Genomic DNA, 51,341 nt, shown 5'->3' with positions numbered 1-51,341 from the left:
CAACCATAAGACCCAATACCACATCAAATTCTTTCAAATTATTTAAGACCATTAAACTCCACAACTAATCAATAAGGCCTGACGGCCAACACCTGTATAAGTAGCCAGTATTATTCCACAGCGTTCGCGGATCGCCTACCCCTGATTTTCGATTTCTCGTGCCGCTAGTCGCAGCAGCCCCTCTAGCGCGGCCTTCACCGTTTGTCGGCGCACTTCATCGCGGTTGCCGGAGAAGTGCTGAACCTCGCTGGAAACCACGTCGCCCACACCCCAGGCCAGCCACACGGTGCCCACCGGTTTGTTCGGTGTACCGCCGTCGGGGCCGGCCACGCCGCTGACTGCCACGGCAAACCGCGCCAGGCTGTGCTTCTGCGCCCCCCGCACCATAAACTCGACGACTTCGCGACTGACCGCGCCCACCGTGCCGAACAATTCGGCGGGCACATTCAGTTGCTGAGTCTTCTGCCGGTTGGAGTAGGTCACGTAACCGGCCTCGAACCACGCTGAGCTCCCGGGAATCCGCGTGATTGCCTCAGCAATCCCGCCACCGGTACAGGATTCGGCCGTGGTGACGTGGGCGTTGAGCAACTGCAAACGTCGGCCAAGCTCGGCAGCCAGTTGAGTGATCTCTTTCACGGTGCGCTCCGGATCGGGTGGAATGACTATCACCGTACACGACCCGGTTGCGCTTTCAATACACAGACTCATTCAAAATGTTCGGGCGCCAGCGCTCTGACATAGGCCTGACAGGCCTGCAAGGCAATCAGTCCGCGGTCGCCGGTGGCGGTGATGGCGATAATTCGTTGAGCATGCGCCGGGTCAAGTCGGGCGCGTACGGTTGCATGATCCACGCCGCCGGGGCCGGTGGCGGCGGGCACCCCGCAGCCTTGGGCAGCGTCGCCGGCGTCGATGAGGACTGACAGGCGCAAATCAGCAGTGGCAAGACGATCGCGCAGGCGATCCTGATCACGTTGGGCATCGCTCATGGCTCGGTAGTGGGTTTGTTCACTGGCTGCGAGCCGTTGCTCGAGCGCCAGACGCTTGTCCTGCTCGGCCTGCTGCGCGGTGGCGGCGGCTGCGGTCAGTTGGTTGAGGGTGTCGGCGTGCTGCCGCGACTGTTCGGCCAGTTGTCGCCCGTAGCGCCAGTCCTGAAATTGCCAGGCCAGCCCGGCGGTTGCCGCAGCCAGTAACAATATGCCGATCAGGCGCCAGGAGATGGACATAGCACCGCCCTCGCCCGCGCCCAGATATCGAGGCGATCCTGCAAACCGTTCAACCCGCCGTTGATTCGGCGGGTGATGCTGTTGAACTGATCGCGGTCGGCCAGATCGTTCAAGCCGTTCTGTTCCCAGAACCATGCTGCGGATTCGGCCGCCCATTGCGGCTGTTCGAGCAATTCCGGCAAGGACAGCAGGCGCTCGTCGCCGAACAGCCCGAGACTGCACTGGCGATAGTTGTTACGCCCGGTGATCTGGATCAGCCCGCGACCACGGTACTTCTGTCCGTCACCATCGGCCTCGGGCGTGTTGCCCAGACGTAACGCCAGCGTGCCGGTGTCGTATTTGCTCAGATACTGGTTGTTGCCCAGTTCGCGCACGTACTGCAACTGCCCCGACTCGTGGCCGATTTGCGCGAGGAACGCAGCGATGCGTTTTGGCGAGTCGATATGGCGGCGAGTCATTGCGTTATTCAGTGCAGAAACAAAAACGCCCGCTTGGGAGCGGGCGTTGGGCATGATGGTTTTAAGGTTGTCTTCAGTTATTTGCATGATGCGTAATCCTCCCTGGATGCTCCGATTGAATCATGGTTGACGGACAACGGCCCCCAGCCATTTTTTTGCCAGAGTTGTCAGGGTGTTGTTCGGTGCCGCGACTTCGGGGGCCGTGAACACCCAGCCGAGGGTGCCGAAATTGGCGTTCCAGTCGATTTGCGGTAGCGGAGTAATGTCGGTGATCTCGACCCAGATCAGATCCGGGTGGAACATTTCGGCCATGTTGCCGTCAGTCGAGAACAGTTCGACCACGGTGTTGTTGACGATGCGTGCGTAGGTTTTCATCAGGCGTACTCGTAGATGATCACAATGCCCGGCGCTCCTGCTCCGCCCGGATGACCTGGCTGGCTGGGGCCATTGGCGATACCACCAGCACCGGAGCCATAGCCGCTGCCCGAAGCTGCACCCGAACCAGCGCCTCTACCAGCGCCACCACTGCCCAGCGGTGAACTCCCGCCATGACCCGCTAGAATTGAACCATTGACATTGATTCCCGGGCTTCCCGCAGCTCCACTGCTGTTGATGATGTTGCCTCCGGTTGCGTTGATGCCTGGCGTACCTCCCACGAATAGACCGAAGCCGGCAACCGCAATCGTTTCAAAACGGGATGATCCGTTCCCCCCAGGAGCGGACACCAGAGAGCCGACAGAACTTGTTCCACCAGGCCCGCCGCTCACGCCAATGGCTCCCGCTGTGCCACCGACGCCTACCGTGATGACCTGACTGCTTCCAATAAGCACCGATGAAATCCATGACTCAACATAACTGCCCGAGGCCCCTCCCCCCGCAAGCGAAGTTTCGTTTGCGCTCGTAGCTGCAACCCCCGCACTCCCGCCACCACCACCCACTACCTTGACCAACACATTCTTCATACCCACCGTCGGCACATATGTACCGGACGAGGCAAACGTCTTCACTCCCAATAACCGTCCACTCGCCGCACCGCCACCGCTGGCATACACCAGCACCCAACTGTCCAGCGCCGCGCTGTACACCACCGAACACACACTGCCGGCGACAATCTCGGCAGGCCGCAACGCACTCAGCGCCAGGCTCACCAGCGGCTTGGGCAGCAACCCGTTCGGCGCAAACGTACTCGCCCCGGTATTGGCATTGCCCGCGGTAAAGCGCAGCGCCAGACCGTCCTTCAACGTGACGATGGCGGGCACGTAGTTGGCCATGTACAGATTGGCCGCCCCGATGTCTGCAGCATGCTTGTCTTCCCCGGCCTGACTGATTTTTTTCAGCGCCTGCAACAGTTGCGTCGCATCGGTTTCGCTGGGTTCAAGACCCGCAGATTTGACAACATTCAACAGTTCATCGGTGACGCTGTTGCCCCAGGTTGCCGGGATCAGCGATCCGGGCAGGCCGGCGACGGCGTCTTCATTGGCGAACTTGCCGTTCACCAGCCCGACGCTGGGAACGCTTTTTGGATAATCCATTTCAATTTCCCTGATGAGTTACAGCGCAGCAGCCAGCCACCTCGGCGCTACCGGCCGATGCTCGTTGAAGGGAAAAAACGAACCTTGCGGCCAGTCTCGCAACTCACGGCGATAGGTTTGCAGTTCGGCGTATTGCTCGGTGGTCAATGTAGTGCCGCCACCGTCCTCGAGTTCATCGCGGTCACGTGCTACCAGACCGTCGGTGGCGGCCAGCTGCGCGGTGCGCCATGAGCGCTCGATATCAGCCGCTTCATCCGGTGAAGGTGGCGGTGGATCGACCAGGATCGGAAAGCCGTTATCCGCTCGCACGCCGATCACTTTCGGGCTGACAGCCATTTGCTGCAGCAGTGAAATCCAGTAGCCCTGGGGAATTTCGATTACGTCGTCGGGAATGTCCGTCGAATTGATACCCGGTACATATGCGCCCCGGGTACTGGCGCTGAACAAAACATTGAACGGATTCATTCAGTAGCCCTTCGCAAGGTAAAAAACACCCCAGTTCGCACTGACGTCACCGGTGTAGCTTCGGACCTTCAACCGGCAGCCCTGCTTCGTCGCAGAATTGGAGTACATGACAACCATCGCGCCGTCGCCCCCTGAGTGGATGGCCACGATCGAGGAAAACGCGTTAGGAAAAGAGATAGGAAAGCTGACATTAATGTCGCCTTTGGCATCCGTGGTGCCAACCCCCCACTGGTCGATGTTACCGCTGGGATAGCGTTGATAACCAACGTTGCCTACAACACCGGAATGCGCTGTGGCGTACCTGTCGCTGACCGACCCTCCATACAATCGCCACTGATTGCTCAGCTTGATCAGATAAGCCGAATCACCAAGATCCAGCTTCAGCGGTCCGAATGTGCCATTACAGGTTTCGATCTGTTCATTGGCTGCCGGACTGATCGTCAAAATACCGGTGCCCGCATTGATCACGTGAAGGGTGCTGGCGTGGGCAATTCCGTTGATTGAAGGCAACGTCGCCGTAATCGGCGAGTTACTCGCAAAACTGGCGACTCCACCTACATTGGCAGCACTCAGAACTGTGCCCGCTCCATAGGACATGAAACCGGAAAACTGCAAACCTGCTCGGGTTACGAATTCAGTCGTTGCAACCGACTTGCCACTGTCGAATTGCGGCGCAGTGACAAATAACTTGTTACTGCGTAAAGCCCGCAGCAACTGATCATTGTCAGACTCTGTAGGTGTAAGACCGGCAGCCTGGATGACCTTCAGTAATTCCTGCGTGACGCCGTTCCCCCAACTCGCTGGAATCAACGATCCTGGTTTACCCGCAACCGGATCCTCATCGACAAACTTGCCGTCCACCAGGCCTGCACTGGGAATACTTTTTGGATAATCCATTACTCATCTCCTGATCTGAAAACACATGCAACTTGACGGCGTTAGCCAACATCAATGGCGAGCCACTCAGGGGCCAAAGGCCGGGAAACTGTCGAAGGAAAATGACTTGAATCCGGCCAGTCGCGCAGCGCCTGGCGGTACTCCAACAACTCCAGATACTGCGCAGCCTTGAGCGTCGTCCCACGTCCCAGTTCCTGCTCGTCACGATGTCGCGTAACCCACCATTCGGTGGTAGACAGGCTGGACTGGCGCCAGAGGCGCGCTACCGCCAGAGGCTCTTGCTCATCGGGGACTGTTTCAGGGGAAACGACCGGACTGCTGGTTACAGGCAACGGCGTAATCTCCTGGCGCAGTTCGCCGATGGGCGCGCCGATTTCGATCTGCATACCCTCCGGCACTTGCACCATCGACTCGACGAAAGCGGGGGCAAACAGTTGGGTGATTGCGTAGTCGCCGGTGTCGATCAGCTCGACTACGACACCATTTTCCACTCGTGCGTAACGGGCCATTACTCGTACTCCCAGATTTCACAAAATGCGTTGCCGCCAGCGCCACTAACAACTGAGGCTGAAGGGTTGACCGAGCAGGAACCGCTGCCACCCGATCCTCGGACGCCGGCGTTGCCAACCGTATTCGAGCCGGTGAATGGGGCCCCACCATCGAACGGACTCGCAGCTCCGCAACCAGAGAGCAATCCCCAATTGCTATTGGTCATTCCATACCCACCGGGACTACCACGGGCGCTGCAAAGGTTGCCGCCAGTGATCGTTCCGCCTACCCCACCCTGAATAAATCCAGAGAAAACGCCAGTAGCCACGACAGCAAGGATTTGCCCGCCGCCGCCGCCCGATACACTCATGTAAGAGCCAAAAGAAGCGCCGCCGCCCGCAAAACCTGTGGTGTTGCTGACAGCGCCACCCGCGCCCAGAGAAACCGGCACACCGACGAGCATTTGCGCCGTCACGTCATATAGGCTTTCGGCATAGGCACCGGAACCTCCGCCGCCACCAAAGATTTGATTAGTCGCCGGCACAGGCGTACACCCACCACCCGAACCACCCGCCCCCACCAACCGCACGCGAATCCGTTTGGCCCTGGGGTTGGGCTTGTAAACCGTGATCCCGACCGTCTCGATCTGCCGCACCGCCAGCAATCGCCCCACCGCATCGGTGATGCCGTAGCCGGCCAACGTGGTCGGGGTGTTTTTCAGTTTGCTGAAGTCGACCAGCGCACCGATGGCCGTGGCCAACTGGTCGGTTCTGGCTTCATCAGGCGTCAGCCCGGCAGCCTTGATCGCGTTGAGAATTTCCTGCGTGACGCTGTTGCCCCACGCGGCCGGGATCAACGATCCCGGTGAACCGGCGATCGGGTTTTCATCTACGAAGCCGCCGTTGACCAGGCCAACGCCGGGAATACTTTTTGGATAGTCCATGTCATAACCCTCCAGTTTTTACAGACAGCCGAACGCCTGCAGCAAAAGGCCATCTGCAATGTTTTCAGTGAAATGACGAGTTATATCGCTGGCGAAACAACGCTCTGTTCCGGCGCGATCGGCCATTCGATGATTGCCGGGTAACCCGGTTGCAGGTCGATCCGCGCCAAGTTCAATGCATAACGCTTCCAGGCTTGCAATGCGGTCAATTGTTCACTGGCTACCTCGCCCAGCTCGTAAGCGTATTGCAGCGGCGCGACGCGAATCACCACGGTGCGCAGACGATTATCGCGCTCGATGTCCGCCTGGGCAGCCTGCCCCGCACGTTCGGCATCGGCATCCAGAACCCAGCCTTCATCCTTCCAGATGTAATATTCGTTGGGGCGAGGCGTGACAGTCAGGTGATCAGGCAATGGGCCGAACTCGGTCCAATAGAACGAGAGACCATTGTCCTTGCGAAACACCAAACGCTCACGTAAATCGAGCAGTTGCGCCGCTTGCCCATCACGCCACACCCACGCATAACCAGACTCGACGGCCGGCAGCGGTTGCGGAAGTTCGATTGCGTTGCCGGGTATTTGCACACCTATCCCGGGAACGAGCATGGGTTCGAATGGACCGGTAATTTCTCGCGTCATTTCATCGACATAGTAATAAGGCATTGTTCACTTCCATTTGCTATTGCAAGGGGCCGGAGGCACCGGCATCAGATGAGTTTTATGCGAGCTGGATAGGCGACATTTCGCGGGCGAGTCATACCCCAGTAGCCACTGACCAGATTTTCGGCAAACGCCGCAGCCGACCAATAGGAAAGACCGGCGAACGATGTCGGGTCGACGCCAACCGTCGCCAGATCACCAATCCCCTGCACCGCTGGAGCATTACCGTTGTCACCGGTGATGTTGGTGCCGGACTGCCAGGACCCGGCGACCCGCGCCGTATCGATGTTGCGCTGTTCATCGAGCACCCGGATAAATTCGCCACGGACCTCCGGGCCTCGAAATGTCTTGACCCCGTCACCGCTGCTCCAGCCGCCGGCCCGCGCAGCTTCTGCGCGCAACATGCCGGACTGCACGGCGTGATCCCAGAGCCAAGGCCATTCGGAACGCAGCATTTCCCGGCCATCCAACGCGCCGTAGCCGCCGGGGTTCGCGGCTGTCGAGGTCTCGAATACGATCCGGCCCAAAGGTGTCGCGTCGAACCGACCGACCGGCCACCAGTTACCAGTGCCGTCACTGCGCAGGTGCCACCAGTCTCCCGCCCCTATCAACGCCAGAAACGGATAGCCGTTTGCCGACAAGTGCGTGTGAAACCTGATCCGGTCATTGCCGGAAGCTTGCACCACCAGGCGTTTACTGCTGTTGTCGACACGACGAACGATGAAGTCGCGAATGCCGGACAACGTACTGACGGCCGGCAGATTGATCGTGGTATCCGCTGTACTGGCGCTGATCAGAACCAGCCCGGCTTCCTCCGGTGCCAGGACTTTTGATGTCGAAACTTCAGTGACCCGCGAAGACATCGGACTGGCCAGGCTCAGGAGCTTTTGCAACGCCGACAACAACTGATTGTTGGTTCCTTCAGCCGGGGTCATTCCGGCCGCCTTGATCACGGACAACAGCTCTTCGGTTACGCTGTTACCCCACACCGCCGGAATCAACGAACCCGGGGTTCCTGCCACCGGGTTTTCATCGACAAAGCGGCCATCGACCAGGCCGACGCTGGGGACGCTTTTTGGATAATCCATAGGTCTTTCATTCCTCTGAAATAACAAATGAACCGCGTCGCAGCGATCGCGAGTGCGAGCCTGCGGCGGTCTGTTTTCTGAAAATAAAAAGCCCACGGTGAAGTGGGCTTGGGTGATGCAGCAGGAAAGCGTTGCGACTAGAGAGTCTGGCGGCTGACCAGTTCGCGAATCACCGCCAAAGCTTCATTGCCAGCACTGCGCGCCAGATCGAGATTGCCTTTGGCTGCGTGCGCACGGATCTGGTTTTTGGCCTTCAGGCGCAAGGTGCGCAAAGTCAGCAAGTGATCGGTGAGCTGGTCGGCTTTGCTCAGTATCTGCTCGGCAGCCTGTTTGGCAGTGCGACCTTTGACCACCCACGCAGCGACTGACAATGGCACTTCTTTTTTCGGGTAACCAGCGTCCTGATAGGCCTGGGCGTCGGCAGCAGCCTGGGCGTATTCCATGGCTTTCAGCGGGTCGCCGGCGAGTGCGATGCGCGCGCTGTCGGCGGTCGCATCAACCCTGGCGCATAGTCGTTCAGCCTCCTGCTGTTCCAGTTGCGCGACTTTTTCCGGATTGACGACCCACTGTTCGCCGTTCCAGTCATGGGCGACCGACGGCTGCGCAGGACGCAATTCGCCGTCAATCTGATGGAGTTCCTGAATGACGATCATCGAATCAGCTCCCACTGCAATTGGACGTTCACGGCGTCGCCGAAATTGATCGCGATGCCAACGCTGTAGTCTGTCAACGGATGGCTCTTGATACCCATGCTGAACAGCAGTTCATCACTGTCGGCATTGGATTGCCCCAGATTGTGCTCGGCCTGATAGGACTGCCAGAGCGAGCGCAAATTGGCATGATCAAAACTGGCGGTCAGCGTCGAGACTGTGACGTCGTAGAGAATGTTGTTGGTGAAGATCACGCACGGTTGCTGAGTGGCTGGGTTCCAGCCTCCCGCATTATTGGAAACGCCAGTTGAAACGGGTGACAGGTAGCTGTAGTTGCCACCCGCCCAACCGGTCGCCGGAAACGCGACGCTGGTAACGGCCGTTGACGAAGGCGTCGGATTGCCCACCACCAGCCGCGCGGCACGGGCATGCGGGTCCAGCGGCAGAAACACCGCCCCCGTGCCGTTGACGGTCTGAGTCCAGGTCAAGCGTGCGCGGTTGTAAATCGCACGCACCGTCGGCACGGAGCCCGGCGCGCCGGTGACCACCCAGGCCAGGCACATATCCAGCACCGAGCTCTGGAAACCGCCGCCGGCAGCACCGTTGGCCGTTCCTTTCAGAGAATCGGGCGCCACGTCAAAGATCGTCCCGCGCTGGGTATAAAAACTCAGGACACCGCCCACTACCTGCGCACGCAGGAAGTAGTTGGAGCTAGGCAAAAGGTCTGCACTGCTCCAGGTCTGAGTCGTGAACGTACGCGAACGCCCCAACTGACCGGCCACCACTTCCTGGCCAATGCTGATGTAAATACCCGCCGGCACCGACACTCGACCGCCATTGACAGATCCGGCTGCAGGAGTAATGGGTAATCGCGCATCCGCCGTGGCAACCGTTGGCAAAGGCAACGCCGACAGCGGCAACGCCAGATCCTGATTCCACCCCTTGGCTGTCACCGACTGAATCGCCTGCAACAACTGATCGTACGTCTTCTCGTCCGGAGTCAGATCCCCGGCCTTGATCACGTTGAGAATTTCCTGCGTAACTCCATTGCCCCAGTCCGCCGGAATCAGCGATCCCGGTGTCCCGGTCAGCGGGTTTTCATCGACAAACTTGCCATTCACCAGACCGGCGCTGGGCACACTCTTCGGATAATCCATCCCTCATTCCTCCCTAGTCATAATTGATGTGCACCTTGGTATGCGCCGGTGCACTGCGGTGGATCAGGCATTCGAGCGCCGAGCCCGGATTCACGCCGAAGCGCTCGCCCCAGTAGCTCGCGCCGTAGCGCCGACCGAGCAGCAGGCGGCCGCCGGTGTTGAGCGTCCACATGAACTGCGCCTCCCAAGTGCCCCAGTGCGCTGCGCCGAAACGCGCGCGGCCCATGCGTGGGGCTTCGTGTTCGGTGATGCTGGCGTTGGGGTAGCCTTGGCTTTTGGCGATGTCGAGGTAGTAACCGACGGCCTGGCTGCCGACCGCGAGCAAACGGCGGCGTACGGCGAGGCGGCGGTCGTCGAACAGTGGCGTGGCGCCCAGGCACGGGTCGGGCAGCTCCATCACCCGCTCCCAGTCCGGCACCAGTTCGCTGACGCCCGCCGGGTCCATTTCGTTGAGCAGGTCGGCGGCGCGGGCGTCGAGGCGGGCCAGTTCGACGGCCACGCCTTGCAGCACTTCCTCAAGTTCCGGGACGCGTTCCGGGTCCCACGCCGGGCCGCTGGGCAGCAACGCGCGCAGCTGCGCCTGGTATTGCGCGGCGGTTCTTATGCCCCCCATACGCAGCCTCCGAAGGTCAGCAGTTCGCTTTGCCCGGCAGGCACGTCAGCGGCCGGCGCGGTCAGCGTGTGATCGTACTCACCGCCGGCGCTGCTGATGGCTTCGCGGATATGGCTGATCAGCAACGGCACACCCAGATCGGCCTCGCGGTTGTGCAGGTCGCGCAACTGCGCTTCAACGGCGGCGCGCACGGCACTGGTGTCCGGATTGACGCTCTTGAAGCGATACACCACCGGCACCTGAATCGGCCGCTGTACATGCACTTCCGCCGTCACAGGACGCAGCGGTTCGATGTACTCCTGAACCTCCGCCAGTTGCTCATCGTTGGGCACCGGTTGCGGATCTTCATCACGCATGATGAACACCGTCACCGTGCCCGGCCCGAGCAGGCCGCCACGACACCAGGCGCGCGTCACGCCCGGCACCTCCAGCGCCCAGGTCTCGTAGTCGCTGGCCGAACCGCCGTGGGGGATCACGCGATAGGAGCGGATCACCCGCGAGCGCAGCGACTCCAGGCTTTCCCGCGCCACGCCGCCACTGAGGCCGGGCGCTAGCACCACAAAGCTGTTGCCGACCACACCGGCGATCGGCTGCACCGGGTTCAGCGCCAGACCGGCGTCGGCATTGCCCAGGTTGCCGGCATCCAGCGCCGCGATGGTGGTGCTGTTGTTGCCATTGGTGGTGGTGCGTGAAGCGGTGACTTTATAGGTACGACCATCGCTCGCTTGCAGCAGCGTGTCGACGTCAAGCACGGCGCCTGCGGTCGCGGTGAAGCTGACGCTTCCGGTCGCCACTTGCGCCGGTTTGCGCGGCTGATTCAGGCGCAGCGCGGCGATGCGCTCCAGGGTCGACTCATCGGCCTTGTCCGGCAGGATCTGCTCGGCAATCCAGTCGAGATAACCGTACAGACCATAAGCGGCACCACCGAGGGTGCGGGCCAGCACTTGCGCATCGGACTGGCGCAGCGAATCGCCGGCCAGGTCGCTTTGGGTGCGCTTGATCAGCACCGGCAGCGAAGGGGTTTCAAACGGCATAGATCACCTGCCAACTGTTATCGGGGTTGATGTCCAGACGTTCGCCGTCGGCCAGGGTCAGGACCGTGCGCAGGTTCAGGCGCTGGGCGTCGAGGCGTTCGCTGATGATGTCGATGGCGCTGCAGTGGCCGTCGTCGATCAGCCATTGCAGGGCTTCGCGGGCATAGAACTCGGCGTCCATCTGGGTCTGTCGGGTCAGCTTGACCCGGCGCAACAGCCACAGCCGCGAACCGATGCGATCGTCGGCAACGGTTGGAAAGCTGTCGCCCCACCAGCCGAAGCGCTCCTCGTCGTCGAGGGCGTCGTCATCGGCGGCGCGGCGCCAGGTGAACAGGCTGATGAGCACAGCGCGGGTCAGTGCGGCGTGGAGGTTCTGGCTGACAAGCATCATTTGCCTCCTGCCGGCGCACCGGTCTGGCCGCTGCCGGCCTGCACGCCGACATGCACGTGTTTGATCTGGCTGATGCCGCCGGCGAGTTGATCGCCGGTGGAGACGATCTTGCCGGTCTGGTTGATTACTGGCGTGTCGAAATTCACCGCGCTGCTGGCGCGGATGTTCAGGGTGGCGGTTTCGATGTCGATGATCCGCCCGCGCTTGAAGTGAATCTTGTCGCCCTCGTCGGTGTAGATCGCCACTTCGCCCGAGGCCAGCGCCTGCAGGCGATAACGGCGGTCGGCGACCACCAGGGCGATGGCGTGAGAACGGTCGCCGCCGAGAAACGTGACGATGCCTTCGGCACCGGCCAGCGGGTTGCTGGTGAAACCGTAGGGTTCAAAATGCTCCATGTCGTCGTTCACCTCGCCGGCGGTGAGGCGCATTTGCAGCGATTGCAGCTTGGATGCCGAATTGGCGAGCACGACAGTGCCGCGCGCCAGCAGGCGTGTCAGTAGGCTCATGAATTGTCCTCAGGGAGCAGACCCGACACGGACAACATGTGGGAGCGGGCTTGCTCGCGAAAGCGGTGGGTCAGTCAATGGGATGTTGGAGCTGCTGACGCTTTCGCGAGCAAGCCCGCTCCCACAGGGGGTCGGTGTCAGGCTCAGGTTTTTTTCGGAGGCATGGGATCAGGATCGAAGGTATGCGGTGGCGCCACTTGCAGCGTGGTTACCGAGCCTTGCGCCGACAGCGAATAGGTGACTTTGGAAATCAACATGTCGCCATCGAACCCGAGCACCGGGTCCTTGACCTTGACCAGCGTGTTGTGGCGCCACAGATCGCCATTGGACTGGCGCCAGCCCTGTACCTGATAGGTAGTGGTCTGCGCCCGGCCCATGCGGGTGGCGCTTTCCCATTGGGCGCGTTGCTGGGCCAACTCGAACGTCAGTGCGGTGCCCTCGTTGATGATCGTGGTGCGTCGGCGTTTGAAGCTCAGATCAGCCGCGCTGGATTGAACCTCGCTGACGGCCGCCCCGCTCTTCTTGTCCGAGCCTTTCTGCTGACCGATCACTCGGTATTCAGAAAACACCTGGCTCTGATCCATCGGCGCGTTCGCCGACAGAATGTTCTTGCCCAACTCCAGCGCGTCACTGGCCCGACCACCGCTGCCGGGCTTGGCCAGCACCAGCCGGCCTTGCTCGTCATCAGTGGAAAACACCCGGAACAGCGAGAGCAGACGATCAATCGACTGGAACACTGTTTCGCCCGGCACGATGGTGTGTTTGGCGAGCCGCGCGGTCTCGGGAATTTCGTTGACCACGTACAGCGAGTATTCCGCCGCCAGAGCCTGGACGATGCTCAGCAGCGGTTGCTCTTGCCATTGGTTCGGCCGGTTGGTGGCTGCGCAATCGACCAGATCCTGAGTCTTGGAACTGCCCTCGATGCTCAGGCTGATCTGGCGTCCGTCGTAACTGATCGGGGCCTTGAACACGTAGCCGGTGAGCACCAGATCCTGGCCGATTTTCACTTCGCACGGGTCACCCGGTTTGATCCGTTGATCCACCGTCTGCCCCGGCCACTGCCAGGTGATATCGAGTTTGAAGGTGCGGAACTGGCGCTCCAGATCAGCCGTGATTTCCACGCTTTTCCAGCCGCCGTATTCCATGTTGTTGACGGTCAGCGTGACATGGTTATCCATCTCGCTCATGGCTCACTCCCTGGACACTTTCACGTCGTTGGGTGAAAAGCCCGGATGGTTCATCGCGTTGCTCTGCGTCACTTGAGTCACCCGTGTGGCATCGGCAAATTGCTTGTAAGCCACAACCAGCGCGGGCAGGCTTTCCTGGAACGATTTGGTGACCTGTCGCACACCGGATGACGCCACTGCCTTGAGATGCGCAATCAGCGCTTCCTTCACATCGTTGATTGCCTGGTGATGTTTGGGATCGGCCTTGTCCAGCATCGGGTCAATTGCCACCCCGACCGCCTTCTGCAGCGCTTTCATTTCGTCGGTCACCGGCACCTCCTGACGAGTCACCGGTTGATCCGCCTGATGCGCCACCGAAGGTGTCGACGACAGCTTCACCGCCGGAGTCGCCACCGGCATCGACGCGACCCACTGCGCCACTTTCACCAGCATGGTGTCCTGCACCAGATCAGCCATGGCTTGCGCCGCCGCGTTGGTGTCCTTGCCGGTGGTGATCTTCGGTGCATCGGCCTTGCGGATGGCTTCGAGTTGTTGGGACACGTCGGCAATCACGCCACGGTAGCCCTCCTTCGCGAATTCCTTGAGCTCCTTGATATCGCCGAGCAGGCCCTTGAACTCCGCCGCCACTTCCTTGGGCAATTCCTTCACGGCTTTGACCAGTTCAGTGATTTGCTTGTACTGCTCGATCAGCGGTTTGAGCTGTTCCTTGATCACCTCATAGACCCCGGTCAGGCTGTTGCGCAGATTGGCAATGCCGATCCGCGCAGCCTTGATCAACGTCATCGCCTGCTCGAAGCGCGCCACCGCAGAACCCAACAAAGTGTCAGCCTTGGCCAACAGAACTTTTTGCGTACTGACCGTGGCGGTCGGAAACGGCAACGGCCGGTCGGGATAGAACTTCAGACTGAACGTCACCAACCCGCCGTCCTGGCGGGTGTGGGTCATGTCGCATTCGCCGACCTTGACTTGCAGGCGTCCCAGCCAAGGGTGCACCAGCTCGCCGCTGCCGGCCTCGAGTGCCTTGAGTAACTTGTCGCGCTGCTCGAGGCAATCGGCACCGATGATGAACGCCGTGATGTCGTGGGTCTTGGCCTGCTGGCCGAGATCCTCGAAATACGGCAGGTCGCGTTGCGGATACTCGTGCAACTGACCTTTGCGGCCGACCGGGGTTTTCGCCTGGTCGATCCAGAACCCGACACCGCGAAACGATGCCGGCAACAAACGGTCACGCCAGTTCATTGGAACCTCCTGCCGACAGCGAGCGATAGCCGATGCGCGAAGACAGCGCCAGGCCCGGTTGATTGGTTTGCGGTTGATCGGTACGCAGCCCCGCCGGGGCATTTTCGAAGCGCACGGTCAGGCCGCCTTCGAGTTGCGTGCGGTTGTTGGCGGCGCTTTGCTGGATCAGGGCGCTGGAGGATTGCGGTAACGTGCTGTTCAGTGCCGCGCCGCCGGCAGGTGCCGCCGTGCTGGTACCGGTAAGGGTTGCGAAGATAGCGGTGAAATTGCCACCGAGCAGTTCTTTGACCTGCCCGAAGATGCCTTGCAGCTTGGTCCACATCTCACCGAACCAGGTCAGCACTGGCTGCCATTTCTGCTGGATCGACTCCAGCGGCGACTGGCTGAACAGATCGCCAAAGACGCTCTTCACCACCTGTGCATCCGTGGTCAACGACGCCCACAAACCGGTGAAATAGCCGGTCACGCCGTTCCAGGCCGCCGTTGCCGACTCCACCGGCAACACGTCGAACACGCTGCGCAGGTTGTCCTGCAACGCGGCCATTGATGCCCTCAGGACATCCCAAAGCGCCGAAAAAACGCCGGCCACGGGTTGCCAAGCCGATTCAATCATCGCCACCGGCGATTGCGTGAAGATCGATCTGACCTGCTCCCACTGCGCTGCGGCGTTACCTGCAACACCGCCAACAAGATTGCCAAACGCATTGTTCAGCGAACCCCAGGCGCCAGTAATCGTCTGCACCGGCGACCAGTTGAACTTCGCCTTGAGCGCTTCCACACCGGTAGCAGCTTTGGCCTGTGCGCCAGCGAAGAAATCACTGACGACATTGCTCGCGGTTGCAAAAGCCTTGCTCATCACTTCACCCGGCGAGAAATCGAATTTCGCCCTGAGCTTGTCGATACCCGCTTGCGCATCCGCCATCGTGCTGGTGAAGAAATCACTGACGACGCTCGTTGCTTTCGCCAATGCCTTGTTCCACACCTCACGCGGTGAGAAAGCGAACTTCGCACTGAGTTTGTCGATGCCTGCTTGTGCATCCGCCATCGTGCTGGCGAAGAAATCACTGACAACGCTGCTGGCTTTCGCCAACGCCTTATTCCACAGCTCACTCGGCGAGAAGTCGAAGGCCGCCGCGAGCTTGTCAGTGCCTGCCTGCGCTTTCGAGACCAAGCCGTTGTAAATATTGACGACGCTGTCGACGCCGGCAAAAAATTCCGCGCTGATCTCTCCCCACGTTTTGCTGATCGATGCGCCCATCGATTCGATTGCCTGCGTGGTCGCCGCAACTCCAGCCTTGAATTTCGTCGAAACGTAGTCCCACATCCTGCCGAAGAATCCGGAAATCGACGCCCAGTTATTGGTAATCAACCGTGCGCCAATCACGATGATGGCCACCGCTGCCGCGATGGTCGCCGCAATCAGCCCGATGGGTGAGGTCAGAATCCCCAGCACCGCGACCAGCCCCATCGCCCCGACTGTCACCACCGTGAACGCCACCGCCGCTGCTGCAAGTCCCTCGACGAGGTATGGGTTGTTCGCAACGAACTGACCAATCGAAGTCATCACCGGCGTCAATGCCGTGACGATTCCATTGACCGCCGGCAATAACGCCTGACCGATTTTCAGCGAGATGTTATCCAGCGCCTTGTTGAATTTTTCCAGGTTGGCCGAGGTTTCCCCCTGCACCACCTTCGGCACTTTAAGACCCTTGAGTGCCCTGGCTTTCTTCGCCAGCGCATCCTGCGCTTCGATGGCTTTTTTGATGCCGTCCTGAAACGGCTTGAGCAAACCACCTTCGGCAATGAAACCGGCCACGTCCAGCGGCTCGAGGCCGCTGTCTTCCATGCTTTTCTTGAATGCTGCGACCTTACCGCGCAGCCCCTTCATCTCGGTCTCCATTTTCTCGGCGCCCTTGAGCACCACGAGCATGTTGACCGTGACGGGAAAGTTCTGCGGGATCAGGCTCAAATTTGTATTCGCCATCACTGCACCTGCTGCATCGCATTGATCCGTTGCGCGTGCTCCAGCGATTCGCGGAGCACATCCAGTGGCCTGGCCATCATCTGTTCGGGGTCAACCTTCCAGAACCAGGCCAGGTCATAGGCGACTGCGATCAGGTCGGTGATGGCTCCGACGCCGCACTCATGAAAAAACTCGCAACGGCCCAGCTCAGCGCGTTGAGGTCAGCCAGATCGAGCTGGTTGACCGACGACGGTGGAATACCGGCGCACACGGCGATGTATTTGGCCGCCACGTCCATGTCGAGGCTGACTTCTTCGCTCTTGTCGATCTTGTACGGCAGCGCCTTGATCGCTCGCACTTCCTGCACCGTCGGGCGGCGCAGGACGAGTTCGGTCAGGGGCTCGCCGTGAGCTTCGATCGCAACCTGAAGCTTCACGGCGCCGCTCATTGCCAGGTCCCCTTGATGCCTTCGAATTTCAGTTCGATGGTGGCGTCATCGCCCTTGGAAACCGGTTCTTCGACCAGATAGGCACCGGCCAGCACGTAGACTTTGCCGTTGCTGAATTCGCAGGTGACGGTGATGTCGGTGCCTTCGATCAGCTTCTTCAGCGGGAAGTCGGCGGTGTGCAGCGCGGTCACTTTGAACGACGGCGCGACATCGGTTTCCTTGTAGAAACCCGGCACGACGGTTTCGCGTTTGACGGCCATCAGCGGGGCTTCGCAGCCGCCGTTGATAGTCAGTTGTGCACCGTCGACTTTGACGTAGCAGGTGCCTGCAATCACTTGACCCATGGTGTTACTCCCTTCAAATAAAAAAGCCCACCGGAGTGGGCTGAATGCTTACGGCCAAACGCGCTTATCAGGCCGCGTCGTCGTATTGCAGACGGAATTGGTTGAGCAGTGCGAACACGCGCAGACCGTTGATGTAATCCGGCGGGAACAGCACGTTCACGCGGCTCGGGTCCTGCACGTCGCGCTCGACGATCAGGTGCTCGGCGAACAGCTCGGCGTTCTCCACGTGGCCTTCCAGTTCCAGCTTCGCGTACTGGGCGATCAGCTCGCCGCGAATGGTCGCCGGAGTGACGATCGGCTGGCCGGCGCCGAAACGGGTGCCATCGGAGGCCAGTTTGTGGCGACCGTATTTGCTGGTGATCACGCTTTGCAGACGACGCACGATGAACGCCGACTGGTGCATGGTTTCGCTGTCCAGGTAGGAGTTGTCGGCCTGACCGTAAGCGTTCTTCTGGTAGGTGGTGATCGAACGCTGGATGCGCACGTAACCGCCTTCGTAGTACGCAGTCGCGATGCCGTAGTTGAGCAGCGACTGACGCTCGGTCAGGGTGAAACGCTCGCTGGCCGGTGCCGGATCGACACCCGGCAGGCTGCCGCTTTGGGTCGGACGGCTGGCGTCGGCGGAGATGAACACCGCGGTGCGCGCCGCCAGTGCTGCAGCTTGTACCCAGAACGGTTGCGGTACGCCCGGTTCCAGCGCCTGAATGGTCATGTGCTGATCGTTACGTGCCTGGCCGGCAGCAACCAGCGTGCCGACGGTGCCGCGCTTGGCGCTGTAGACGTGACCGAACAGTTGCTTGGCCCACGACCAGCGACCGGTGCTGTCATCCATCACTGCTTGCCAGGTGTTGAGGGTCGACAGATCCGACCATGGCAGTGCGATGAACTCGAACGGCTCGTCGCCCAGTGCGGCAACCGCAGCCACTTGATCCGGCACACCGGCGCCGCCGGTCATGGCGGTGATCGCCGTGGTCAGGCCGGCCGGGGTTTCTTCGCCGTTGCTCTTGCCCAGGCGATTGAACTGCAGGCTGATGTCGTTACCGCTGTCGCCGGTCCACTTGGCGTTCAGGGTGACCACACCTTCGGCAGCCGCAGCGCTGACCGGCAGATCGGCGGTGGCGTTGATTTTCTGCGCCAGTGCAGTGGCCGCCTGAGCAGCGGTGGCACCGTTGACCACGGTGGCCTGCACCCGCACACCAGCGACGTACAGGTTGAGCACGCCAGCCTGAGTCGCGGTGCCGGTCAGGGTCAGCACGCCTTTGGCGATCGCGCCTTCAGCGTTGTGCAGCGGCAGGCACCAGATCTCGCCGATCGGGTCGGCCTTGCGGAAGGTTTCGTACATCGAGGCGAGCATCGAGCCCTGACCACCGATGCTTTTTGCCAGCGCAACGCTGGAGACCAGCACCAGTTTGCCGACTTCGCTCGGGGCGATGTTGTCGTTGACCTGAGCGACGATCAAACGGCGCATGGTCGAGCTCGCGCTATTGGCGGCCGAGTTGTCCATTTCGGCATAGAACAGCGGTACACGAATGTCCGCGGGGATGTTGCTGAATCCGATCGCCATTATTTGGCTCCCTGTGGTTTAGCCGCTTTTGCGGTTTTGAGTGTGATATCGCCGTCGGCCAGACGTCGGCGCCACCAGGCGCTGTCCAGCACTTCACGGCCTTCCTTGGGCAGCAGATCGCCCGCTTCCGGGTCAGGCACGGCACGGCCAGCGGCCGGCAGTACGGTGATGCGATTGCTCATGGGGTTACGTCTCCAGAGAAAGTCAGTTCCACGCGCCCGTCAGGGCCCGGGTGTTTCAGGTTGGGGTCGGCCGGGTCGATCGCATCGACCCGCACGGTGACCCCGGTAAAGGACGACAAACCGTCCAGTTCACGTTCGTGCCAACTCTCCGCAGGCTGACTGGGCAGATTGCGGCCAAGCTGGAACTCGGCAAAAAAGCGCAGCCGATAGAAGGCACGGCTGCTGTTGATCGAGACCATTTCGCCGCCGTCGTAGACGATGGCGCTGTAGTCGCTGCCCGGCTTGAACCCCACCAGCGCGCGCCACAGTTCGGCGCGCAGGTCGTGCAACAGATCCAGCGCTTTTGTGCCGTCCGTGGCGTCAAGCGCGAGGACGATTTCAAAGCGGTCACGGATCGGTTGCGCGGTGAGGTTTTGTGCAGTGCTGGTGCTGGCCAGATCGGCCAGCGGCAGCACATGGGCCGAGGGTGTCGGCAGATCGGCGTTGCCTTGCAGCAAGGCCAGATCGACACCCACCGCAATGTGGTTGGCAAGGCTTGGGCATTGCGCACGCAGTTGCGTGAGGATCGGGGTGATCTTCATGGTGGTGTTCCAGAGTTGAATGAAAAGCGGTCTGCAGAACACTGCAAAACCTGTGGGAGCTGGCTTGCCAGCGATGGCGGTGGATCAACCGGCATCTCTTTTGAACGGGCTGGCCTCTTCGCGGGCAAGCCCGCTCCCACAGGGATCTTCATCGCAGTGACAACGCGGGGAATCAGTCCTTGGCTTCGGCTTTCGGGTCGAGGCCCGCGGCATCGATCACGCAGCGATAGCTGTTCTCGCGATTGCCACTGGCGGTGACTTTTTCGATCGACCAGCGCCCACGCATGAAGTCCGGCCAGGTATCGTCGAGCAACACCAGACCTTCGGCCGCCAGCCGTGGATTGCCGGGACAAGTGATTTTCACCTTGTACTTCTGCCGGAGCATCTTGCGCACTTCGCCCTCGCCGACGGCGATCGCATCGGCTTCAGTGGGTTGCTTCTGGCGCAAGGTCTTGAACGGCGCAAGTCCCGTTTCAACCCAGCGCAACACACCCGCGGCGCCATCCCAGAAACAGGTCTTGCAACCCTTGGTCTGCTCGCGGGCAGACTCCTCCAGCGTGGCGCTGACAAAGGCGTGATCGCCGGGACGGTTGTTGCTGGTCACCGACAATGTCACGTCCGCCAGCACCTGGCCCGACAACGATTTGGTCTGGCCGGGACGGGCCAGCACGTACACGTCGTTGTAGGGTTTGGTTACCGCGTTGTACTTTTTCGCCAGGCGCGTCAGAAAGCTCATATCGGTTTCGTTGGACTGGTCGACATGCTCGATTCTGATCATGGCCACCTCGGGCGCGACACGCGGTGAAAAGCCATGGCTCGACACCAGCTTGCGAAACAGCGCACCCAAGGTGGTCGGGCCATGACTGGCCGTGCGGCGTTGCTTGAAGCCCGTCTCATCGTCCTTGCTGAACGGCGCCGCCGTGGCCACCAGCGTCAGGCGAAACGGGAACAGCGTCGGCGTCAGGCGTGTCACTTTGAACTGGCCTTTATCAACCATTCCCGACTCCAGATAACCGACCTCCAGGCCGATTTTCCCGCCCAGGTCCGGCAGCCCTTCGAGGCCTTCAAGATCAATCGTCAAGGTCAGCTGATCGGACTCGAAACCGGCTGCATCAATGTGTTCCCAACTGATCAGGCGTTGATTGAGCAGGGCCGAATGGGCCCCGTAGAGTCTTACCGCCGGGGTGAAACCCAGTGCCATGCAACCTCCTTAATCCCAGGCCGTGAGCGGTCTGATCGTGGCCGGTTTCGAATCGAGTTCCGGCAACGTGACCCAAACGCCCGCAGGCAGGATCGGGCCGTGTTCGGCCAGGGCCGGGTTGAGTTTCCACAGGGCCTCCTCGGCGGTGTCATCACTGCGCCCGGTTTCGCGGTAGAGCAGCAGATTCACCGAATCACCGGCCACGCTTCGGACCTTACGCATTGTTGAACTCCGTTAATCCGACCACCCACTTGATCACCATCGCGGTACCGTCATCGATGACCTCGCTCTGGTTTTCGTCGATGCTGTTGATCCGCCACAGTCCCCAGTTGCGACCAATACCATCAATCAACGGCAGCGGCACCCGCTGTGCCTGAAGTGCGCGTAATTCATCGAGTCGATCCATGGCCACGGCATACATCGAGGTGCCGCTGATGGTCAGCGATTCCGCTTTCTGCCCGGTCTGGCTGGACTTGGGTTTGCTGGTCAGGATCTGTATGTCGCTCCAGCCACCGTCGGACTTTCGCGCCAGTGTGCTGTAGGCGAAGTTGCGCGAGAGGCCGAAGATGAAACTGCCCAGCGCCATTTGTTGTTTCATCAGGCGACTCCATCGGTCAGGGCTGCGTCACGGCGGGTGGCGAGCGGGTTGTTGGTCAACAGCGGCAGGAACTGGCCGTGGAATTGCCCGCTCAGTTGTTGGCCGATGATCGTACGAATCTGCTCGGCAGTATCTGGCGCCGGACAGGTGACCTGGATCAGTGGGGAGAAGGTGACTTGCTGGTTTTGATTTTGGGTGGGAGCGTTGACCAGATTCTTTGCGACCTCTCCCGGCGCAGCGAGTTTATCGGCGGGCGGACTGGCGAGTTTTTCCCCCAAGTAGGACCCTGCGAGTCCACCTACAACACTCCCGATGGCCGTACCGACACCCGGAAGAATAAGCGAGCCGAGAAACGCGCCAATAGCTGTACCCGCCAGCTCACCTTTTGCGCTTCCCACCGCTTTGTCATCACCTTCACGCAAGCCTTTCAGGCCTGTGTATGCCGCATGGGCGACCATCAAAGGTGCAGCGACTTTACTCACCAAAGGCATAGCCCGAGACAGCATCGGCATGACATTCGCACCTGCGCTACGCACTGCGGGCAAGACCTTGGCAGCCGTGCTTTTGATGGCGGGCATGACTTTGAGCGCTGCACCGCGCAAGCGATTGCCCAGGCTTTGGCGCACAGCTGGCGTGCGGGGCTGAGCACTTTTCGCAGGTGGCTTGGCTCGTTTGCCTTGACCCGACCCGCGAGCTGATCGCTTCTTTTTTCGACCGCCACTGCCGTCATCGTCACCGTCGATCATATCGCCGATTTCGGACGGTAAACGCGCTGCAGCCAGTCGCAATAGCCTCGTGGAAATCGCATCGAGCACTGAAGACACACCGGTCTTCAATGTGCCTGCTACGAACGGCGTGGCAGCCGCCCCAAGCAACGTCAGTGCAGCTGTGACGAACGGGAAGCTTTCGGCTGCGGCGCTCAGTCCATTGACCACCGCCGTGAGCGCGACGGCAAAGCCATCTGTCACCGGGGCCAATGAGTTCCCGACTGCCGTGGACAGCCTGTTGAGACTCGCATCCAGCGCATTCCAGCGCCCCTGCGATGTATTGCCATAAGCCCCCGCGGTTTCTGCCGCCGAGCCTGCATCCTCACCGCGTTTGGATGTTGCATACAGGGACTTGTCAGACACCAGCTTGAATGCAGTTTGAACATCCTCTGGCTTCTTCAACAATTCAAGGATCGCATCATTGTTGCCAAACAGCGTTTTTGTCAGCGAAGCCTGTTTCTCTTCCGGTTGTTTCTTGAGCTCTTCCAGAACCAACCTGATCGTTTGGGGTGCGTCGTCGCTCATCCCACGCGCTAACGCCTCGGGGTTCAGACCCATTTCGGCCCAGGCCGAGCGCTGCGCCGATGATGCGGACTCTCCCTTGCCCAGAACCGTCGTGAAACTCTTCAGCGCCGCTCCGGCATCTGCCTTGCTAGCGCCACTGTTGAGAAACGCCGCCGCAAGCGCAGCCACTTGCTCGGGTGTCATCCCTGCAGCTTTGGCGCCCTCACCGGCGCTTTGAACGACGCCACCGATATCAGCGGTTTTGACGTTCAGCCCACTGTTGCCAAGGTAGCTGGTCGCGTCTGCCAGATCCTGGCTCTGCACCCGATCAAGCTTCAGAGCGGTGCGCCAGCCCGACAACATTTCGCCAGCAGCCTTGACATCGATCTTGAAGGCCGAGGCATTGATGGCGGCATCACGTGAGAAGTCCTGTAATGCCTCTTTTTTCTGCTCGCCCTCCAGACCATCACTGATGCCGGAACGCAGCGCCGCGAGTTGTACTTGCAACAAATCCGCGCCAGTAGCCCCACTGGGGGCAACCCGTTTATCACTGGCGATTTCCAGGTTGTTTTCCGAAAGTGCCTGAAGCGATTCGTTGCTCAGGTGCAACACCTGATTCAATTCAACCAGCGCGGTCTCGTTAGCCATCGCCGATTGCAGCTTTTTCGGTGGCGGACGCTGCTCGATTTCCGCCTTGAGTTTTGACTTCGGCTCACTGTTGGCAGCTGGTGCTGCCGCGACGACCTTGAACAACGATTGCTGGCTGACCAGCAACTCGCGCAGCTTGATCTGCTCCTGAGTCAGCAAGCGAATATCAACGCTTGCCAGGGACAATGTCAGGTTCAGATCCTGTAGTGATTTGCCGAGGTTGGTCGGCAGCGCGTCCGCCGTATTGCCACTCTCACCGGCGTATGCGAGCGCATATTTACTCTCTGCCATGCCGCTCTACTCCTGTTTCACGCCAAGGCGAGTGATCGCTATGTCGTAGCGGCGCAACGCCTTTTCGGCGTCCCACTGCAGAATCTCCGCTTCACCTACCGGGTAAATGAGCGGGACGATATCGAGGATTACTTCGATGTCGCGTTCCGAAAGTAGGCCGCCGGCTGGTTTAAAAAATCGTCGATGCGCACCTGCAATTGGGTCCAGTCAGGGACGCTCAGCTGGGCCAGATCGGGGATCATCAGGCCGGTGCAATGGGCAGTGATGAACTCGGCGCGTTCCTTGGCCGTTTTCAGTTTCTTCATCACTTTGGTGGCGCGCAGTGCGGGCATTTCCAGCGACAGCGAGGTCACGGTGCGGCCAGTCACGGCGAGCGGTTGCAGCAGTTGCACTTGGTCAGGATCGTCGGACTTTTCCGCGTCCTCGACCTGCTCCAGAAAGTACGACGCCGGACGGGTCGACATCTCGTGCACGTACTGGGCGATGCTCACGTAGTCCGGGCGTTTCAGCTGGTCGAGTTCCTTGACCGACAGGCCGGTGGCGAGCAGCGCCAGTTCGAAGAACTGATCGTCTTCATCATCGCCGGCGCGTTCCAGCGCTTCTTTCTGCGCGGCGTAGAACAGTGGCTTGAGCTGGATCTGCTCGATCTGCGCGCCGTCGTCACCGGTAATCGGCGACAGCAGGTCATGCTTGGGTGGCATCCACGACATGTATGAATTCCTTGGTGATTCTTGAGGGGGTGTTGCAACACTTGCGAGACGGAGCCTTCGTGGCGAGGGGATTCATCCCCGATGGGCTGCGCAGCAGCCCCGACTTCTGGATGGGTGCGTATCAGCTAAATCGCCAACTCAATGTTGGGGCCGCTTCGCGACCCATCGGGGATGAATCCCCTCACCACAAAATCTCCTTCCCACAAGTTTTGGTGCAGGGCTCGCCTACAGCGTTACGGCATCAGTACCGCACGACGCGCATCACCGAGGATGTCGACGCCGTTGAGCACGAACTTCTGGGTGCGCACGTCGATGTCGATCACCGGCACGCCGTTTTCTAGGCGGTTGTAGGTGCGGCAGGACAGCTCCAGGTTGGTCTTGGGTTTCTCGCCCATTTTCACCGCGGTTTCTTCAAGGGATTTCAGCTTGCCGCCGACCGTGTGATAGGTGAACCAGGTGTTGCCGTCCTGATCCTGACCGGCTTCACGCACGTTCAGCAGGATGTCATCACCGAGCTTCACGCCCAGTGCGAGCATGACTTCGGCACCCAGGCCTTGCAGGGTCAGCTTGGCGTTGAGCGCTTTACCGCCCTTGGCCATTTCTTCGACGATGAAGCGGCCGCCACGCATTTCTTCCACGTCGAATTCGATCTTCGGCGGAGTGAACTCTTCAACGGTTGCCGACAACGGCAGGCCTTGCAGGGTGGCCGCGATGGCCTGTCTTACGCGGTTGGTAAACATTAGAGAACGTCCTCCAGGAACTGCTCGATGATTTCATCGCGGGCGTTGAGTAGAAAAACCAAGTGTTCGAGCGGCGCGTAGCGGCCGTAATCGATGACCACGTACCAGGTGCCGTTCTTGTACTTCTCGACGCTGTTGAGTTCCGGGTGCAGATAGACGCTGCCGCCAGGAATGGTTTCGTCGGCAACCAGGGTCTGCAGCCAGTCGTTGATGCGCTTGACCTCCTGATCCATGAAGGATTTGGTCAGGTTCTTGGCCATGGCTTTCTGGCCGGCCTTGACCAGCTTGCGGCTGATAGCATCTTCGAGGCCGACGTAGCTGATGAACTTGCCGGTGATCGAACGGTTACCCAGCAGCGAGAAGCCGCCGAGCACGGTGCGGGCGTAGTAGCTGACACCGTAGCGGTTGAGCAGATCGCCTTCGGTGGAGGTGTCGAGGATGTTGTATTCAACGACACGGGACACGTCTTCGGCGTAGGTCACCTGGTTGCCCGGGCTCTCCCACTGCTTGACCTTCGCCAGCGCGGCAATCGCCAGGCTCGACGGCGCGAGGAACACATTTTTCTTTGCCGCTTTCGAGTACACGGCCGGCATGTTGTGCACCACCAGGCAACGGTCGAAACCGAGGTCGGCGCCGCCCAGTTCCTGGCTGTAAGTCACTTGATCAGCGACCGAGGCATCCTTGCCATCCAGCACCACACGGGCCTTGATGCGTTTGCCGAACGAGGCGAACTCGCTGGCCACCGCTTTGGTGCCGGTGAAGCCCGGCGCGCCGATGATGGTCAGGTCTTCCGGGACACTGCCCAGTGCGGCCAGACCGAGCTTGCGGCCGGTGGTTGGATCGACACCGCCGATCACTGCGTTAACGGTGTCGGCCGGGGTCGCGCCCGCTTCGACGATCACCACGTACACCGGCACCTTGACCACTTTGAGGATCTGGTAAACCGCGTGGTACAGCGTGCCCTCTTCGGCGCCGGTCGGATCGAGCAGCGCGTGAGTGGTGAAGCTGTTGATGCGGAACGGTGCGTTGCGCGGAATCAGCGGATCGGCTTTCGGCGCGGTGCCGACCAGACCGATGACGTTGTCACCCAGGCCACCCATGGCCTCGGGGGATTCGGTGGCATTGACGGTAATGCCGTTGTGCTCGAAGTTCAAAACCTCAGCCATGGTTAGTCAGCCTTCTTGGCAGCGGCCTTTTTGGCCTGGGTGGAGGGTGTTTTCAGTTCCAGTCGACCGGCGCTGTGCAGGGCACTGGCTTCGACGTCGAGCAGATCAAGGTCTTGACCGACGCTCGACCAGTGCCCACCGCCGGTGGGGAATGGGACGAGCACGGTGTAGGTTTGGCGGTTTGCCATTTTTCGTTTCTCCATAAACGGGAAAGCCCCTCGTGGGGAGGGGCTGGCGGGTAAGAAAACGCCCCGACGGTGCTGGGCGTTTATTGAAGCGTCACAATCCGGGCTCAGGCGCTGGTGGTACATCCGGCCAGCCCTCAGTCAGCATTTCAGGACGATAATTTCCACTATCGATTGCCAGCAGCAGCTCGCGCTCGCGATCAAAGCAAGCCTGAACATGAGCGCGTACAGCCTTGGCAATTTCGAGAATTCGCGGCACATCAATTTCGACAAAGCCATTGGCTGTCTTGAAGTTGCATCGATACTCGGGGTCGACAATTGCCGACAAGCCCATTCCGGCAATCAGCGTCTGGCTCTCGCGAGTGGTTTCGATGGTTAATCCATCGACGATGACGCCACCGGCTTCGTGCATAAAGCGTTCGGCGGCAATAGCGACCGCTTGAGTTTCAGGCGAGGCTGTTATCGGTAGCTCGGGCGAAAACAACCACTCACCGTCGTGCTCCTTCGCCAGCCAGCCTTGCCGGGGAAGTGGGTCGAGATGATCGACACACACCCACACCAGCGTCGGTGGGTATAGCGTCGAAATCTCGTCGTTGGTCTCGATTTGCTCAACGACCGTGTCGGCATAAATGCGTACATAAACGCTCATCAGGTCCACTCCTCGATAATCACGATGCCGTCACCACCATTGCCACCTTTGAAGTTGTACGGACACGACGGCTTGGCCAACGCACCTCCGCCACCCGCACCGGGATTCACCGCCCCCTCACCTTCACGACTAGCGCCGCCCGAGGGGTTGCCACCCGGCCCAAACATGCTGAGACCTCCTTCGCCGGAGGTACAAAGCGACAATGTCGGCCCGGTTACCCCGCCGCCGCCTTGGCCATTGGCATTGATCGTTGAACCACCTGTTGCGAGCTCGGAGTTGGGGCTTCGGCCAAGTTGCAGAGGCGGCACAATGTTGGCCGAGAATCCTCCACCGTATCCTCCTGGTGCAGCGATTCCGGCAAAAGAGGTTGTTCCCCCATTCAAGCCGATATTGGCAACAACGCCCGCGCCCCCCTTACCGAGAGTGATCTGCTGACCGTCGAAACCCTGAGTCAGCCACCCCTCGGCGTAGGCGCCAGCAGATCCTCCGCAACCGGCGGAAAGCTGAGTATTGGCAGTAGAGACTGAACCACCGCCGGCACCACCTCCACCTTGCAGTCTGTATTTGATCTTTTTGGTGCCGGGCCCCGGCAGATAAATCTCGTTTGCCTTGAAAACCCGGGTTCTGAGATAGCGACCCGAAACGTTGCGAACTTCGTCAACCAACGAAGCGATGTCGATGTTTCCCTGATTGACCGGTGCGTTCCAGGCTTTGATGCACCACATGACGGCGATGTTTCGAGGCCTTGACCGCATGAAGTCCACGCCGATATAGGCGGTACCCGGAGTCTGCACTCCATCCATGTTGAGCCCTTGCGAGGCAGCAGTAGTCGTGCCATTAACCGTCACGGACTCGACAACCGCCGGAGTCGTGTCGTACTCAAGCCCAAGAACCCTCACATGTTTGGGGTCATTCAGGTTCGGGATCGGCAGATTGACACCGTCACCATCGCCATAAGTTGCGGTGCCTACTTGCCAGCTACCAATTGCCCGCCCCGTGTCAGCACCACGCCCATGATCCCAACCACGGAGAAACTCACCGCGCGAGTCCGGCAAGCGGAAGTTACCCGCGCCCTCATCGCCCTTGTTGTAGGTTGTGCCCAGATAACCCGCCAGATCCGGATAGGTCGCAATGCTCTGCACACTGCCATCCAGCTCCAGATAACCAGGCGCGACGATGCCCGTCGGGAATGCCAGAACAGCACCTACCGGAACAGCGGATTTTAGTCGTTCGACTTCCTTGGCCAGTGCGGCTACATCGATGGTTCCCTGATTGACCGGGGCGTTCCAGGCTTTGATGCACCACATGACAGCGATGTTGCGTGGGCGTGTTTCCGTAGCAGCACCAAAGTTGTAGGTCCTGACGCGACCTATAGTCAGTTCGGCGTTATCACCTTCCGTACGCAAAACCCAGTCTGCGGCCGTGTCTTTCAGCACAACCGTTGGAGTCTCCCCATTTGGGTCGACAGCCTGACCACCTCCCGAGCCCGTCGGAATGGAATGGTAATGCGCCTTGAGACTGTCCGACTGAATGCTACCGGCGGCACGCCCCGGATCCACCCCACGCCCATGATCCCATCCGCGCAAGAATTCCCCACGCGCCTCAGGCAACCGGAAGTTCCCGACACCCTCGTCCCCCTTGTTGAACTTGCCACCCAGATAAGCGCTCAAGTCCGGGTAAGTCGCACTGCTCTTGACGCTGTTATCCAGCTCCAGAAAACCCGGCGGCGGTGCATCTACCGGGAACGCAACAATCGAACCCACCGGCAATGCCGATGCCTTGGCAATCAACGCCTCGACTTCAGCCTTGGTGTAGGAATCCTTGATCCCGAACCCGGCCAGCGTTTCAGGATTGGCACCCGCAGTCGCCCGGCCATATTCATCAACCGTGAGACTCTTGTAAGTCCCGGCCGCAATCCCCGTGCGCCCGGCGAGCATCTTGAACGTCAGCGCGGTGGTGCCGAGGGTGATCGGCGCATTGGTGGTCAGGTGCCACAGCGAATCGCCGTTGGCCGTCCCCTCCTCGACCATCACCGTCAGGCCCGGCGTGACCTTGGCGCTGGTATTGGCATCAGTCGCCCGCACCCAGTCACCATTGGCGACGATCCACAGGCCGTTGTCCTTGACCAGCGTCTGACTCGGCAACAGCACACGGTCGCCGGCAATCACGGCGACACCGTCGATCTGCTGGGCGCCGTTCAACACGACATTGCCCGTTGCAGCGACGCGCACCGATTGCTTGCCATCCAGCTTGCCGAGTTCTTCGGCCAGATAGCTCATGACCCAAGCGCGGGTGGCCTTGACCACGGTGTCATCGATCAGCAGCGTTACCAGCGACGCATTGCTGGTCTCGAAAATCGAGCGAATGTAGAACTCTTTGCCCGAGCCCGACGTCGCCAGCACCGGCTTGAACGACTCCGGATATTTGACGATGGCGTAGAGAATCCCGGTGTCGGTCCACAGCCCGGCTTCACGCACATACCAACCGCCAACGTCCGGCGGAATGGTGACTTCGGCGAGCAGCCAGCTCGGGTTCTTTTCGTCCTGGAACAGGGCGTTGAGCGGCCCGCGCCAGACTTCGCGTTTCAGCGCGGTGGCGGTCGCGGCCGGGTTGTAGACCGAGCCGCCGCCGTCGCCGACGGAAATCTGCGTCAGCTTGATCGGAGTGCCCGCGGCCTTGCACGCCGTTTCGTAGGCAATCCCTGCGTTGGTGAGCAGGGTGTAATAGTCAGCCATTCAGGCCCCCTGAGGATAAATAGTGGATGTTTCGACGGTGTACATCGCGGCGGCCATGAACGCCTCGCCAGAGGTTTCAAGCCCTTCGATGAACACCGGATAAACCGTCGTCAGCTCACCGCAGAAAGTCGCAGCGGCGATGCAATGGCTGCCGAATGCGCTCAAGCCAACCGTTACCGAAAGAATGTCTCGCTCGCTCTTGGCATCGGCCAGGCGTCGGTCGAGACGGGCGTCGATTTCTGCGCTGTAGGGTTGGTCGCTGAAGGCGCGCACGCTGAAGCTGTAAGGCACGCCGGGCGGCGTCTGTTCGTACCAGGCGCGGACTTCCGGGCGCAGTTGCAAACCCTTGGCCGCGTTTTCCAGCGCCTTGCGAGTGCCGGCCTGGCGCGCGGTGGGCCAGGCCAGTTCGACAGTCAGGCGCTTTTCCGCTTCCGGCGCGCTGGTGCTCCATTCGGCGACACCGCGATCCGCTGCCAGATATGGCAGGAATGCGACCGGTGTTTCGCTCGGGTTCATCAGTTCGGGGAACGGCGGCGCGATGCGATCAAGCAGTGCGCCGAAGCCCAGATCCAGCCCGCGTTCGAGCGCCGAGCTGTTGGCCGGCAATAAGGTCGGGCGTTGAGTTGGCTCACTCATAGCGTCAGCACCTCGACCTCGACCGCCGTGCAGTACGGCGCCTGAAACGCTGTGGTCACGATCGGCGCCAGCGGCTCAAGAATCTGCAGTTGCACGGCACCTGCGCTGTGCAACGTGTAGTCGATCCAGCTCGGATCGACCCGCCCTTCGAGGCGATGGCAACTGTCGGCGTAGGCCTGCAATTGCTGTTGCGCGGCGACTTTGGTCAGGCCCGAATCGGGGCCGGAATTGATCTTCGCCACCACGCGAATCTTGTAGCGTTGAATGTCGGCTGCCTTGACCGTGACCAGGTCAGTTTCCGGTCGCACATCAGGGCGGGCGAAGTGCTGACGCACGCCATCGAGCAGGTCTTCCGACGGTGTCCCATCACCCTCCCGAGCGAGCACCGTGACCTGCACCTCACCCGGCGCCGTGCGGCGACCGTTGCCATCCTTGACCTGCGCGGCGAGGCCGTCCGGGTTGAAGGTGTAGGTGACATTCACCACACCCGCATCCGTCGATTCGACCTTCACTGTCGGCCGTTCACCGAGGGTGAACACTTCGCGGCGATACTGCATCCGTGAACCCGCAGCCGGCGCATGCGGCGCCAGGTAATAACGCAACCGCGCGTCGTCGTCGCTTTCGTAAATCGCGGGTACCGGCGGGAATGCCGCCGGGTCGCCCGGATCGAGCAACTGCCGCTCAAGGCCCATGTCTGCCAACCGTGCATCGAGGTTGCTGCCGGTCGCCCGCCACGCCAGCATCTGCTTGATGCGGGCGTTGTATTTGCGTTCGTGGGTTTGCAGCCGAACGCAGAAGGCTTCCAGCGCCAGGGTCAGCAATTCGCTTTCGTTATCGAGGCTGGCCTGGAGTTTCGCCGCGCTGTCCGGCGCCCGGGCGCCGACGTACTCGACGACGAAGGTCTTGAACTCGGCAAGCAAGTCTTCGAAGGCGTCGACGGTGATCAGCGCCGGTTCGGCCAACTGATTCTGGCCGGGGATCAACATGCTCATGTCACTACCTCGAAGGTCTGTTGACGGTTTTTCCAGGTGCCGGCGAAACGCAGCAGCAGACCGGCGCCCTGACGGCTGGCGACGATCACGCTCGGCTGAAAATCGCTGATCCCGTTCTGCGCGTTGTAGAACGCCTGAGCCGCGTGGCTCTGCGCCAGAAGCAGAACGTCGTCACCGAGGTTCTGCCCCAGCAGCGTTGGGATCAGCGAGCCATAAAGGGGCCTTTTTTGCCGGGTGCCCAGCGGCGTGGTCAGGGCTCGTGTCGCGCGCTGCACAAACTGCAGCCAGTCGTCGACCGTGGCCCCGGAGTCTCTATCGATTCCGATCATGGGAAGCTCTTGATTCAGGGGCTGATGACGCGGCCCTGGTGATCCACCAACGGGCCGCTGAAGTGCACGCCCGAGGCGTCGATGTTCAGGCCGACGCCGCCCAGTTGCAGGTTGATCAGCTGTGGCGTCATCGTCAGTTGTGCCGGGCCGATGCTCAGTGCAAGCGACTCGCGAGAACCACTGAATGCGGCCGGTCCGTTCTGCCAGTGCAGGGTGTGCGTGGCGTCGTCGTAGCCGCTTTCGCTGCCGTCGACATGCACCCGGCGCGTCAGCGTCGGTACCGTCGCCGTCGGCGGAAAGCGGTCACTGTTCAAGCCGAACAACGCCACGCTCTGCGCCCCGCTTTCGCCGCTGCCGTAGTTGAACAGCAGGCACTGCTCGCCGACGCTGGGAATCCGCGATTCGCTCTGCGCTCCGGCGCTCGGGTTGAAGAACTTGATGGCTGGCGTCAGCAGTCCACCGTGACTGACTTGGCAGGTGTTGCTCGCGGCATCGACGGTCTGACAGACGCCGATGCGACAGAAGCTCTCGGCGCGGCGGTGCAGGTCGTCGATCTCTGCTTCCATCTCCGCCAGCCGCTCGATGATTGGCCCCAGTTGCATGCGCAGTAATGCATCGAACATCGTTCAAGCCTCCAGCGCGGTGTATTGGTCGGGGTCGTCGATGTCGCTGACTTCCCAGGTACGGGCGAATTTCGGCGTGCCGAGCGGGTCGTCGAGCAGGGTCGGGCCGAGATAGAGGGTCTGGGTGAAGGTCAGCGTCCACGCCTTGTATTGCTGGTCGGCGCGAATAAGCATTGACGGCAGACCATCAATGTTCATCGGCAGATCACATTGAGCACCGGGCAGGCCCCAACGGTTGTCGGTGATCAGGTTTTTCAGTACGGCGATCAGATCGCAGGCGGCAAATGCGCTCGCAGAAAGTGCCGGAATGACTTGCAGCGACACCGTCATGACGTGGGCGATACGCCCGTCAGCGGCCCGTGCGCCCGGTGCATTACGGTCGAAGTCGATCAACGCCCAGGCTTGAGCGCCGGGTGCCGTGAAGTCATCGTGATTGCCGACCTGCAGATTGAGGCCGGCACCGTTGCGCAAGGTTGTCGCCATAGCCGTGAACAGCTGCGAAGGCTGCTGGATCGGTGCGGGCATGCATTGACCTCCTTTTCAAATGTCCACGCGCAGTCCCGCCGCATCAGTTGCAGGCAAAAACGTGGGGGGCTGGCTGATTGCGATAATGATGTGAGAGGGCGGAGCCAACGTGGCTTTTTATTGGCTGCCAACGAGAATAAAACCGCCACATGGCGGAGCAAAACTTAAATATAAAGGCCCCGTTGCTACACGGGGCATACATCATTAGTTGTACGTCAGAAGGTCCAGAGAACTTTACTCAGAGGCAAACTCCAAGTGCTGTTATCCCAGTGGTAAACACGTTTCGGCAAAATGGTTGGAGTAAAACCAAATCGAGCCCAGACCGGTTTTTCACTGACAATGGAAAAGCTTCCATTTGCCTGAATCTTCGCAATCGCCCCAGGACGACCAGCCGTGCCGGTAAACCAAAGCGGTGTATTGTTCGCGCCATAGATCACGAAATTTCCGTCCTCCTGCATCACGGCACGAGTGGCGCCCTTGTTTTGTGTCCAGCTCGCCCAGAGAACACCGAGCGGTCCGTTCGAAACGACCAGATTACCGTCCGACTGGAAGACCAGCGTAGTACCACCGACCACATACCGTCGATCAACTTCGAGAGTTGTCCCCGCTGGAATATAAGTCGATTCCACAGAGGGGCTGATCGGGATGGCAGAGTTACTTGCCCAGACCGGGATCGAGTCGATCACGACGAGATTGCCGTCATTTTGCAGAGACAAATAGGCCCGACTGTAAGCTGCCCAAATATCAGCGTTAAGCGGCGTGCTGTTGGCAGTACCCCACATACGGCCGCGCGTTGGATCATTGAGAAACGCGTAATACATCAGGTAAAAATAAATTTTTGAGTTATCAATCTGTTTTCCGGAACTTGTATACGGTTGACCGGCAATCGCCACCCAAACTGTATTGCCCCCCTCATAAATGGCCAGATTGCCATCGGGCTGGACAATTAACTTAAAGCGCTTGTCCGGTGATTCAAGATATTGTCCAGCGGACATCTCATGCAGAGGCAGCAAAATCGAACTGCCGTTTGTAGTAAACGGGTAGCGTGGTAGCGTAGCCATATATTCACCTATTGATCGATTGATTATTGTGGGCAGTCAATGCTGCGTTGGATCGCTCATAGGCGGGCTGACGAGACCTCGAGTCTTCGTGTGATTCAATGTCCTGCACCGAGGACATTTGATTTGCACTTGATGAAGTGCATCTACTTTTGCAAGTAAACGATTGCATTTACCGCAACGAAAATCGCTCAGCATGAATTGAACTCCTTCTCAAATATCGCTGTAACGCTCCTTTACTCTTTGTTTGTATTGCCAGGCGGGACTTCGCAAACGCCAATGCGCTTTGCAGCCCAGCGTTCGTACAGACCGATGGCGACGTCGGCCCCGGCCATGGCGGTCAGGCAGCCGAAGGCGCCAGCGGCCCAGATCGACAGCCCGGCGGCGTACAGCAGCATGATCGCCGAGACGCCGCAGATCATGCAGGCGCCGGAGCGCAGGGCCAGACGCCGCAGCAGTGACCAGCCACGGGCGCCCTCCTTGTCCGCGCGCCACATTTCGCCGGACACCCCGCCGACCACGGCAAGGAGGATGACCAGCCAGATCGGCATGTCCGCCAACGCTTGTTGCTCGTTTGTCATGTCACGCCTCCTGGTTTCAGTTGATGAGTGATGTGTGTTGGGTTCAAGCGATGTCTCTTCAGGTAGGCATTCCAAAAAGCCCGGCACTGAGGCCGGGCTTTTCAGTAATGCGCTCCCGCTGACGGGGTTGACGCTTATCCCTGAATCAGAACGGAGCCACTGGCCAGTCAATCGTGTAGGGATAGCCAGCCTGTTTTTTCACGTCGCTGACTGCAACGTAATATTGCTGATAAGCGAGCCAAGCGGCTTCTTCCTCTGGCGTGGCAACACCGAGATTCACTTTGTAATTGACCGGGTTGATATCAAGCCAGCCAGCGGCTACACCGAGCCGCTGTCGTACAAACAGCATTACCTGATCTACATGGTCTTGATAAGTTGGCTCAGAAAACTCCCAGCCATTCGCGCCGTATGTAGCCTTCCAGCCCACTTGAACGACGGTGTCGATTGCAAATCCGGACCAACTGCCGGATATGCCCGGGGGATTGGTGTCAGGCTGTTCCTCAGAGACCTGAATCATTACGGCTTTGGAGTACGCAGCAATGTTGCTCATCTCAATGAAAACGTATTTCTTCATATTATTTCCTTATAAGATTAAGTTCTCGATGCGCCGCAACGATTAGTACGGCGCAACAGGCCAGATGATATTTGTCGGATAGCCGGACTGTTTCTCAATGTCGCTGACAGCGATGGAATACTGCTTGTGAGCCAGTAGCAACGCCTGTTCTTCTGGGGTAGCTACACCGGTTTCAACCTTGAAACCCAAGGAGTTCAAGAGCAGCCAGTTGCTGGCAACATTGAGCAATTGCCATTTCTGCGCCTGAGCTTCGTTGCGATAGTCTTGGTCAGTGGGAGCTGTAAATGTCCAGGAACCGGCAAATTCTGCTTTCCACCCAACACGAATTTCCGTGTTGCCTGTGACATCTACCCATGTCGATCCCGGCGAAAGAGTTGGATCGGGCGCGACTTCGCTTTCTTTCAGTTGAGTGACTTTGTTGTATTCAACTAGTGCATAGAGATTCATTTCATACTCCCGGTTTTTGCTCATGAATGCCGCGATGAAATCAGGCAGGCATTCCAAAAAGCCCGGTTATTCACCGGGCTTTTCAGTAATGCGCTCCTTCGCCTTCCTTCAAATCCTGTATTAGAGAAGGAAGCTGACTTTTCGGCGCTACTGGCGCGGTACGAGTCCATTCAAATTGTTTTTCCGACCGCGGTCCCTACCCGCCGGATAACTGCTTCTGGTGCTTTACGCTGCACACCCGGGTCAGTTGCCAACCCTCTGAACAGATGAGGCCGGTTCAACGCTTCCAGTTAATGTGGAACTAAAGAGCTGTTGTTGCCAGCCGCTTTGTCGAGCGGCTTGGTGGCAAGAATATGCATGGATGCATATACAGTCAATGCATAAATGCATTTATTTATGCGCAATAAATGCACCGACGCATGAAGGCCGCATAAATCAAGGCGTTGGGGGGTTTATTCGGGCGAAAAAAAACCCGCCAAGGGGCGGGTTTTCAGTGAAGGGGAAGTCTATCGGGCGTACATGCCCCACCAGAAGACGTGACCGAGGATGACGATCTGCTCTTCCTGCATGTCCTGGAAGCTGTAGTCCTCGTCCGGATGTTCATCGCGGTTGAAGCTGCGCAGACGGATGCCGGTCGGCAGGCGGTAGAGTTGCTTCACGCGCAATTGACCGTTGTGATTGATCGCGTACAGGTCGCCATCAATGATGTCGCCGATCCCGCACTTGCCGGCATTGACCCCGACCGTGGCGCCATCACGCAACACCGGCATCATGCTGTTACCGCGCACCGTCACGCATTTGGCCTGGTCGAACTGCACACCGTTATGGCGCAGGCTGCGCTTGCCGAAGCGCAGGCTAGAGCGTTCGCTCTCTTCGATGACGAATCTTCCTGATCCAGCAGCCAATTCAACCTCGCGAAGAAAGGGCACCGACACCTCGTCGTCATCGACAGGGGTATCGTCGTCCCACAGGCTTATGTCCTTGAGTTCCGCATGCACGTCATCGCGCGCGCCGCCGGTCGCCGGGGCGACATCGGCGCGGCCACGCAATTGATCGGTGCTCACATTGAAGTATTCGGCGATCTTCGAAATGTGTTTATCCGAAGGATCGACGATCTTCCCGCTGAGAATCCGCGAGAGCGTTGATTGAGGCACGCCGGTGCGACGGTGGAGCTCCGTGGGGGAGATCCCGTGCTGGTCGAGCAGTGCTCTTAAGACGGAAGATACGTTGCGTTTTTGCATAACGCGCATAGTGCTTGAAGTTTTTTCCGAAGACAAATGCTGATTTGCATAAATCGTGCATATATCACAATTAAACGCAGAAAGTGTCAGCGGGCCGTCATGCCTGCGTCGAGCCGACCGCCCATGGTAACCTTGCGCCCATCGCGGAAAAGCCCGGCGGTTGCCCTCGCTTTTGCCCTACATCATTTAACGAGTTACCTGACAATCCGATGAATAAAGCCGTCTCCGACCTGTCCTCCCACACCCCGATGATGCAGCAATACTGGCGCCTGAAGAACCAGCACCCGGATCAGCTGATGTTCTATCGCATGGGCGACTTCTACGAGATCTTCTATGAAGACGCGAAGAAGGCTGCCAAGTTGCTCGACATCACCCTGACCGCGCGCGGCCAGTCGGCGGGGCAGGCGATTCCGATGTGCGGGATTCCTTACCACGCGGCGGAAGGTTACCTGGCGAAGCTGGTCAAGCTCGGCGAGTCGGTGGTGATCTGCGAGCAGGTCGGCGATCCGGCCACCAGCAAGGGCCCGGTCGAGCGTCAGGTGGTGCGCATCATCACCCCGGGTACGGTCAGTGATGAAGCGCTACTCGATGAACGCCGCGATAACCTGATCGCCGCAGTGCTGGGCGACGAGCGCCTGTTCGGCCTGGCGGTGCTGGACATCACCAGTGGCAACTTCACCGTGCTCGAGATCAAGGGCTGGGAGAACCTGCTGGCGGAACTGGAGCGGGTCAACCCGGTGGAATTGCTGATCCCGGACGATTGGCCGAAAGACCTGCCGGCGGAAAAACGCCGTGGTGTGCGTCGTCGCGCACCGTGGGATTTCGAGCGCGATTCGGCATTGAAAAGTCTCTGCCAGCAGTTCTCGACGCAAGACCTGAAAGGCTTCGGCTGCGAAACCCTGACCCTGGCCATCGGCGCCGCCGGTTGCCTGTTGGCCTACGCCAAGGAAACCCAGCGCACCGCCCTGCCCCATCTGCGCAGCCTGCGCCATGAGCGCCTGGACGACACCGTGGTGCTCGACGGCGCCAGTCGTCGCAACCTGGAACTCGACACCAACCTGGCCGGCGGTCGCGACAACACTTTGCAATCGGTGGTCGATCGTTGCCAGACCGCGATGGGCAGCCGTTTGTTGACTCGTTGGCTGAACCGTCCACTGCGCGATCTCACGGTACTGCTGGCACGGCAGACTTCGATCACGTGCCTGCTCGACGGCTACCGCTTCGAAAAACTCCAGCCGCAGCTCAAGGAAATCGGCGACATCGAGCGGATTCTGGCGCGGATCGGTCTGCGCAACGCGCGGCCTCGTGACCTCGCCCGTTTGCGCGATGCCCTCGGCGCCCTGCCGCAACTGCAAGTGGCGATGACCGACCTCGAAGCGCCGCACCTGCAACGTCTGGCGACCACCACCAGCACCTACCCGGAACTGGCGGCGCTGCTGGAAAAAGCCATCATCGACAACCCGCCAGCGGTGATCCGCGACGGCGGCGTGCTGAAAACCGGTTACGACAGCGAACTGGATGAGCTGCAATCGCTGAGCGAAAACGCCGGCCAGTTCCTCATCGACCTCGAAGCCCGGGAAAAGGCCCGCACCGGCCTGGCCAACCTGAAAGTCGGCTACAACCGCATTCACGGCTACTTCATCGAACTCCCGAGCAAGCAGGCAGAATCCGCTCCGGCCGATTACATCCGGCGCCAGACCCTCAAGGGCGCCGAACGCTTCATCACGCCAGAGCTGAAAGAATTCGAAGACAAGGCGCTGTCGGCCAAGAGCCGCGCCTTGGCCCGCGAGAAAATGCTATACGAGGCGCTGCTGGAAGATCTGATCAGCCAACTGCCGCCGTTGCAGGACACTGCCGGTGCGCTGGCCGAGCTGGACGTGCTGAGCAACCTTGCCGAACGTGCGCTGAACCTCGACCTGAACTGCCCGCGCTTCGTCAGCGAGCCGTGCATGCGCATCACCCAAGGTCGTCACCCGGTGGTCGAGCAAGTGCTGACCACGCCGTTCGTAGCCAACGACCTGAGCCTGGATGACAACACCCGCATGCTGGTGATCACCGGGCCGAACATGGGTGGTAAATCCACCTACATGCGCCAGACCGCATTGATCGTGTTGCTGGCGCATATCGGCAGTTTCGTGCCGGCGGCCAGTTGCGAGTTGTCACTGGTGGACCGGATCTTCACCCGGATCGGCTCCAGCGATGACCTGGCCGGTGGCCGTTCGACCTTCATGGTCGAGATGAGCGAAACCGCCAACATCCTGCACAACGCCACCGAACGCAGCTTGGTGCTGATGGACGAAGTCGGCCGCGGCACCAGCACCTTCGACGGTCTGTCCCTGGCATGGGCCGCCGCCGAGCGTCTGGCCCATCTGCGTGCCTATACTCTATTTGCCACGCACTATTTCGAACTGACCGTGTTGCCGGAAGCCGAGCCGCTGGTGGCCAACGTGCACCTCAACGCCACCGAGCACAACGAGCGCATCGTGTTCCTGCACCATGTGTTGCCGGGGCCTGCCAGCCAGAGCTACGGCCTGGCGGTGGCGCAACTGGCCGGCGTGCCGAGTGAAGTGATCGTGCGTGCCCGTGAGCATCTGAGCCGCCTGGAAGACACCGCATTGCCGCATGAAGCGCCAAAGCCTGCGGTCAAAGGCAAGCCGGCCGCCCCGCAGCAAAGCGACATGTTTGCCAGCCTGCCGCACCCGGTGCTGGATGAGTTGGCCAAAGTGGATCTCGATGACCTGACCCCGCGTCGAGCGCTCGAATTGTTATATGCACTTAAGAACCGGATCTAAGCAGCGAAGAACCGGATATAACGCAAACGGCTTCAAGCTGTTAGAATCTCGCGCGGTTTGGGATGCTGCTGGCTAATAGCCTGGCTGGCAGATATCGCTCCCGAACCTGGCGACCCCTACCGTGAAGGGGCTACGCTGCCGCCGCCTGAGGAGAAAATTAGAAATGACCTTCGTCGTCACCGACAACTGCATCAAGTGCAAGTACACCGACTGCGTAGAAGTCTGTCCGGTGGACTGCTTTTACGAAGGCCCGAACTTCCTGGTGATTCACCCGGATGAGTGCATCGACTGCGCCCTGTGCGAACCGGAATGCCCGGCCGTCGCGATTTTCTCCGAGGACGAAGTTCCGGAGGATATGCAGGAGTTCATTCAACTGAATGTTGAATTGGCTGAAATCTGGCCGAACATCACCGAGAAGAAAGAATCGCTGCCGGATGCCGAAGAGTGGGATGGCGTCAAAGGCAAGATCAAAGACCTCGAACGCTGATCTGTCGCGGGTTCTGAAAAAAGGCCCCTTGCGGGCCTTTTTGCTTTTGCGGGTTTTACTTTTCTCCAGGCAAAAAAAGGGGCGGTTTGACCCGCCCACATTTTTTCCCTATTCCCTGTATTCCTTTTCATCGTCCTGATGAATCGCGTCCTGTGATGTCCATTCCCCTCATCCGTGAAGGGCGTGTCTGTCCGTCGACACAGTGCTGATACTAAAGAGTTCCCAGCCGAGAGCAATCGGCTCTGGCGACCGAAAAGCGCTGTAACAAGCACTTCACATTAAAAAATAAGTATTAAAATCAATTAGTTAGACAAGATCATCGTCAGCAATCGACGTCTGCCGTCCCGCAGAAATAGGGAACACTTACGAAAGAGTAAGCCAAGGCTTACACCGCGAGACTACAAATCCCGATCTGAAAGCCCCCCCCTGTAGGAGCTGCCGAAGGCTGCGATCTTTTGATTTTGCTTTAACGATTAAGATCAAAAGATCGCAGCCTTCGGCAGCTCCTACAGGACGAAGTCTCCAAAAATAAAAAAACCCCGAACCAGTCGGGGCTTTTTGTGGACGGTCGTTAAAGGCGCTTACTGAAACAGCGACTCGCTCGACAGGCCATTCTTCTCGAGAATTTCCCGAAGGCGCTTGAGGCCTTCCACCTGAATCTGCCGCACCCGCTCCCGGGTCAGGCCGATCTCCAGGCCTACATCCTCCAGCGTGCTGCTCTCATGGCCGCGCAGGCCGAAGCGGCGTACGACCACCTCGCGCTGCTTGTCGGTCAGTTCCGAGAGCCATTGATCGATGCTCTGCGACAGATCGTCGTCCTGCAGCAGTTCGCATGGATCGGTCGGACGGTCATCCGTCAGGGTGTCCAGCAGGGTTTTATCCGAATCCGGACCCAGCGAGACGTCGACCGAAGAAACCCGCTCGTTCAGGCCCAGCATGCGCTTGACCTCGCCCACCGGTTTTTCCAGCAGGTTGGCAATTTCTTCGGGTGAAGGTTCGTGGTCGAGCTTTTGCGTCAGCTCCCGTGCCGCCCGCAGGTACACGTTGAGCTCCTTGACCACATGGATCGGCAGCCGGATGGTCCGGGTCTGATTCATGATCGCGCGCTCGATGGTTTGACGAATCCACCAGGTCGCGTAGGTCGAGAAGCGGAAGCCGCGCTCGGGATCGAACTTTTCCACCGCACGGATCAAGCCGAGGTTGCCCTCTTCGATCAGATCCAGCAACGACAGCCCCCGATTGACGTAACGCCGGGCGATCTTCACGACCAGCCGCAGGTTACTTTCAATCATGCGCTTGCGCCCCGCCGGATCGCCACTTTGCGACAGACGCGCAAAATGAACTTCTTCCTCGGGGGAGAGCAGTGGAGAAAAGCCGATTTCGTTGAGATACAACTGCGTGGCATCAAGTGCCCGCGTGTAGTCGATGTACTTGTGTTGTTTAAGTGAAGCGGAGTGTTTGGATTTGGAACGAACGGAAGGTGGAGCAGCCCCTTCATCATTCGACATCGAAGATTCCGAATCGATGCCGGCCTCCATAAGGAGAACCTCATCGTCGATGTCAAACTCCGGCACTTCTTTACTGAGAGCCATTGTTATAGTCCTTTGGTGAGTTCGACCCCAAGCTCAAGCGACGCCTTTATCCTTGGCAGCGCTGGAGCCTGTCCCCTCTACGCGACGGAACAGGCTGGCCTCAAATCAACGTTTGGGCAGGAACTGCAGCGGATCTACAGGTTTACCTTGGCGGCGAATCTCAAAATGCAGTTTCACCCGGTCTGTACCCGTTGACCCCATTTCGGCAATTGTCTGTCCGACCTTGACCTGCTGCCCCTCCCGTACCAACAGCCTGCGGTTATGTCCGTAGGCACTGACGTAGGTTTCGCTGTGTTTGATGATGACTAATTCGCCGTAGCCCCTTAAGCCACTCCCGGCGTAAACCACCGTCCCATCAGACGCAGCTAAAACAGGCTGTCCCAAATCTCCGGCGATATCAATTCCTTTATTCAAACTACCGTTTGAAGAGAATTTTCCAATCAGAATGCCATTAGATGGCCATCCCCAGCCGGTCGGGGCCGGCCCCGGTGGAGGCATCGGCGCCGGGGCCGATTTGTTCGCGACGGACGGTGCAGCCCCCGCGGCGGCGGCTCCGGAACCTGTCACCGTCGTGGTCGTGGTGCCATTCGCCTGGCGTCGGATTACCGTGGTTTTGCTCGACGATGATGGCGACGAACTGCTGTTGCTCACCACCGCTGTCGGTGTTGAACCGGTACGGCCGTCGAAGCGAATTGTCTGACCCGGGTGGATCGTATACGGCGTAGGAATATTGTTCCGAGCGGCGAGGGCTTTGTAGTCCCAGCCGTAGCGAAAAGCGATGGAAAACAGCGTATCGCCCGGACGGACTACATACTGCCCGGTCGTGACGGCAGGACGCTGGGCCGCCGCGCTGTTGCGATCGACCACCCGCACATTGCTCGATTTGGTGCTGGAGCAACCGACCAGCAAGGTGCTCAATACAAGGCCAGTCACCAGGCGCTGAAAGCTCGTGTTACCCATACGCTGCGCAATGACTGTGAGACTCACCCGCCGCTCCCTTTGTGGTGGCTGAAATATGTGGAATGCCGAATCGCGGCAAGTAGTGTCGCAAGTATAACGGGCCGAACAGGCTTTACCGTTAAAGATGCGAAAACGCTTCACGCACACGTTTGCCCGGGGACAATCAGTAGCGTTTAAACCATCGCTGCCGGTGTAAGACACAGGCCAGCGCAAGGAATTCAGCGCCCGCAAACAAATGCTCAGGCCAACGGGCCATTGAGCAATGGCACGAAGCGCACTGCCCCCAGAACGTGACGGGAAAAGCCGTGTTCTTCACGCACGATCAGCATCAGTTGCTGCACTTCCCCCGAGCCGACCGGAATCACCATCCGCCCGCCAGGTGCCAGTTGATCGAGCAAGGCCTGCGGCACGTCGGTCGCGACTGCGGTGACGATGATGCCGTTGTACGGCGCCAGCGCCGGCCAGCCCTCCCAGCCATCGCCCCAGCGGAACACCACGTTGCGCAGGTTGAGTTCGACCAGGCGCTCCTTGGCCCGATCCTGCAGAACCTTGATCCGCTCGACCGAAAATACTCGCTCGACCAGTTGCGACAGCACCGCGGTCTGGTAACCCGAACCGGTGCCGATCTCCAGCACCTTGTCCAGCGGCCCCGCCTCCAGCAGCAGCTCGCTCATGCGCGCCACCATATATGGCTGGGAGATGGTCTGGTTGTGGCCGATCGGCAGCGCGGTATCTTCGTAGGCGCGGTGCGCCAGCGCTTCATCGACAAACAGATGACGCGGCGTACGGCGGATCACTTCCAGCACCTTGGCGTTGGACAGGCCTTCTTCATAGAGACGCTGGATCAGACGTTCACGCGTGCGCTGCGACGTCATGCCGATGCCGCTGCGCAATCTGTCTTCGTGTTCACGAGCCATCAGCGCAGTCCCTCCAGCCAGCCGTCGAGACTTCTGAAGGCATCATTGAAAGTGCGATCGAGCTGCAACGGCGTGATCGACACATAACCCTGCATCACTGCATGAAAGTCGGTGCCCGGGCCGCCGTCTTCGGCATCGCCGGCAGCGGCAATCCAGTAGCCGGCCTTGCCACGCGGGTCGACCGCTTTCATCGGCGCCGCAGCCCGGGCGCGATGGCCGAGACGGGTCAGCTGAATGCCACGAATGTGGTCGATCGGCAGATTGGGAATGTTCACGTTCAGCACCGTGCGCGGCGGCAGGTCCAGCCCGGCGTGGGCCTCGACCAGTTTGCGCGCGAAATGCGCCGCTGTCGCAAGATTATCCAACTGGCGCGACGCCAGCGAAAAAGCGAACGAGGGGCGCTCGAGGAAGCGTCCTTCGAGGGCCGCCGCCACGGTCCCGGAATACAGCACGTCATCACCCAGATTGGCACCGAGGTTGATCCCCGAAACCACCATATCCGGCTCGCGCTCCAGCAGGCCGTTGAGACCCAGGTGCACGCAGTCGGTCGGTGTGCCATTGAGGCTGATGAAACCGTTGGCCAGGTATTGCGGGTGCAACGGACGGTCGAGCGTCAGCGAACTGCTGGCGCCGCTTTTGTCCTGCTCCGGGGCGATAACCACGCACTCGGTGTAATCCGCCAGCGCAGCATAAAGCGCGGCGAGACCGGGTGCGGTTACCCCATCGTCGTTAGAAATCAGAATACGCATGGGCTGTCCGTCTGCCCCACCGGCACCAGATCAACGAGTTCGCGCACCAATACGGTGGCGAAGCATCCGGCCGGGAGGACGAATTCCAGTTGCAGAATGTCAGGCTGGGGATAATGCCACGACAACCCGCCAATGGGCAGCCGCAGGATGCGACGTTCGTGGCTCATTCCGGCATTGATCAACCAATCGCGCAGATCCGCTTCGCGCTCGGCAATCGCCTGCTCCAGATCATGGACAGCGCCGGCAGTCGGTGAGTCACCTTCGCCCCACTGCGGACCGGTCGGGTGCAGGTCGAGAATCGCCAGGCGCGGATCGCTGCATTCGGCCTCACCGGCCGGGAAAAAACTGCGGCTGTCGGTGAACGCCAGCAGATCGCCGACCTGCGCCTGCTGCCAGGTACCATCGGCCACCCGGGCGGCCAGCACCTGATTGAAGAGAAAACTGCGCGCCGTCGACAGCAGCCGCGAGCGCACATTGCGCTGCTCCGGCAACGCTTTACGCGCCGCCCAGGCTCGCGCATCAACCACGTTGCCGCCGTCATGGCCGAAACGCTGGGCACCGAAATAATTGGGAATGCCTTGCCTGGCGATCAATTGCAGACGCTGTTCGATCGCGTCCTTGTCGCCGGCAAACTGGGTCAGGCGCAAGGTGAAGCCATTGGCCGAATGCGCGCCGCGTTGCAGCTTGCGCTTGTGCCGCGTGGTCTTGAGGATCTTCAGCGTATCGTTTTCCGCCGCCGACAGATCCGGGTCGGCCTTGCCTGGCAGTTGCACGCTGAACCACTGACGGGTCAGCGCCTGACGATCCTTGAGCCCGGCATAACTGACGGTGCGCAACGGCACGCCGGCAGCCTTGGCAATGCGCCGCGCGGCTTCTTCGGTGTTCAGTCCACGTTTTTCGACCCAGATCCACAGGTGCTCACCATCGCCGCTGAACGGGATGTCGAGCACTTCATCGACCTGGAAATCTTCGGCGATGGCTTTCAGTACTGCGGTGCCGAGTGGTTCGCCATAGGCCCGCGGGCCGAGCAATTGCAGTTCGTTCATGCGCGCAGCAACAAGGCAACGGAATGCACGGCGATGCCTTCTTCGCGACCGACAAAGCCGAGCTTTTCGGTGGTGGTAGCTTTCACGTTCACTTGATCCAGTTCAACTTGCAGGTCGGCGGCGATCAACGCGCGCATCGCTTCGATATGCGGGGCCATTTTCGGTGCCTGGGCGACGATGGTGTTGTCGACGTTGCCGACTTTCCAGCCCTTGGCGTGGATCAGCGCGACCACATGCCGCAGCAGCACACGGCTGTCGGCGCCCTTGAATTGCGGGTCGGTGTCCGGAAAGTGCTTGCCGATATCACCCAGCGCGGCCGCACCGAGCAAGGCATCGCTCAAGGCGTGCAGCAGGACGTCACCGTCGGAATGAGCGAGCAGCCCGAAGCTGTGTGCAATGCGCACGCCGCCCAGAGTAATGAAATCGCCTTCAGCGAAACGGTGAACATCGTAGCCGTGGCCAATACGCATAAAAAAACGCCCCGATTTTTGTCAGGGCGTGATTCTACCTGCATTAGCCGCGCAGAGCGCGTGCGTGATGCTGCAAGTGGTCGTCTATAAAGCTTGAGATGAAGAAATAGCTGTGGTCGTAGCCCGGTTGCAGACGCAATGTCAGCGGATGTTCCGCTTGTTTTGCCGCTTGTTGCAGGGCTTCGGGCTTGAGCTGGTTTTCGAGGAAATCGTCGCGATCGCCCTGATCGACCAGTAACGGCAGTTTTTCGGTGGCCTCGGCGATCAACGCGCAGGCATCCCATTCTTTCCACTTGGAGCGATCTTCACCCAGGTAACGGGAGAACGCCTTTTGCCCCCACGGGCAATCCATTGGATTGTTGATCGGCGAAAACGCCGACACCGACTGGTAGCGCCCCGGATTGCGCAGCGCACAAACCAGTGCACCGTGGCCGCCCATGGAATGGCCGCTGATGCTGCGTTTGTCCGACGCCGGGAAATGCGCTTCAACCAGTGAAGGCAATTCCTGCACGACATAGTCATGCATCCGATAGTGCCGCGACCACGGCTCCTGCGTGGCATTCAGGTAGAACCCTGCACCGAGGCCGAAATCCCAGGCGCCATCCGGATCGCCCGGTACGTCAGGGCCACGCGGGCTGGTGTCCGGCGCGACAATGATCAGGCCGAGTTCGGCGGCCATGCGCATCGCACCGGCCTTCTGCATGAAGTTCTCGTCGGTGCAGGTCAGACCCGACAGCCAGTACAGCACCGGCAGCTTGCCGCCCTGCTCCGCTTGCGGCGGCAGATACACGGCAAACACCATGTCGCAGCCGAGCACGTCGGAACGGTGGCGATAGCGCTTGTGCCAGCCGCCGAAACTTTTCTGACAGGAGATGTTTTCCAGACTCATGGGATTCTCCCAGCTGCAAGCGGCAAGCTTCGAGCTTCAAGAAAAGGCCAAAGCGCCCTGACTTGCAGCTTGAAGCTTTTAGCTTGGCGCTGCTTTTAGAAATGAATGACGGTACGAATGCTCTTGCCTTCGTGCATCAGGTCGAAGGCCTTGTTGATGTCTTCCAGACCCATGGTGTGGGTGATGAAAGTATCCAGCGGGATCTCGCCGCTCTGCGCCATGTCGACGTAGCTTGGCAACTCGGTACGGCCACGCACGCCGCCGAACGCCGAACCACGCCAGACGCGACCGGTCACCAGTTGGAATGGACGGGTCGAAATTTCCTGACCGGCACCGGCGACACCGATGATCACCGATTCGCCCCAGCCCTTGTGGCAGCATTCCAGCGCGGCGCGCATCAGTTGCACGTTGCCGATGCATTCGAAGGAGAAGTCGACGCCACCATCGGTCATGTCGACGATCACTTCCTGAATCAGACGATCAAAGTCTTTCGGGTTGACGCAATCGGTAGCGCCCAGCTGTTTGGCGATCTCGAACTTGGCCGGGTTGATGTCGATGGCGATGATCCGCGCGGCTTTGGCTTTCACTGCTCCGATCACGGCAGACAGACCGATGCCGCCCAGACCGAAGATCGCCACGGTGTCACCCGGCTTGACCTTGGCGGTGTTGATCACTGCACCGATACCGGTAGTCACGCCGCAACCGAGCAGGCAGACCTTTTCCAGCGGCGCATCCTTGGCGATTTTCGCCACGGAGATTTCCGGCAGCACGGTGTACTCGGAGAAGGTCGAAGTCCCCATGTAGTGGAAAATCGTTTGGCCCTTGTAGGAAAAGCGCGAGGTGCCGTCCGGCATCAGACCCTTGCCCTGAGTGGCGCGAATCGCCTGACACAGGTTGGTCTTGCCTGACTTACAGAATTTGCACTGGCCGCATTCCGGGGTGTACAGCGGAATCACGTGGTCACCGACCGCGACCGAGGTTACGCCCTCGCCGATCGCTTCAACGATCGCGCCACCTTCGTGGCCAAGGATCGACGGGAAGATGCCTTCCGGATCCGCACCGGACAAGGTGTAGGCGTCGGTGTGGCAAACCCCGGAAGCCACCACACGCAGCAACACTTCACCGGCCTTGGGCATGGCCACATCGACTTCTACGATTTCCAGCGGCTTCTTGGCCTCGAAGGCAACGGCGGCGCGCGACTTGATCATGCTGACTCTCCAGTGAATCCATTGAATAAAAAAGCAGACCGGCAGTGTAGTACAGCGCGATCTGATGAATAATCCGGACAAAAGCAAAACATTATTGCCATACAGGGATAATCAGCGATGTCCGAAAACCGCTGGGAAGGCATCGACGAGTTCGTCGCTGTCGCCGAATGCAGCCAATTCACCGCCGCAGCAGAACGCCTCGGGGTTTCTTCCTCGCACATCAGTCGACAAATCGTACGACTGGAGGAGCGATTGCAGACACGCCTGCTCTATCGCAGTACCCGTCGCGTGACCCTGACCGAAGCCGGACAGACCTTTCTGCAGCATTGTCAGCGCCTGCAGGACGGTCGCGAAGAAGCCCTGCGTGCGGTCGGCGATTTGACCAGTGAACCGAAAGGCATGCTGCGCATGACCTGCGCCGTGGCCTATGGCGAGCGGTTCATCGTGCCGCTGGTGACGCGGTTCATGGGGCTGTACCCGCAACTGCGGATCGACATCGAGCTGAGTAACCGCCAACTCGATCTGGTGCATGAAGGGCTGGATCTGGCGATTCGTCTGGGTCGGCTGCAGGATTCGCGATTGGTCGCCACGCGCCTGGCGCCGCGTCGGATGTTTCTGTGTGCGTCTCCGTCCTACATTGAGCGGTACGGGCGCCCACACAGTTTGTCGGAACTGAGCCGCCATAATTGCCTGATCGGCAGCTCGGACCTGTGGCAACTGGAACAGAACGGGCGGGAATTTTCCCAGCGCGTACAGGGAAACTGGCGCTGCAACAGCGGGCAAGCGGTGCTGGATGCGGCGCTGCAAGGAGTCGGGCTGTGCCAGTTGCCGGACTATTACGTGCTGGAGCATTTGCACAGCGGTGCGTTGATTTCATTGCTGGAGGCGCATCAGCCGCCGAATACGGCGGTGTGGGCGTTGTATCCGCAGCAGCGGCATCTGTCGCCGAAGGTGCGCAAGCTGGTGGATTTCTTGAAGGAAGGGCTGGCCGAGCGACCGGAGTATCGGAGCTGAAAAGCAAAAGATCGCAGCCTTCGGCAGCTCCTACAGATAAATGCGACCCCCTGTAGGAGCTGCCGAAGGCTGCGATCTTTTGATCTTTAGCGGCGGTTAGCCCAACGCTGACGCAACCACTCCAGGTCTTCCGGCCGGGTGACCTTGAGGTTATCCGCCCGCCCTTCGATCAGACGCGGTGCCAGACCGGCCCACTCCATCGCCGAGGCCTCATCGGTAATCACCGCATCCGCCACCAGACTGTCAGCCAACGCTCGATGCAACGCACCGAGGCGGAACATCTGCGGTGTATACGCCTGCCAGATCACGCTGCGATCAACGGTTTCGAGCACACGGCCGTGCTTGTCGACCCGCTTCAACGTGTCGCGCGCCGGCACGGCCAGCAGACCACCGACGGCATCATCCGCCAGCTCGGCCAGCAACTTGTCGAGATCGTCACGACTGAGGTTAGGCCGGGCCGCATCGTGCACCAGTACCCAGTCCTCATCATCGGCACCTTGTGCATGCAGATGCAGCAAGGCGTTGAGCACCGACCCGGAACGCTCCGCGCCGCCCTCGACGCGCTGAATCCGCGAGTCGCTGGCGCAGGCCAGGTTCGGCCAATAAGGATCATCAACAGCGAGACTGACCACCAGCCCCTTGAGGCTTGGGTGATCGAGGAAACAGCCGAGGCTGTGTTCGAGAATTGTGCGCCCGCCCAGTTGCAGGTATTGCTTGGGACGGTCCGCGGCCATTCGGGCACCGACGCCCGCGGCAGGAATCACGGCCCAGAAGGCCGGCAAGGAATCGATCATTGCGCGAGCTGGTAAAGGGTTTCACCGTCCTTGACCATGCCCAGCTCATGGCGAGCCCGCTCTTCAACGGTCTCCATGCCCTTTTTCAACTCGCTGACTTCAGCGTCCATCACCCGATTGCGCTCCAGCAGGCCTTCGTTCTCGGCGTGCTGATCAGCAATCTGCTGCTTCAGCTCGGCGACCTGCGCCAGACTGCCATTGCCCACCCACAGGCGGTACTGCAGACCGGCCAGCAGCAAGAGCAAAACGAGAAACAACCAGTAAGGACTGCGCATCGAATATCAGGTATCCAGTGAAAAAAGACAGCCACGCGAAAACTTTGAAACGTCTGATAGCACGAAGCCTGGAAGATCCAGGCTTGTGCATATAAGGCATCAGATTAGTGGCAAATCCATCGCTGTCACGACTTTTCCGACACAATCCGGTGTCTTTTTACCATTTACCACTCAGCCGCGGAACTCGCTGCGGCCGTTGTACTTGGCTTTGCCATTCAACTGCTCTTCGATACGCAGCAGTTGGTTGTACTTGGAAACTCGGTCGGAACGGCACAGCGAACCGGTCTTGATCTGGCCAGCCGAGGTGCCCACGGCCAGATCGGCAATGGTCGAATCTTCGGTTTCGCCCGAACGGTGCGAGATCACAGCGGTGTAACCGGCAGCCTTGGCCATCTGGATGGCTTCCAGGGTTTCGGTCAGGGTGCCGATCTGGTTGAACTTGATCAGGATCGAGTTGGCGATCTTTTTATCGATGCCTTCCTTGAGGATCTTGGTGTTGGTCACGAACAGGTCGTCGCCGACCAGTTGGGTCTTCTCGCCGATCTTGTCGGTGAGGATCTTCCAGCCCGCCCAGTCGGACTCGTCCAGACCGTCTTCGATCGAGATGATCGGATAACGTTCGGTCAGGCCTTTCAGATAATCGGCGAAACCTTCAGCAGTGAACACCTGGCCTTCGCCGGACAGGTTGTACTTGCCGTCTTCGTAGAATTCGCTGGCCGCGCAGTCCAGTGCCAGGGTCACGTCGGTGCCCAGCTTGTAACCGGCGTTGGCCACGGCTTCGGAGATCACTTTCAGCGCGTCTTCGTTGGACGCCAGGTTCGGTGCGAAACCGCCTTCGTCGCCAACGGCAGTGCTCAGGCCACGGGCCTTCAGCACAGCTTTGAGGTGATGGAAAATCTCGGTGCCCATGCGCAGACCTTCCGAGAAGGTCTTGGCGCCAACCGGCTGCACCATGAATTCCTGGATGTCGACGTTGTTATCGGCGTGCTCGCCACCGTTGATGATGTTCATCATCGGCACCGGCATCGAGTAAACACCGGGGGTGCCGTTCAGGTTGGCGATGTGTGCGTACAGTGGCAGGTCCTGGTCCTGCGCAGCCGCCTTGGCCGCAGCCAGGGATACGGCGAGGATGGCGTTGGCGCCCAGGGTTGCCTTGTTTTCGGTACCGTCGAGCTTGATCATCGCGTGGTCGAGGGCTTTCTGGTCGCTTGGGTCAGTGCCCAGCAGCAGATCGCGGATCGGACCGTTGATGTTGGCTACCGCCTTGAGCACGCCCTTGCCCAGGTAACGGCTCTTGTCGCCATCACGCAGCTCGAGCGCTTCACGCGAGCCAGA

The 51,341-nt window shown here is 59.9% G+C and carries 60 protein-coding genes; 3 read left to right on the top strand and 57 right to left on the bottom strand.

What is annotated here, in order from left to right; genetic code table 11:
* Positions 1-135 precede the first annotated feature (135 nt).
* The 46 genes from ACIOUG_RS16995 to ACIOUG_RS16770 form a co-directional block, all read right to left on the bottom strand.
* Positions 136-636 (bottom strand): CinA family protein, encoded by a 501-nt coding sequence (locus ACIOUG_RS16995; RefSeq protein WP_401067118.1) that lies wholly within the window; start codon positions 634-636, stop codon positions 136-138.
* A 68-nt stretch (positions 637-704) separates the two neighbouring features.
* A complete protein-coding gene (locus tag ACIOUG_RS16990; protein ID WP_401067116.1) occupies positions 705-1,223 on the bottom strand; it encodes a lysis system i-spanin subunit Rz in 519 nt (172 codons plus the stop codon).
* Complete coding sequence (locus ACIOUG_RS16985; RefSeq protein WP_401067114.1) at positions 1,202-1,768, bottom strand: glycoside hydrolase family 19 protein; 567 nt, start codon at positions 1,766-1,768, stop codon at positions 1,202-1,204. Before ACIOUG_RS16985 ends, ACIOUG_RS16990 begins: the two co-directional genes overlap by 22 nt.
* 33 nt (positions 1,769-1,801) lie before the next feature.
* A complete protein-coding gene (locus ACIOUG_RS16980; RefSeq protein WP_401067113.1) occupies positions 1,802-2,056 on the bottom strand; it encodes a hypothetical protein in 255 nt (84 codons plus the stop codon).
* Positions 2,056-3,213 (bottom strand): hypothetical protein, encoded by a 1,158-nt coding sequence (locus ACIOUG_RS16975; protein WP_401067111.1) that lies wholly within the window; start codon positions 3,211-3,213, stop codon positions 2,056-2,058. Before ACIOUG_RS16975 ends, ACIOUG_RS16980 begins: the two co-directional genes overlap by 1 nt.
* An 18-nt stretch (positions 3,214-3,231) precedes the next feature.
* Positions 3,232-3,678: a phage tail assembly chaperone gene (locus ACIOUG_RS16970; RefSeq protein ID WP_401067109.1), complete on the bottom strand. Its 447-nt coding sequence runs from the start codon at positions 3,676-3,678 to the stop codon at positions 3,232-3,234.
* Positions 3,679-4,575 carry a phage tail protein gene (locus ACIOUG_RS16965; RefSeq protein ID WP_401067108.1) on the bottom strand — a complete coding sequence of 299 codons (897 nt, stop codon included), beginning with the start codon at positions 4,573-4,575 and terminating at the stop codon, positions 3,679-3,681.
* A 41-nt stretch (positions 4,576-4,616) separates the two neighbouring features.
* Positions 4,617-5,084 carry a phage tail assembly chaperone gene (locus ACIOUG_RS16960; protein ID WP_401067106.1) on the bottom strand — a complete coding sequence of 156 codons (468 nt, stop codon included), beginning with the start codon at positions 5,082-5,084 and terminating at the stop codon, positions 4,617-4,619.
* Positions 5,084-6,007, bottom strand: coding sequence for a hypothetical protein (locus ACIOUG_RS16955; RefSeq protein ID WP_401067104.1), 924 nt, complete (start codon positions 6,005-6,007; stop codon positions 5,084-5,086). The genes ACIOUG_RS16960 and ACIOUG_RS16955 overlap by 1 nt, the downstream gene beginning before the upstream one ends.
* A gap of 80 nt (positions 6,008-6,087) precedes the next feature.
* Positions 6,088-6,669, bottom strand: coding sequence for a tail fiber assembly protein (locus ACIOUG_RS16950; protein ID WP_401067103.1), 582 nt, complete (start codon positions 6,667-6,669; stop codon positions 6,088-6,090).
* A gap of 44 nt (positions 6,670-6,713) precedes the next feature.
* Positions 6,714-7,754 (bottom strand): phage tail protein, encoded by a 1,041-nt coding sequence (locus tag ACIOUG_RS16945; protein ID WP_226500509.1) that lies wholly within the window; start codon positions 7,752-7,754, stop codon positions 6,714-6,716.
* Between the two features lie 137 nt (positions 7,755-7,891).
* The gene (locus ACIOUG_RS16940; protein WP_401067101.1) at positions 7,892-8,407 is read right to left on the bottom strand and encodes a phage tail protein; all 516 of its coding nucleotides are present in this window, start codon (positions 8,405-8,407) and stop codon (positions 7,892-7,894) included.
* Positions 8,404-9,561, bottom strand: coding sequence for a phage tail protein (locus ACIOUG_RS16935; protein WP_401067099.1), 1,158 nt, complete (start codon positions 9,559-9,561; stop codon positions 8,404-8,406). The genes ACIOUG_RS16940 and ACIOUG_RS16935 overlap by 4 nt, the downstream gene beginning before the upstream one ends.
* 13 nt (positions 9,562-9,574) lie before the next feature.
* Positions 9,575-10,174, bottom strand: coding sequence for a YmfQ family protein (locus ACIOUG_RS16930; RefSeq protein WP_003222238.1), 600 nt, complete (start codon positions 10,172-10,174; stop codon positions 9,575-9,577).
* Positions 10,162-11,208, bottom strand: a complete 1,047-nt coding sequence (locus ACIOUG_RS16925; RefSeq protein ID WP_401067097.1) for a baseplate J/gp47 family protein — start codon at positions 11,206-11,208, stop codon at positions 10,162-10,164. Before ACIOUG_RS16925 ends, ACIOUG_RS16930 begins: the two co-directional genes overlap by 13 nt.
* On the bottom strand, positions 11,198-11,596 hold the full coding sequence (locus ACIOUG_RS16920) for a phage GP46 family protein (protein WP_007964342.1): 399 nt from the start codon (positions 11,594-11,596) through the stop codon (positions 11,198-11,200). Before ACIOUG_RS16920 ends, ACIOUG_RS16925 begins: the two co-directional genes overlap by 11 nt.
* Positions 11,596-12,105: a phage baseplate assembly protein V gene (locus ACIOUG_RS16915; protein WP_338800945.1), complete on the bottom strand. Its 510-nt coding sequence runs from the start codon at positions 12,103-12,105 to the stop codon at positions 11,596-11,598. Before ACIOUG_RS16915 ends, ACIOUG_RS16920 begins: the two co-directional genes overlap by 1 nt.
* A gap of 143 nt (positions 12,106-12,248) precedes the next feature.
* On the bottom strand, positions 12,249-13,292 hold the full coding sequence (locus ACIOUG_RS16910) for a phage baseplate assembly protein (RefSeq protein ID WP_401067095.1): 1,044 nt from the start codon (positions 13,290-13,292) through the stop codon (positions 12,249-12,251).
* A gap of 3 nt (positions 13,293-13,295) precedes the next feature.
* Entirely contained in the window at positions 13,296-14,531 is a 1,236-nt protein-coding gene (locus ACIOUG_RS16905) for a DNA circularization protein (RefSeq protein ID WP_401067093.1), read from the bottom strand.
* Positions 14,518-16,515, bottom strand: a complete 1,998-nt coding sequence (locus tag ACIOUG_RS16900; protein ID WP_401067092.1) for a hypothetical protein — start codon at positions 16,513-16,515, stop codon at positions 14,518-14,520. Before ACIOUG_RS16900 ends, ACIOUG_RS16905 begins: the two co-directional genes overlap by 14 nt.
* A 130-nt stretch (positions 16,516-16,645) precedes the next feature.
* Complete coding sequence (locus ACIOUG_RS16895) at positions 16,646-16,942, bottom strand: phage tail assembly protein (protein WP_003222226.1); 297 nt, start codon at positions 16,940-16,942, stop codon at positions 16,646-16,648.
* Positions 16,939-17,286, bottom strand: a complete 348-nt coding sequence (locus ACIOUG_RS16890; RefSeq protein ID WP_007964335.1) for a phage tail tube protein — start codon at positions 17,284-17,286, stop codon at positions 16,939-16,941. The genes ACIOUG_RS16895 and ACIOUG_RS16890 overlap by 4 nt, the downstream gene beginning before the upstream one ends.
* 67 nt (positions 17,287-17,353) lie before the next feature.
* On the bottom strand, positions 17,354-18,850 hold the full coding sequence (locus tag ACIOUG_RS16885) for a phage tail sheath subtilisin-like domain-containing protein (protein ID WP_401067090.1): 1,497 nt from the start codon (positions 18,848-18,850) through the stop codon (positions 17,354-17,356).
* Entirely contained in the window at positions 18,850-19,032 is a 183-nt protein-coding gene (locus ACIOUG_RS16880; RefSeq protein WP_041072263.1) for a DUF2635 domain-containing protein, read from the bottom strand. Before ACIOUG_RS16880 ends, ACIOUG_RS16885 begins: the two co-directional genes overlap by 1 nt.
* Positions 19,029-19,613, bottom strand: a complete 585-nt coding sequence (locus ACIOUG_RS16875; protein WP_401067089.1) for a hypothetical protein — start codon at positions 19,611-19,613, stop codon at positions 19,029-19,031. The genes ACIOUG_RS16880 and ACIOUG_RS16875 overlap by 4 nt, the downstream gene beginning before the upstream one ends.
* A 172-nt stretch (positions 19,614-19,785) precedes the next feature.
* Entirely contained in the window at positions 19,786-20,814 is a 1,029-nt protein-coding gene (locus tag ACIOUG_RS16870; protein WP_401067087.1) for a phage late control D family protein, read from the bottom strand.
* Between the two features lie 9 nt (positions 20,815-20,823).
* Positions 20,824-21,036 carry a tail protein X gene (locus ACIOUG_RS16865; RefSeq protein WP_401067086.1) on the bottom strand — a complete coding sequence of 71 codons (213 nt, stop codon included), beginning with the start codon at positions 21,034-21,036 and terminating at the stop codon, positions 20,824-20,826.
* Positions 21,029-21,412: a phage tail protein gene (locus ACIOUG_RS16860; RefSeq protein WP_047601251.1), complete on the bottom strand. Its 384-nt coding sequence runs from the start codon at positions 21,410-21,412 to the stop codon at positions 21,029-21,031. The genes ACIOUG_RS16865 and ACIOUG_RS16860 overlap by 8 nt, the downstream gene beginning before the upstream one ends.
* Entirely contained in the window at positions 21,412-23,622 is a 2,211-nt protein-coding gene (locus tag ACIOUG_RS16855; protein WP_401067084.1) for a phage tail tape measure protein, read from the bottom strand. The genes ACIOUG_RS16860 and ACIOUG_RS16855 overlap by 1 nt, the downstream gene beginning before the upstream one ends.
* 128 nt (positions 23,623-23,750) lie before the next feature.
* Complete coding sequence (locus tag ACIOUG_RS16850; RefSeq protein ID WP_401067082.1) at positions 23,751-24,332, bottom strand: phage tail assembly protein; 582 nt, start codon at positions 24,330-24,332, stop codon at positions 23,751-23,753.
* 233 nt (positions 24,333-24,565) lie between these two features.
* Complete coding sequence (locus ACIOUG_RS16845) at positions 24,566-25,072, bottom strand: phage major tail tube protein (RefSeq protein ID WP_016985055.1); 507 nt, start codon at positions 25,070-25,072, stop codon at positions 24,566-24,568.
* Positions 25,072-26,238 carry a phage tail protein gene (locus tag ACIOUG_RS16840; RefSeq protein ID WP_401067080.1) on the bottom strand — a complete coding sequence of 389 codons (1,167 nt, stop codon included), beginning with the start codon at positions 26,236-26,238 and terminating at the stop codon, positions 25,072-25,074. The genes ACIOUG_RS16845 and ACIOUG_RS16840 overlap by 1 nt, the downstream gene beginning before the upstream one ends.
* A gap of 2 nt (positions 26,239-26,240) precedes the next feature.
* Positions 26,241-26,426: a hypothetical protein gene (locus ACIOUG_RS16835; RefSeq protein ID WP_401067079.1), complete on the bottom strand. Its 186-nt coding sequence runs from the start codon at positions 26,424-26,426 to the stop codon at positions 26,241-26,243.
* A 91-nt stretch (positions 26,427-26,517) separates the two neighbouring features.
* On the bottom strand, positions 26,518-27,072 hold the full coding sequence (locus ACIOUG_RS16830; protein ID WP_401067077.1) for a DUF4376 domain-containing protein: 555 nt from the start codon (positions 27,070-27,072) through the stop codon (positions 26,518-26,520).
* Positions 27,072-29,807, bottom strand: a complete 2,736-nt coding sequence (locus ACIOUG_RS16825; RefSeq protein WP_401067076.1) for a phage tail protein — start codon at positions 29,805-29,807, stop codon at positions 27,072-27,074. Before ACIOUG_RS16825 ends, ACIOUG_RS16830 begins: the two co-directional genes overlap by 1 nt.
* A complete protein-coding gene (locus ACIOUG_RS16820; protein ID WP_401067074.1) occupies positions 29,808-30,443 on the bottom strand; it encodes a phage tail protein I in 636 nt (211 codons plus the stop codon).
* Positions 30,440-31,435, bottom strand: coding sequence for a baseplate J/gp47 family protein (locus ACIOUG_RS16815; protein WP_401067072.1), 996 nt, complete (start codon positions 31,433-31,435; stop codon positions 30,440-30,442). The genes ACIOUG_RS16820 and ACIOUG_RS16815 overlap by 4 nt, the downstream gene beginning before the upstream one ends.
* Positions 31,432-31,764: a phage baseplate protein gene (locus tag ACIOUG_RS16810; RefSeq protein WP_003222189.1), complete on the bottom strand. Its 333-nt coding sequence runs from the start codon at positions 31,762-31,764 to the stop codon at positions 31,432-31,434. The genes ACIOUG_RS16815 and ACIOUG_RS16810 overlap by 4 nt, the downstream gene beginning before the upstream one ends.
* Before the next feature lie 14 nt (positions 31,765-31,778).
* Complete coding sequence (locus ACIOUG_RS16805) at positions 31,779-32,387, bottom strand: phage baseplate assembly protein V (protein WP_401067070.1); 609 nt, start codon at positions 32,385-32,387, stop codon at positions 31,779-31,781.
* Positions 32,388-32,390: 3 nt separating this feature from the next.
* The gene (locus ACIOUG_RS16800; RefSeq protein WP_401067069.1) at positions 32,391-32,912 is read right to left on the bottom strand and encodes a hypothetical protein; all 522 of its coding nucleotides are present in this window, start codon (positions 32,910-32,912) and stop codon (positions 32,391-32,393) included.
* 215 nt (positions 32,913-33,127) lie between these two features.
* Positions 33,128-33,973, bottom strand: coding sequence for a putidacin L1 family lectin-like bacteriocin (locus ACIOUG_RS16795; RefSeq protein ID WP_401067068.1), 846 nt, complete (start codon positions 33,971-33,973; stop codon positions 33,128-33,130).
* 36 nt (positions 33,974-34,009) lie between these two features.
* Positions 34,010-34,168 (bottom strand): Com family DNA-binding transcriptional regulator, encoded by a 159-nt coding sequence (locus tag ACIOUG_RS16790; protein ID WP_401067066.1) that lies wholly within the window; start codon positions 34,166-34,168, stop codon positions 34,010-34,012.
* Between the two features lie 38 nt (positions 34,169-34,206).
* A complete protein-coding gene (locus ACIOUG_RS16785; RefSeq protein ID WP_025110861.1) occupies positions 34,207-34,551 on the bottom strand; it encodes a phage holin family protein in 345 nt (114 codons plus the stop codon).
* Between the two features lie 145 nt (positions 34,552-34,696).
* On the bottom strand, positions 34,697-35,125 hold the full coding sequence (locus ACIOUG_RS16780) for a tail fiber assembly protein (RefSeq protein ID WP_401067064.1): 429 nt from the start codon (positions 35,123-35,125) through the stop codon (positions 34,697-34,699).
* 42 nt (positions 35,126-35,167) lie between these two features.
* Positions 35,168-35,572 carry a tail fiber assembly protein gene (locus ACIOUG_RS16775; RefSeq protein WP_401067063.1) on the bottom strand — a complete coding sequence of 135 codons (405 nt, stop codon included), beginning with the start codon at positions 35,570-35,572 and terminating at the stop codon, positions 35,168-35,170.
* A gap of 506 nt (positions 35,573-36,078) precedes the next feature.
* A complete protein-coding gene (locus ACIOUG_RS16770) occupies positions 36,079-36,822 on the bottom strand; it encodes an XRE family transcriptional regulator (RefSeq protein ID WP_081794245.1) in 744 nt (247 codons plus the stop codon).
* 200 nt (positions 36,823-37,022) lie between these two features.
* On the opposite strand from ACIOUG_RS16770, the gene mutS reads away from it, so the two are divergent.
* Together mutS and fdxA are read left to right on the top strand one after the other, a co-directional pair.
* Positions 37,023-39,605, top strand: coding sequence for a DNA mismatch repair protein MutS (gene mutS, locus ACIOUG_RS16765; protein WP_007964305.1), 2,583 nt, complete (start codon positions 37,023-37,025; stop codon positions 39,603-39,605).
* Between the two features lie 163 nt (positions 39,606-39,768).
* Positions 39,769-40,092 (top strand): ferredoxin FdxA, encoded by a 324-nt coding sequence (gene fdxA, locus ACIOUG_RS16760; RefSeq protein WP_003222178.1) that lies wholly within the window; start codon positions 39,769-39,771, stop codon positions 40,090-40,092.
* Positions 40,093-40,673: 581 nt separating this feature from the next.
* Here the strand turns inward: fdxA and rpoS are convergent.
* The 8 genes from rpoS to ACIOUG_RS16720 form a co-directional block, all read right to left on the bottom strand.
* Complete coding sequence (gene rpoS, locus ACIOUG_RS16755; RefSeq protein WP_016985073.1) at positions 40,674-41,684, bottom strand: RNA polymerase sigma factor RpoS; 1,011 nt, start codon at positions 41,682-41,684, stop codon at positions 40,674-40,676.
* A 105-nt stretch (positions 41,685-41,789) separates the two neighbouring features.
* Complete coding sequence (locus ACIOUG_RS16750) at positions 41,790-42,671, bottom strand: peptidoglycan DD-metalloendopeptidase family protein (RefSeq protein ID WP_401067061.1); 882 nt, start codon at positions 42,669-42,671, stop codon at positions 41,790-41,792.
* 212 nt (positions 42,672-42,883) lie between these two features.
* Positions 42,884-43,519 carry a protein-L-isoaspartate(D-aspartate) O-methyltransferase gene (locus ACIOUG_RS16745; protein WP_169841266.1) on the bottom strand — a complete coding sequence of 212 codons (636 nt, stop codon included), beginning with the start codon at positions 43,517-43,519 and terminating at the stop codon, positions 42,884-42,886.
* 41 nt (positions 43,520-43,560) lie between these two features.
* Positions 43,561-44,310 (bottom strand): 5'/3'-nucleotidase SurE, encoded by a 750-nt coding sequence (surE, locus tag ACIOUG_RS16740; protein WP_401067060.1) that lies wholly within the window; start codon positions 44,308-44,310, stop codon positions 43,561-43,563.
* Positions 44,298-45,356 carry a tRNA pseudouridine(13) synthase TruD gene (gene truD, locus ACIOUG_RS16735; protein ID WP_103520489.1) on the bottom strand — a complete coding sequence of 353 codons (1,059 nt, stop codon included), beginning with the start codon at positions 45,354-45,356 and terminating at the stop codon, positions 44,298-44,300. Before truD ends, surE begins: the two co-directional genes overlap by 13 nt.
* Positions 45,353-45,826 carry a 2-C-methyl-D-erythritol 2,4-cyclodiphosphate synthase gene (gene ispF, locus ACIOUG_RS16730; RefSeq protein ID WP_007964300.1) on the bottom strand — a complete coding sequence of 158 codons (474 nt, stop codon included), beginning with the start codon at positions 45,824-45,826 and terminating at the stop codon, positions 45,353-45,355. Before ispF ends, truD begins: the two co-directional genes overlap by 4 nt.
* A gap of 43 nt (positions 45,827-45,869) precedes the next feature.
* Complete coding sequence (gene fghA, locus ACIOUG_RS16725; protein WP_401067059.1) at positions 45,870-46,715, bottom strand: S-formylglutathione hydrolase; 846 nt, start codon at positions 46,713-46,715, stop codon at positions 45,870-45,872.
* A 95-nt stretch (positions 46,716-46,810) separates the two neighbouring features.
* Positions 46,811-47,923 (bottom strand): S-(hydroxymethyl)glutathione dehydrogenase/class III alcohol dehydrogenase, encoded by a 1,113-nt coding sequence (locus ACIOUG_RS16720; RefSeq protein ID WP_401067057.1) that lies wholly within the window; start codon positions 47,921-47,923, stop codon positions 46,811-46,813.
* A gap of 117 nt (positions 47,924-48,040) precedes the next feature.
* Here ACIOUG_RS16720 and ACIOUG_RS16715 point away from each other — a divergent pair, with 117 nt between their 5' ends.
* Positions 48,041-48,937, top strand: coding sequence for a LysR substrate-binding domain-containing protein (locus ACIOUG_RS16715; RefSeq protein ID WP_401067056.1), 897 nt, complete (start codon positions 48,041-48,043; stop codon positions 48,935-48,937).
* A gap of 86 nt (positions 48,938-49,023) precedes the next feature.
* Here ACIOUG_RS16715 and ispD read toward each other — a convergent pair whose 3' ends face one another.
* The 3 genes from ispD to eno all read right to left on the bottom strand — a co-directional run.
* Positions 49,024-49,731 (bottom strand): 2-C-methyl-D-erythritol 4-phosphate cytidylyltransferase, encoded by a 708-nt coding sequence (gene ispD / locus ACIOUG_RS16710; protein WP_401067054.1) that lies wholly within the window; start codon positions 49,729-49,731, stop codon positions 49,024-49,026.
* Positions 49,728-50,006: a cell division protein FtsB gene (ftsB, locus tag ACIOUG_RS16705; RefSeq protein ID WP_007964293.1), complete on the bottom strand. Its 279-nt coding sequence runs from the start codon at positions 50,004-50,006 to the stop codon at positions 49,728-49,730. Before ftsB ends, ispD begins: the two co-directional genes overlap by 4 nt.
* A 171-nt stretch (positions 50,007-50,177) precedes the next feature.
* Positions 50,178-51,341, bottom strand: a 1,164-nt coding sequence (eno, locus tag ACIOUG_RS16700) for a phosphopyruvate hydratase (protein ID WP_401067051.1), incomplete at its 5' end; no start/stop codon positions are given.

Origin of the sequence: Pseudomonas sp. NPDC087803 (assembly GCF_044742995.1) — a bacterium.
Taxonomy (GTDB): domain Bacteria; phylum Pseudomonadota; class Gammaproteobacteria; order Pseudomonadales; family Pseudomonadaceae; genus Aquipseudomonas.
The sequence above is the reverse complement of the archived record's forward strand: the minus strand, read 5'-3'. Positions and strand labels throughout refer to the sequence as shown.

Excerpts from the sequence above, each read along its gene's own strand:
- ACIOUG_RS16800 (WP_401067069.1), bottom strand. The coding sequence starts at position 32,912 with ATGCCCGCACCGATCCAGCAGCCTTCGCAGCTGTTCACGGCTATGGCG.
- ACIOUG_RS16865 (WP_401067086.1), bottom strand. The coding sequence starts at position 21,036 with ATGCGTAAGGTCCGAAGCGTGGCCGGTGATTCGGTGAATCTGCTGCTC.
- ACIOUG_RS16985 (WP_401067114.1), bottom strand. The coding sequence starts at position 1,768 with ATGCAAATAACTGAAGACAACCTTAAAACCATCATGCCCAACGCCCGC.
- ACIOUG_RS16960 (WP_401067106.1), bottom strand. The coding sequence starts at position 5,084 with ATGGCCCGTTACGCACGAGTGGAAAATGGTGTCGTAGTCGAGCTGATC.
- ACIOUG_RS16905 (WP_401067093.1), bottom strand. The coding sequence starts at position 14,531 with ATGAACTGGCGTGACCGTTTGTTGCCGGCATCGTTTCGCGGTGTCGGG.
- ACIOUG_RS16845 (WP_016985055.1), bottom strand. The coding sequence starts at position 25,072 with ATGTTTACCAACCGCGTAAGACAGGCCATCGCGGCCACCCTGCAAGGC.
- fdxA (WP_003222178.1), top strand. The coding sequence starts at position 39,769 with ATGACCTTCGTCGTCACCGACAACTGCATCAAGTGCAAGTACACCGAC.
- ACIOUG_RS16880 (WP_041072263.1), bottom strand. The coding sequence starts at position 19,032 with ATGAGCAATCGCATCACCGTACTGCCGGCCGCTGGCCGTGCCGTGCCT.
- ACIOUG_RS16955 (WP_401067104.1), bottom strand. The coding sequence starts at position 6,007 with ATGGACTATCCAAAAAGTATTCCCGGCGTTGGCCTGGTCAACGGCGGC.
- rpoS (WP_016985073.1), bottom strand. The coding sequence starts at position 41,684 with ATGGCTCTCAGTAAAGAAGTGCCGGAGTTTGACATCGACGATGAGGTT.
- ispD (WP_401067054.1), bottom strand. The coding sequence starts at position 49,731 with ATGATCGATTCCTTGCCGGCCTTCTGGGCCGTGATTCCTGCCGCGGGC.
- ACIOUG_RS16870 (WP_401067087.1), bottom strand. The coding sequence starts at position 20,814 with ATGGCACTGGGTTTCACCCCGGCGGTAAGACTCTACGGGGCCCATTCG.
- ACIOUG_RS16890 (WP_007964335.1), bottom strand. The coding sequence starts at position 17,286 with ATGGGTCAAGTGATTGCAGGCACCTGCTACGTCAAAGTCGACGGTGCA.
- ACIOUG_RS16810 (WP_003222189.1), bottom strand. The coding sequence starts at position 31,764 with ATGATCGGAATCGATAGAGACTCCGGGGCCACGGTCGACGACTGGCTG.
- ACIOUG_RS16885 (WP_401067090.1), bottom strand. The coding sequence starts at position 18,850 with ATGGCGATCGGATTCAGCAACATCCCCGCGGACATTCGTGTACCGCTG.
- surE (WP_401067060.1), bottom strand. The coding sequence starts at position 44,310 with ATGCGTATTCTGATTTCTAACGACGATGGGGTAACCGCACCCGGTCTC.
- ACIOUG_RS16780 (WP_401067064.1), bottom strand. The coding sequence starts at position 35,125 with ATGAAGAAATACGTTTTCATTGAGATGAGCAACATTGCTGCGTACTCC.
- truD (WP_103520489.1), bottom strand. The coding sequence starts at position 45,356 with ATGAACGAACTGCAATTGCTCGGCCCGCGGGCCTATGGCGAACCACTC.
- ACIOUG_RS16910 (WP_401067095.1), bottom strand. The coding sequence starts at position 13,292 with ATGAGCGAGATGGATAACCATGTCACGCTGACCGTCAACAACATGGAA.
- ftsB (WP_007964293.1), bottom strand. The coding sequence starts at position 50,006 with ATGCGCAGTCCTTACTGGTTGTTTCTCGTTTTGCTCTTGCTGCTGGCC.
- ACIOUG_RS16795 (WP_401067068.1), bottom strand. The coding sequence starts at position 33,973 with ATGGCTACGCTACCACGCTACCCGTTTACTACAAACGGCAGTTCGATT.
- ACIOUG_RS16825 (WP_401067076.1), bottom strand. The coding sequence starts at position 29,807 with ATGGCTGACTATTACACCCTGCTCACCAACGCAGGGATTGCCTACGAA.
- ACIOUG_RS16950 (WP_401067103.1), bottom strand. The coding sequence starts at position 6,669 with ATGCCTTATTACTATGTCGATGAAATGACGCGAGAAATTACCGGTCCA.
- ACIOUG_RS16930 (WP_003222238.1), bottom strand. The coding sequence starts at position 10,174 with ATGGGGGGCATAAGAACCGCCGCGCAATACCAGGCGCAGCTGCGCGCG.
- ACIOUG_RS16940 (WP_401067101.1), bottom strand. The coding sequence starts at position 8,407 with ATGATCGTCATTCAGGAACTCCATCAGATTGACGGCGAATTGCGTCCT.
- ACIOUG_RS16920 (WP_007964342.1), bottom strand. The coding sequence starts at position 11,596 with ATGCTTGTCAGCCAGAACCTCCACGCCGCACTGACCCGCGCTGTGCTC.
- ACIOUG_RS16975 (WP_401067111.1), bottom strand. The coding sequence starts at position 3,213 with ATGGATTATCCAAAAAGCGTTCCCAGCGTCGGGCTGGTGAACGGCAAG.
- ACIOUG_RS16815 (WP_401067072.1), bottom strand. The coding sequence starts at position 31,435 with ATGAGCATGTTGATCCCCGGCCAGAATCAGTTGGCCGAACCGGCGCTG.
- ACIOUG_RS16770 (WP_081794245.1), bottom strand. The coding sequence starts at position 36,822 with ATGCGCGTTATGCAAAAACGCAACGTATCTTCCGTCTTAAGAGCACTG.
- ACIOUG_RS16945 (WP_226500509.1), bottom strand. The coding sequence starts at position 7,754 with ATGGATTATCCAAAAAGCGTCCCCAGCGTCGGCCTGGTCGATGGCCGC.
- ACIOUG_RS16805 (WP_401067070.1), bottom strand. The coding sequence starts at position 32,387 with ATGTTCGATGCATTACTGCGCATGCAACTGGGGCCAATCATCGAGCGG.
- ACIOUG_RS16720 (WP_401067057.1), bottom strand. The coding sequence starts at position 47,923 with ATGATCAAGTCGCGCGCCGCCGTTGCCTTCGAGGCCAAGAAGCCGCTG.
- ACIOUG_RS16965 (WP_401067108.1), bottom strand. The coding sequence starts at position 4,575 with ATGGATTATCCAAAAAGTATTCCCAGTGCAGGCCTGGTGGACGGCAAG.
- ACIOUG_RS16785 (WP_025110861.1), bottom strand. The coding sequence starts at position 34,551 with ATGACAAACGAGCAACAAGCGTTGGCGGACATGCCGATCTGGCTGGTC.
- ispF (WP_007964300.1), bottom strand. The coding sequence starts at position 45,826 with ATGCGTATTGGCCACGGCTACGATGTTCACCGTTTCGCTGAAGGCGAT.
- ACIOUG_RS16970 (WP_401067109.1), bottom strand. The coding sequence starts at position 3,678 with ATGAATCCGTTCAATGTTTTGTTCAGCGCCAGTACCCGGGGCGCATAT.
- ACIOUG_RS16900 (WP_401067092.1), bottom strand. The coding sequence starts at position 16,515 with ATGGCGAATACAAATTTGAGCCTGATCCCGCAGAACTTTCCCGTCACG.
- ACIOUG_RS16935 (WP_401067099.1), bottom strand. The coding sequence starts at position 9,561 with ATGGATTATCCGAAGAGTGTGCCCAGCGCCGGTCTGGTGAATGGCAAG.
- ACIOUG_RS16895 (WP_003222226.1), bottom strand. The coding sequence starts at position 16,942 with ATGAGCGGCGCCGTGAAGCTTCAGGTTGCGATCGAAGCTCACGGCGAG.
- ACIOUG_RS16925 (WP_401067097.1), bottom strand. The coding sequence starts at position 11,208 with ATGCCGTTTGAAACCCCTTCGCTGCCGGTGCTGATCAAGCGCACCCAA.
- ACIOUG_RS16990 (WP_401067116.1), bottom strand. The coding sequence starts at position 1,223 with ATGTCCATCTCCTGGCGCCTGATCGGCATATTGTTACTGGCTGCGGCA.
- ACIOUG_RS16850 (WP_401067082.1), bottom strand. The coding sequence starts at position 24,332 with ATGTCGTGGATGCCACCCAAGCATGACCTGCTGTCGCCGATTACCGGT.
- ACIOUG_RS16715 (WP_401067056.1), top strand. The coding sequence starts at position 48,041 with ATGTCCGAAAACCGCTGGGAAGGCATCGACGAGTTCGTCGCTGTCGCC.
- ACIOUG_RS16790 (WP_401067066.1), bottom strand. The coding sequence starts at position 34,168 with ATGCTGAGCGATTTTCGTTGCGGTAAATGCAATCGTTTACTTGCAAAA.
- ACIOUG_RS16875 (WP_401067089.1), bottom strand. The coding sequence starts at position 19,613 with ATGAAGATCACCCCGATCCTCACGCAACTGCGTGCGCAATGCCCAAGC.
- ACIOUG_RS16835 (WP_401067079.1), bottom strand. The coding sequence starts at position 26,426 with ATGGCAAACCGCCAAACCTACACCGTGCTCGTCCCATTCCCCACCGGC.
- ACIOUG_RS16775 (WP_401067063.1), bottom strand. The coding sequence starts at position 35,572 with ATGAATCTCTATGCACTAGTTGAATACAACAAAGTCACTCAACTGAAA.
- ACIOUG_RS16860 (WP_047601251.1), bottom strand. The coding sequence starts at position 21,412 with ATGAAACAACAAATGGCGCTGGGCAGTTTCATCTTCGGCCTCTCGCGC.
- ACIOUG_RS16820 (WP_401067074.1), bottom strand. The coding sequence starts at position 30,443 with ATGAGTGAGCCAACTCAACGCCCGACCTTATTGCCGGCCAACAGCTCG.
- ACIOUG_RS16830 (WP_401067077.1), bottom strand. The coding sequence starts at position 27,072 with ATGAGCGTTTATGTACGCATTTATGCCGACACGGTCGTTGAGCAAATC.
- ACIOUG_RS16855 (WP_401067084.1), bottom strand. The coding sequence starts at position 23,622 with ATGGCAGAGAGTAAATATGCGCTCGCATACGCCGGTGAGAGTGGCAAT.
- ACIOUG_RS16745 (WP_169841266.1), bottom strand. The coding sequence starts at position 43,519 with ATGACGTCGCAGCGCACGCGTGAACGTCTGATCCAGCGTCTCTATGAA.
- mutS (WP_007964305.1), top strand. The coding sequence starts at position 37,023 with ATGAATAAAGCCGTCTCCGACCTGTCCTCCCACACCCCGATGATGCAG.
- ACIOUG_RS16840 (WP_401067080.1), bottom strand. The coding sequence starts at position 26,238 with ATGGCTGAGGTTTTGAACTTCGAGCACAACGGCATTACCGTCAATGCC.
- ACIOUG_RS16980 (WP_401067113.1), bottom strand. The coding sequence starts at position 2,056 with ATGAAAACCTACGCACGCATCGTCAACAACACCGTGGTCGAACTGTTC.
- fghA (WP_401067059.1), bottom strand. The coding sequence starts at position 46,715 with ATGAGTCTGGAAAACATCTCCTGTCAGAAAAGTTTCGGCGGCTGGCAC.
- ACIOUG_RS16915 (WP_338800945.1), bottom strand. The coding sequence starts at position 12,105 with ATGAGCCTACTGACACGCCTGCTGGCGCGCGGCACTGTCGTGCTCGCC.